The sequence below is a fragment of the Amycolatopsis sp. NPDC102522 genome, from assembly GCF_055584485.1.
Window position 1 is genome coordinate 111,379 of the sequence record NZ_JBVJLY010000014.1, and the last position, 54,309, is coordinate 165,687.

The window sequence follows — 54,309 nt, forward strand, 5'->3', positions numbered from 1 at the left end:
GATCGACCTGCCGTCGGAGTTCCGGCTGCCGAACGGGAAGACGTGGTCGCCGTGCGGTGACCCGGGCGAGCGCCCTCAGCTGGAAGGTTCGGTCCTCGACGTCGAGCACCGCGTGCTCTACACCGCGCAGGAGGACGTCGGGATCTGGCGTATCCCGGTGAACGGCGGCGGTTTCGGCCGTCCCGAGCTGATCGACAAGGTGCGTTCGTTCGGGGTGCCGCAGCGTTTCGACGAAGCGACCGAGGAGTGCGTCGCCGACGGTCCTGACCCCGGTTTCGGCGGCAAGTGGCTGACCGCGGACGCCGAGGGGCTGGCGCTGGCAGGCGGCAAGCTGCTCGCGTCGAGCCAGGGCGACTCGCGGTTCGTGGTCTACGACCGCGACGGCACCGCGCGACGCGACTTCCGGATCGTCGCCGGCCGCGGGACCGACTCGGTCGAGCACTCCGACGGCGCGGCGATCACCACCCGGCCGCTGGGCCCGCTGTTCCCGCACGGCCTGCTGGTGGTGCACGACGGCGAACGCCGTCCGGCGGCCACCAGCCCCTCGGGCGAGGAGCTCGCGACGACCGGGTTCGCCTTCGTCCGGCTGGAGACCGCCGTGCGGTGATCACCTTCACCCGAGAAAGTTCGGGTCCCGATGCATCAGCCGGGTGGCCCCGTGCGTCACTAGAGCGAGACCATCGGCTGAGGGGGACCACGTGCCTGCGACCTTCGACGAGTTCGTCGCGGATCGCCTGGACGGGCTCCTGCGCTACGCGACCGTCCTGACCGACGATCCGTACCTGGCGCAGGACATCGTGCAGGAGGTACTGCTGCGCGCCCAGCAACGCTGGACGAGGATCGACTCGCCACCGACGTACGTCCGCCGGATGGTGACCAACGAGTACCTGTCGTGGCGACGGCGACTGGCGGTCCGCCGCGTGGTGCCGTCGTCGCCGGAGGTACTCGATCTGGTGAGCCCGCCGGTCTCCGATCACGCTGTCGAATACGACGAACGCGACGCGATGCTGGACAGGCTCGCGAAGCTCCCGCGCAAACAACGCGCCGCGATCGTGCTCCGCTACTACGAGAACTACTCCGACGAGGAGATCGGCGCGGTACTCCGCTGCACGACGTCGACCGTGCGCAGCCAGATCTCGCGCGCGCTCGCGACCCTGCGGGAAACCGATCCGTCCTCGTCTGTTCAGCCCACGGGAGCCCGCAAATGACCCGACTGAGTGAAGAGAACACCGAGGACCTGATCCGGGAGAGCCTCGACCACCTCGCGACGAGAGCGCCCGACGGGGCCGAGATCCGCGACGCGCTGGCCCAGCGGTCGCGAAGCCGCCCGACGATGGCACTGGCGCTGGTCGCGGCCGCGGTCGCGATCATCGCGCTCGGTGTCCCGCTGGGCCTGCGGGCCTTCACCGCGGTTCCCCCGGCCGCGCAGCGCAACGCCGATTGGGCGGTGCTGCCGTACAAGCCCGGCTGGCTGCCCGACGGCTTCCGGGAAACGAGCCGGAGCGCGAAGCCCTATCCCGCACCGCAGATGCGGGAGTGGGGCGGCGGCGAGTTCGGCCAGATCCAGCTGACCAGCACGCCGTTGAGCGACGAACGGTCCGGGCCGTGGACGATCGCACCCGCGCCGAACCAGATCATCGTGCGCGGCAGGGTCGGCATGGCCGTCGAGGTCTACGGCCAGGGAACGATGCTGACCTGGTCGCCCGACGACGTCTACCTGCTGACCATGAGGCTGCTCAACATCAAGGATCCGCGCGCGGTCGGCGAGCGGATCGCCGAAGAGATGGTGCCGGACAACCGCGCCCGGGTCTCGGGGGAACTGCGGTTCGGACGGCTGCCCGCCGGCCTGGAACTGTCGGGGGTGAGGACGTTCATGAAGGTCAGCGGGGGCGCGACCGAACTGGAAGCCGCGCAGGCCGGGCAGCCCGCCTCGGCGGCTGTCGTGACGGCGTCGCTCAGCGGCGACCGCCCGGAGCCGGACGGCGCGGAACCTGTTCCCGTCAAGGTGAAGGGTCGCGACGGCAGCTACCTCCCCGAGCGGGAAGGGGCGCTCGGGCATCAGAACGGGGCGGTGACCGTCCAGGTCGACGGCGGGCGATGGCTCACCGTGTCGGGCAAACGGGATCAGGCCGCGCTGCTCGACATCGCCGACAGCCTGCAGATCATCCCCGGCGACTACGGCTGGTTCGGGAAACCGCCGGAATAGCGACGGTCGAGCGGCGGTTGTCGCCGGTATGACGGACACCTACCGCTCGATCGCGTTCACCGAATTCGGCGACTCAGGGGTCCTGCGCGTCCTCGAACGGGAGCTTCCCGAGCCCGGCCCCGGCCAGGTCAGGGTCGCCGTCCGGGCCGCGAGCGTGAACCCGATCGACTGGAAGATCCGGTCCGGGCTGATGGCCGCGGTGTTCCCGACGGAGTTCCCCGCCGTCCCCGGTGGAGACGTCGCGGGTGTGATCGACGCGGTCGGCGAGGGCGTCATCGCTTTCACGACCGGCGACGAAGTCCTGGGGACCGGTATCGGCGGATACGCGGAGTACGTCCTCGCGGAGGCGGGGAGCTTGATCCGCAAGCCCGAGCCGCTGTCCTGGGAGCTGGCCGCGGCGCTGCCCGTGGTCGTCAACACCGCCTACCGCGCCCTCAACCTGCTGGACCTCCAGAAGGGCGAGACGCTGCTCATCGATGGCGCCGCGGGTGGTGTCGGTACGATCGCCGTCCAGCTCGCCGTCGCGCGCGGGCTCACTGTCGTGGGCACCGCGAGCGAAGCGAACCATGAGTACCTTCGCTCTCTGGGCGCCGTCCCGGTGCAGTACGGCGAAGGACTCGCCGAGCGCGTACGCGCCGCCGCGCCGCAGGGCGTCGACGCGTCCTTCGACACCTCCGGGCGTGGCTCGCTGGCCACCCTCGTCGAGCTGACCGGTAACCCTAAGCGCGTCGTCACCATCGCCGCGCCGGACGCGGCCGACCACGGCGCCCGCTTCACCTCGGGATCCCCCGCCGACCAGGTCCCCGGCTCGCTGGCCGAAGGTGCCGCACTCGCCGCCGAAGGCAAGCTCGAGCTGCCGATCGCCCGGGTCTACCCGCTCGCCGAAGCGGGCGCTGCCCAGGACGAGAGCGAAACGGGCCACGTCCGGGGCAAGCTCGTCCTGGTGCCGTGAACCTTCCGGCGGCGAACACGCTTCCCGCCAGGCCGGGGTGGTCGTGAGCGGCAGGTGTCGTTCTGTTGGGCCAACCCGAGAGACTTGAGGGGTGTGTGGAAATAGGGACGTTGAACGTCCCTATTTCCACACACCCCTCACTCTGAGTGACACCTCGCGCTCTCGCTGGCCACCTCGACCCGGCGCCCTTGCTCTACCCCTCGATAACCCCGCTCGCCACTCACGAGACGCGCCCTCTTGACTCGCGCTTCTCAACGGGCGCAGAATTAAACGTATGGCTAATTCGGCGATCTCCGTGACCGGTCTGCAGGTGGTCCGCGGCGGCCGCGAGGTCGTCAGGGACATCGGGTTCGAGACGCCGCGAGGCCGGATCACCGGCCTGCTCGGGCCGAGCGGCTGCGGCAAGACGACGCTGATGCGCGCGATCGTCGGGGTGCAGATCGTCGCGGCGGGCGAGGTCACCGTACTCGGCCATCCCGCGGGCAGCCCGCCATTGCGGCGGCTGATCGGCTACGCCACCCAGAACCCGGCCGTCTACGCCGACCTCACCATCACGGAAGCCTTGCGCTATTTCGCTTCCGTCCTCCGCGCACCGGTGTCCGATGTGGACAGGGTGATCGACGAGGTCGGTCTCGCCGACCACGCGGGCAAGCTGGTCGGCTCGCTTTCGGGCGGGCAGCACAGCCGTGCCAACCTCGCCGTCGCACTGCTCGGGAAACCCGAACTGCTCGTCCTCGACGAACCGACCGTCGGCCTGGATCCCGTGCTCCGCGACGAACTCTGGTCGCTGTTCCGCGCTCTCGCCGACGGCGGGGCGACGCTGCTCGTGTCCAGCCACGTCATGGACGAAGCCGCGCGATGCGATCGCCTGCTGCTCATGCGCGATGGCCGGATCCTCGCCGAAGACACGCCGGCCGGGCTGCGGGAACGCACCGGGACGACCGATCTGGAGCAGGCGTTCCTGCGACTGGTCCGCGAAACCGAGGCGACCCCGTCATGAATCCCGCCCTGACACTGGCCACGACCCGCCGCATCCTCCTGCAGCTACGGCACGATCCGCGCACCGTCGCGATGCTGATCGTCGTCCCGTCACTGCTGATGGTGCTGCTGCGTTTCGTCTTCAACTCCGAAGCGGTGTTCAGCCGCGTGGCCCCGGCGCTGCTGGGCGTCTTCCCGTTCCTGATCATGTTCCTGATCACCTCGATCACCACACTGCGCGAACGCACCACGGCGACGCTGGAACGCCTGATGACCCTGCCGATCGGCAGGCTCGACCTCCTCTTCGGCTACGCGATCGCGTTCGGCTCGATCGCGATCGTGCAGGTCGGCGTCGCGACCGGGATCTCACTCGCCTGGCTGGGCCTCGACATCGCGGGCTCGATCGGGATGCTGCTGCTCATCGCCGTCCTCGACGCCCTGCTCGGGATGGCGCTGGGCCTGTTCGTGAGCGCGTTCGCGCGGACGGAGTTCCAGGCGGTGCAGTTCATGCCGCTGTTCGTGCTGCCGCAGATCCTGCTGTGCGGGCTGTTCGTACCCCGCGGGGAGATGGGCTGGCTGCTGAACCGGCTTTCGGACGTGATGCCGCTTTCGTACGCCGTCGAGGCGCTCACCCACGTCACCGCTTCGGGCACCGTGGACGCGACGCTGATCCGGAACCTGCTCGTCGTCGGGGCGTGCGCCCTGGCCGCGCTGGTCCTCGGCGCGGCGACGTTGCGTCGTCGAACCCCCTAGCCTCTGAGCAGCTTAGACTCTCCGCATGGGATCGGAGTTCGAGCGGATCGCCGCCGAGAAATACGTCGTCCTGACCACCTTCCGCAAGAACGGCACCCCGGTGCCGACCCCGGTCTGGGCCGCGGGCGACGGTGGCGAGCTGGTGCTCTGGTCCGAGAGGAAGGCCGGCAAGGTCAAGCGCATCCGCAACAGCGGCCGGGTCGAACTGCAGGCCTGCGACCTCCGCGGCACCAAGACCCACGGCGACGTCGTCACCGGCGAGGCGCGGCTGCTGGACCTCGACGGGACCGAACGCGTGCGCAAGGTGATCGCGCGGAAGTACGGGATCACCGGGCAGGTGACGATGTTCTTCAGCAAGCTGCGGGGCCCGAAGGACCGGACCGTGGGAATCGCGATCAAGCTGGCGGAATGATTGGGGCCTCGTGAGTGGCAAAGATGGTTCTAACCGTCTTTACCACTCACGAGGCCTGGAGCGCCCGCAAGTGCAGGATCTCCTGGTAAGCAGGCGACGCATACCACTCGCGTGCCACGGCCAGGCTCGGGAACCCGATCATCACCAGGGCTCCAGGCCACTCCCCTTCGACGACCTCGACCTCGGCCCCGTGCACGAGGAACTTGCCGCCGAAGGGGTCGAGCGTGTCCTGGATCCGCTCCAGGTACTCGAAGACCTCCTCGGTCAGAGCACTGGTGGGGCGAAGGTGGGCGATGCCGTACGCGGTCATGATGTCCTCCCAGGTTTGTTGTCCTGAAAGGAATCCTGACCGAACGCGGGCCTGGCGTCGATTACCCGGGAGGTAAAGCTCAGAACTCCGCGACGGCGGCGAGCGCCTCGGGGAGGGTGAACGCCCCGGCGTAGAGCGCCTTGCCGACGATGGAGCCTTCGACGCCGTCGCGGGCCAGCGCGGCCAGTGCGCGGAGATCGTCCACACTGGACACGCCACCGGAGGCGATGACCGGCGCGTCGGTGCGGGCGGCGACCTCGCGGAGCAGGTCGATGTTCGGGCCCTGGAGGGTGCCGTCCTTGCTCACGTCGGTGACGACGTAGCGCTGCGCGCCGTCGCGGTCGAGCCGGTCGAGGACCTCCCAGAGGTCACCGCCGTCCTGCGTCCAGCCGCGGGCGGAGAGCCGGTGCCCGGCCTCGGTGATCCGCACGTCCAGCCCGATGGCGACACGGTCGCCGTAGGAGGAGACGACCTTCGCGGTCCACTCCGGGTCCTCCAGCGCGGCGGTGCCGAGGTTGACCCGGCGGGCACCGGTGGCCAGCGCGGCCTCCAGCGAGGCGTCGTCGCGGATGCCGCCGGACAGCTCCACCTGGACGTCGAGCTTCGCGACGACCTCGGCGAGCAGTTCGCGGTTGGAGCCCTTGCCGAAAGCGGCGTCGAGGTCCACCAGATGGATCCACTCCGCCCCGTCACGCTGCCAGGCGAGCGCCGCCTCCAGCGGGCTGCCATAGGAGGTTTCGGTGCCGGCCTCGCCCTGGACGAGTCGCACGGCCTGGCCATCGGCCACATCAACGGCGGGAAGGAGCGTGAAAGTCACGCGCCCACTCTAAGCGAGGGTCTCGAGCCAGTTGCGCAGCAGGTGCGCCCCGGCGTCCCCGGACTTCTCCGGGTGGAACTGCGTCGCCCACAACGGCCCGTTCTCGACGGCGGCGACGAAGTCCTGGCCGTGGTTCGCCCAGGTCACCTTGGGCTGCTGCCCGGCGAGGCCGGAGTCCAGTTCCCAGGTCCGCGCGGCGTAGGAGTGCACGAAGTAGAACCGCGCGTCCTCGTCGAGCCCGGCGAACAACTGCGAGTCCTCGGGGGCACGGACGGTGTTCCAACCCATGTGGGGGAGGACGTCGGCCTCCAGCCTGTCGACCGTGCCGGGCCACTCGCCGGCACCCTCGGCCTCCACGCCGTGCTCGACGCCGCGTTCGAACAGGATCTGCATGCCGACGCAGATGCCCAGCACGGGACGGCCACCGGCGAGGCGCTTCCCGATGATCTTCTCCCCCGACACCGACCGCAGCCCCTCCATGCAGGCGGAGAAGGCGCCGACGCCGGGGACGACCAGGCCGTCCGCCTCGAGCGCGGCATGGGGATCGGCGGTGACCTCGACGTTTGCGCCCGCGCGCTCGACGGCGCGTTCGGCGGACCGGAGGTTGCCGGACCCGTAGTCCAGGATCACCACGCGAGGAGTAGCCACGCGCCCAGGTTAGCGGACCGGATTTTCTGCGGATTCCCTGTTTCGACCTTCACTCGACTGGGTAATAAGGCCTCCGAGTGAAAGGCCGGCGCAGGACCGCCCTGCACTTCTGGAGGAACGATGCAGGACGCCGACGAACTGACTTGCCTGCTCCACGCCTGGCGTGAGGACATCGACAGCGTGCCTTTCCCTACCTTCGCGGAGCTGCTGATCCCCAAGCAGAAGCAGCGCTCCGCCCCCGCGGTGGCGGTCTCGGCATCGGTTCAGGTGACGAAGACCACCGGATGGCGCGATCGCTGACACTCGACTCCGGTCCGGTGTGTGGTTTTCTTCATGGAGCCACGCCTCACCGAGCCGACCAGGAGTGACCGCATGAGCAGCAGCCCGGATCCGCGCGACTTCCTCGATCTCGACGCCGAACTCACCGCAGAGGACCGGGCCATCCGTGACGCCGTGCGCTCCTACGCGCACGACCAGCTCTTGCCGAACATCGCCGAATGGTACGAAACGGGCGCTCTGCCCGCCGCCGAACTCGCCAAGGGGTTCGGGCAGCTCGGGCTGCTCGGCATGCACCTGGAGGGTTACGGCTGCGCCGGGACCAGCGCCGTCGCCTACGGCATCGCCTGCCGCGAACTGGAGGCCGTCGACTCCGGGTTGCGCAGCTTCGTCTCGGTACAGGGTTCGCTGGCGATGTACGCGATCCACAAATGGGGCACCGAGGAGCAGAAGCGGGAGTGGCTGCCGCGGATGGCCGCCGGTGAGGCGCTCGGCTGCTTCGGCCTGACCGAACCGGACGCCGGCAGCGATCCCGGCGCCATGCGGACCCGCGCGGTGCGCGACGGCTCGGACTGGGTGCTGAGCGGCACGAAGATGTGGATCACCAACGGGACCGTGGCCGACGTCGCGGTCGTCTGGGCGCAGACCGACGACGGCGTGCGCGGCTTCGTCGTCCCCACGAACACGCCGGGCTTCACCGCGAACGAGGTCAAGCACAAGCTTTCGCTGCGGGCCTCGCTGACCGCGGAACTCGTGCTCGACGGCGTCCGTTTGCCCGAGTCGGCGGCGTTCCCCGAGGTCCGGGGGCTGCGAGGGCCGCTGTCCTGTCTGAACGAGGCGCGCTACGGGATCCTGTTCGGTGTCGTCGGCGCCGCTCGTTCCTGCTACGAAACCGCGCTGGAGTACACGCTGAGCCGGGAGCAGTTCGGCAAACCGCTGGCCGGGTTCCAGCTCACCCAGCGCAAACTCGCCGACCTCGTCGTCGAGGTCAACCGCGCCGGGCTGGTCGCGCTGCGGATCGGACGGCTCAAGGACGCCGGGACGCTGCACCACAACCACGTCAGCTTCGGCAAGCTCGCCAACGTCCGTTCCGCGCTGGAGGTCGCCAGGACCGCCCGCGCCATGCTCGGCGCCAACGGGATCTCGCTGGAGTACCCGGTGATGCGGCACATGTCCAACCTCGAAACCGTGCTGACCTACGAAGGCACCGAAGAGATGCACGCGCTCTCGCTCGGTCAGTCGGTCACCGGGCTCGCCGCCTTCCGCTGAGCTCCGCGTGCTCGAAAGCCGGACACGCTAGCGGAGGAATTCCTTGACCGACAAGGCGATCGAACCGGCGTCGAGGCCGTGCGCGAGGTCGTGGTCGGCCATCTCGCCGTAGATCCGCACCTCGGCGTCGCGCCGGACGCCGAGCGAAAGCAGCCGGTGCGGTGTCCCGGACAGCGCGCTCCCCACCGCGTGCGCGGACGTCCCCGCGAGGTACGGCTCGACCAGCACGACGTCGGCGGTGCCCGCGGCTTCGACAGCCGAGCGCAGCCCGGCGGCGTCGAACGGTCGGACCGTCGAGGTGTAGAGCACGGTCACGTCGAGATCGGCGGTCGCCTCCATGACCCGGTCGAGCATCGGCCCGACCGCCACCACGACACCTCGGCCGCCTTCGCGCAACGTCCGCAGCCCGGCGCCCAGATGCGGTTTCGCGTTCTCCTGCGCGGAAAGCCGGAGATAGACCCGCCCGTCACCCGGGATGGACTCGAGCAGCAGCCGCCGTGCCTCTTCCGGGTGACCCGGCACGTGCACGGTCCAGCCCGGCAGTGTGTCGACGAGGGCGACGTCTCCGGGCGCCTGGTGCGTCCGCCCGGCGGTCGGCATGTCGTAGGACGCGCCCGAAGACACCAGTACGGCTCCGACGTTCTGGTGCCCGAGGTCGAGTTTGACCTGCTCGAACGCCCGCTCCACGAGGAACGACGAGAAGGTGTGGACGATCGGGCGCATCCCGGCCAGCGCCAGCCCGCCCGCGGTGCTCATCATCAGCTGCTCGCGGATGCCGACGTTGAGCACCCGGTCCGGATGTTTCCGGGCGGCGAAGGCGAGTTGTGCCGCGGAGATGTCGGCGAGCACGACGGCGACGTTCGGGTCGGTGTCGAGGGCCTCGGTGACGGCGTCGAGGAACGTTTCGCGCATGTTCACGGTTTCAGGCCTTTCGCTCGACGGTCGCGATCACGGCGAGCGGCCGGTCCGGATGAGGTGTGGTGAAGGCTTCGTGGAGCGCGTCGTGATCGCGGCCGTCGACGGTGCGGGTCGTCCAGCCCTCGACCTCGAACCGGCGCGCGATCCCGCCGGGCCAGCCGTGGGTGGCCGAGGAGTTGTCGATGACGACCGCGGTCAGCTGCGGCATGCCGATGCGGCCCGCGACCGCGATGGCCTCTTGATTGGAACCTTCGTCGAGTTCCGCGTCACCGAGCAGGGTGACGACCTTGGCGTCACGGAAGCCCTTGGCGCGCAGCCCGAAAACGGTGCCGATGGCCAGCGGGAGACCGTGCCCGAGCGAGCCGCTGGCGATCTCGACGCCGGGCAGGCGGACCCTGTCGGGGTGGTGCCCCAGGCGTGATTCGGCCGAGGTCCAGTCCGCTAGTTCGTCCTCGCGGATGAAGCCCTTCTTCGTCAGCACAGCGTAGTAGGCCATCGGGCCGTGGCCCTTCGACAGCAGGAAGCGGTCGCGGCCGGGATCGCGGAAAGTCTCCGGGGTGATGTCGAGCACGCGGTCGTAGAGCACCCACAGCACGTCCACAGTGGACTCCGCGGCGGCCTGATGTTTCTCGTCCCCGGTCATCAGCGAGATCAGCCGCGGCAGATCCTCGTAGCCGGTCTTGGTGTCGGTGGTCATGAAACGAGCGTGCAACCTCGACTTAGGTCGAAGTCAAGGCTAGCCTGGCGACGTGACGAGACTGGCTGAACACCTGAGCATCGGACAGGTCGCCGACCGCAGCGGCGTGCCCCACACGGCTTTGCGTTTCTACGAGGACAAAGGGCTGATCAGCTCGGAGCGTTCGGCGGGCAATCAGCGGCGGTATCCGCGTTCGGTGCTGCGCCGGATCGCCTTCATCCGCGCCGCGCAGCGGGTCGGCCTCACCCTGGACGACATCAGCTCGGCGCTGGAGAGCCTGCCGAGGGACCACGCCCCCACCAAGGCCGACTGGGCCCGCCTTTCGCGGGGCTGGCAGGACGAACTCGACGCGCGGATCGACGCGCTGCAGCGCCTGCGGGACAGGCTGACCGGATGCGTCGGCTGCGGTTGCCTGTCCCTGCGCAGCTGCGGGCTCTACAACGCCGACGACCAGATGTCCCGCTTCGGCCCCGGCGCGGGGAAACTGCGCCCGGCTTCCGAGGGCGGCATCTGAATTCCGTTGCCACGCGGGTACCGGATGTGCGTCACTGGTACGCGAAATGGACAAGAAGAACCTCATCCGAGCCTCGAAACGGCTCTCCCGGCACCTGCGCCACGCGCCCGGTGACATCGGCATCACCCTGACCTCCGACGGCTGGGTCGAAGTCGAGACGCTCTTGGCCGCCTTGCGGCGCAACGGCTTGACCCTCACTCGCGCCGAACTCGGCGAAGTGGTCGAGGGCAACGACAAACGACGTTTCGCCTTCGACGAAGGCGGGCAGCGGATCCGCGCCAACCAGGGCCACAGCGTCGACGTCGACCTCGCGCTACCGGCCGCCACCCCGCCCGGCGTGCTCTATCACGGCACCGTGTCCCGGTTCCTGGACGCGATCCTGCACGAGGGGCTCCGGCCGATGAACCGGCACGCCGTGCACCTTTCCGCGAACATCGAGACCGCGCGCACGGTCGGGGGAAGGCGCGGTGTCCCGGTCGTGCTCCTCGTCGACGCGCGGGGCATGGCGGCCGCCGGGCACGAATTCCAGGTGAGCGCGAACGGTGTCTGGCTCGCCGCCGCGGTTCCGCCGGAATTCCTACGCAGGCTCCCCTAAAACGCTTTCCTAAGCCAGGCCGTTGTTCCGCAGGAGCCCCAGCGTGCCCACGGTGAACAGCCCGTTCCACTCCAACGCGGCCGCGGGCGAATAGCTGGTGTAGTCGACCCGCCAGCCGCCGTCTTCGTGCTGCCCGCCCGCCACCCGGCGCAGATCCGCTTCGACGACCTCCGGCCGGAAAAGCTTCCGCGCCGGGCCGTCCGGCCGCGGGGCGAAATCGAGCGGGCGCATGGCCTCGCCCTCGACCCCGCCGCCGACGGCGACCACGCCGTCGGCCGGGACGAACCGCCCGAGCTTCTCGACCAGGCGCGCGTCGCCCAGCGCGTCCACCAGCTTCATCGCGAAGGCGAGCACGAGCGCGTGCGGTGCCTCGTCGAGCTTCTCGATCTCGTCGAGGCAGTACCGCTTGGCCTTGGCCAGCCAAGGATGCGCGGCGACGGCGGGATCGTGCGCCGCGACGCGCTGCGCGGTGACCGCGACGATCGCGGTGATCTGCAGCGAGGAGACCGACGGGTCCGCGCTCGCCCAGAACGGCGCGCTGCCGATGGAATCCGGCATCGGCACCGCGAACGGGATCCCGCCGTCGGGCAGGGAGATCGAGGCGAGCCAGTCGCAGAGTTCGGCCGCGCGCGGGCTGGTCTCCGGGCCGATGTCGGCGAAGACCTCGAAAGCGTGCAGCGCGCCGCCAGGCTGGCTGGTCGCCGAGCGGCAGTCGGGTTCGAGCCCGTGGCCGTAGCCGCCATCGGGGTTGCGGTACCCCTCCAGCGCGGCGAGCGCCGCCGCCGGGTCACCGTCCTGGAAGAGGACCTCGAAACGCCGCCTGTCGAGCAGACGGGCCTGGGTGGCCATGAAGGTGGCCGCCGACTTCAGATCGATGCTCATGAAGACAGGGTCGGGTGGATCGCGGCGCCTGTCTTGAACACATCGGTCACGTGGTGCGGCGGCGCGGGCGGTTGTAGAGCTTTCGGGCGACACTGAGGAGCGTTTCGCGCAGCGTCTCGTCGTCGAGCGACGCGACCTCGATCGAACCGCCGGCGACGGCGATCCCCGCCAGCAGCACCTGGGCCGTCACGATCGCGGTGAGATCCGGATCCGGGCCGACCAGGATCTCCAGCAGCCTGTTCTTGAAGCTGTCCGAGCTGTGCACGGATTTCTCGATCGCGCGGGCGATGCCGGGATCGCTGGAGAACAGGGCGACCAGCGAGCGGTGTTGCACCACGAGGTCGACGAAACCGTCGAGCAGGTGGTCGATCTGCGCGCCGCGCGTGCGCTGGGCGCGGGCGTCGTCGACGATGCCCTCCAGCTCGAGCAGCACGGGCTCGGCGACGGATTCGGTGATCTCCGCCTTCGTCTTGAAGTGGTAGTACACGGCCGCTTTGGTGACGCCGAGGGCGTCCGCGATCATCTGCAGCGAGGTGCCTTCCACGCCGTGTTCGGTGAACAACCGCAACGCCGTGTTCAGTAGTCGCGTGCGGGTGTCCTCCGCGTGGACGACGTCCATGATCCCTCCTCGTTCAGCCGTCGGAGATTACGTCAAGCGTGGCCGCCAGGCCAAACGAGTACTAGCCGTGCGGCTAGTCACACACTTGCCGATCGGCTTGTAGCTCCCTAGCCGATCGGCTAGCTTGGAATGAACCTGATCGAGTGAACGGGAGATGTTTGTGGCCAGCTTCCTGTACCGCCTGGGCCGGTTCTCGTTCCGGCGCCGGGCACTGGTGGCGGCGGTGTGGGCCGCTGTCCTGGTGGCCCTCGGCGCGGGGGCGCTGACCCTGTCCGGCCAGCTTTCGAACTCGGTGACCATCCCCGGCACCGAGTCGCAGAAGGCGATCGACCAGCTCGCGGACCGGTTCCCGGAGGCCGCCGCCGGTGGCGCGACAGCGCGCGTCGTCATCTCGACGCCCGGCGACATCACCGACGCCGCCGGACAGGCGGCGATCGCGGGCCTCGTCACCGGGCTCAAGGACGCGCCGAAGGTCGCCGGAGTGGTCGACCCGCTGCAGGTGCAGGCGATCTCGCCCGACAAGCACGTCGCGCTCGCCCAGGTCAGCTACCGCGTCCCGGGCTTCGAGCTCACCGACACCGACCGCGATGGCCTGATGGCCGCCGCGAACTCCGCCAAGGCCGCCGGGTACACCGTGGACTTCGGCGGTGATGCCGTCCAGGCGATGCCCGCCACGAACGCCACCGAAGGCCTCGGTGTCGCAGTCGCCGCCGTCGTCCTGATCATCACCTTCGGCTCGCTGCTCGCGGCCGGGATCCCGCTGCTGACCGCGCTCATCGGCGTCGGCATCGGCATGGCGGGCATCACGACGGCGTCCGGCTTCCTGGAACTGAACACGAACACGCCGGTACTCGCGCTGATGATCGGCCTCGCCGTCGGCATCGACTACGCGCTCTTCATCGTTTCCCGCTATCGGCACGAATTGAAGCTCGGGCGGGAACCCGAGGAGGCCGCCGGACGAGCCACTGGCACCGCGGGCTCCGCCGTGGTGTTCGCCGGGCTGACCGTGATCATCGCGCTGGCGGGCCTGACCGTCGTCGGCATCCCGTTCCTCGGCGAGATGGGGGTCGCCGCGGCGATCACCGTCGCCATCGCGGTCGTCATCGCGCTCACCCTGCTGCCCGCCATCCTCGGGTTCGCGGGCGGCAAACTGGCGGGCGGCAAGATCCGCTTGCGCCGCAAGGAAAGCGAGACGACCCACGGCGAGCGTTGGGCGCGTTTCGTGGCCCGGCACCGGGTCCCGGTGCTGATCGCCGCGATCGCCGGGCTCGCGATCGTCGCCGTCCCGGCCGCGAGCATGCAGCTCGGCCTGCCGAACGACAGCACCGCCGCGCCGGACTCCACCCAGCGCAAGGCTTACGACACCGTCGCGCGCAGTTTCGGCGAAGGCGCGAACGGCCCGCTGGTGATCGTCGTCGACCTCGGCGGCAGCACCGACCGGCAGGCCGCGCTCCAGCAGGCCGCCGCGGGCATCGGCGGACTCCCCGAGCGGCCGATCGTCACGCCGCCGAAGACCAACCGCGACGGCGACCTGGCACTGCTGACCGTCATCCCGAAGAGCGGTCCGAGCAGCACCGCGACCGAAGACCTCGTCAGTGACATCCGCGGCTTGAACGCGGGACTGGGGTCGGCCACCGGCGCGTCTTTGGCGGTGACCGGGCAGACCGCGGCCAACATCGACGTCTCGGAGAAACTCGCCGACGCGATGCTGCCCTACCTCGCGCTGATCGTCGGGCTCGCGTTCCTGTTGCTGATGCTGGTGTTCCGCTCGATCGTGGTTCCGCTGAAGGCGACGCTGGGCTTCCTCGGCTCCGTGGTCGCGACGTTCGGCGCCGTGGTGGCGGTGTTCCAGTGGGGCTGGCTCACCGACCTGCTCGGGGTGAAGACGACCGGGCCGATCATGAGCATGCTGCCGATCCTGCTGATCGGTGTGCTGTTCGGGCTCGCGATGGACTACCAGGTGTTCCTGGTGACGCGGATGCGGGAGGAATACGTCCACGGGGCCGACCCGCAGCAGGCGATGGTCACCGGCTTCCGGCACGGCTCCCGGGTCGTGGTCGCCGCCGCGCTGATCATGATCAGCGTGTTCGCCGGGTTCGTCCTCGCGGAGTCCTCGCTGATCCAGTCGATCGGGTTCGCGCTGGCCTTCGGCGTGCTGGTGGACGCGTTCGTGATCCGGATGACCATCGTGCCGGCGCTGATGTCGCTGCTCGGACGCGGCGCCTGGTGGCTGCCGAAGTGGCTGGATCGCGTGCTGCCGGACGTCGATGTCGAAGGCGAGAAGCTCGCGAAGCAGCTGGACGCTCCTGACGAGCGTGAGCTGGTGCGGAGCTGAAGGACGCTTTACCCGCGTCAGACGCGGTGAAGGGGACTTTCCTCGCATGTCATGCGGGGAAAGTCCCCTTCAGCTCTGCGCGGGCCTCGCCCAACGCGAAACCGAGCAGGTTCAGGCCACGCCAGCGTTCGGCTTTGTCGACATGCGGATGGTCGGCCGCGAGCCCGATGCCCCAGACGGCGTCCAGCGGACTGGCCTCGACCAGCACCCGGTTCTCGGTGCCGAGCAGGAAGTCGCGCAGGGGCGGGTGCTGCCCGAACTTGGCGGCCGTTCCGGCGAGGACGATGCCGTAGCGCTCGTCCTCCCAGCGGCCCTGCTCGAATCCCCGTACTTCGCGCCCCAGTGCCTTGGCCTCACGCGGATGCCGGGCTTTGAGGATTCGCGCGGCACTCTCGGCGTCGTCGAACAGGATCGCCTTGCGCCACATCATGTAGTGCTCGGCCGTCGGAAACGTCTCGCCGTCCGCGGTGAACCGGGCAGGCCACCACTGGCTGAAGCATTCCGGCCCGATCGTGCCGTCACGCCGAGGCTGATGACCCCAGAAGAAGAGGAACTTGACGCGGCTCCCCGATCGCTGGAGCCGGACGACTTCGGCGACCGTGCGCGGGTTTCCGGACATGACGGACAGCATGCCCGTCGTCGTCACGGCACGCAGCCGATTTACGCGGTGGTCAGGTCAGCCAGGCGATGGCGCCGCCGACCGCCAGCACCGCGCCGATCCCCAGGACGACGGCCATGAACTTGACGCTCTTCCAGGTCGCGTAGACGCCGCCGATCAGGAAGCCGCCGAGCGCGAACAACAGCACGGCGATGGTCGTGTTACTCATGCCCGCCAGGCTGCCACACTCGCGGCCACCCGACCCCGCCGGGTGCGCACCACGCGATTCGTCCTCTGAATGCGGTCCTTGCGCGTGCGAGGACCGCATTCAGAGGACGAAACACGGGTTTAGAGGACGCCCTTCGTGGACGGGATGCCGCCCGCCCGCGGGTCCGGCTCGGTGGCGGCACGCAAAGCGCGCGCGACGGCCTTGTACTCCGCTTCCGCGATGTGGTGCGGGTCCCGGCCGTGCAGCACCCGCACGTGCAGCGCGATCTGGGCGTGGAACGACAGCGAGTCGAACACGTGCCGTGTCAGCACGAACGGGTAGTTCCCGCCGATGGTGAAGCTGTTGAACTGCTCCGGCTCGCCCAGGTGCACGCAGTACGGGCGCCCGGAGACGTCGATCGCGGCGTGCGCGAGGGTTTCGTCCATCGGGATCCACGCGTCGCCGAACCGGCGGATGCCGCTCTTGTCGCCGAGCGCCTGCCGCAGCGCCTGGCCGAGCACGATCGCGGTGTCTTCGACGGTGTGGTGCGCGTCGATGTGCACGTCACCGGTCGCCTGCACCTTGAGGTCGAGCGAGCCGTGCACACCGAACGCGGTGAGCATGTGGTCGTAGAACGGGACACCGGTGTCGATCTCCACCTGCCCCGTGCCGTCCAGGTCGAGCTGGACCGAAATGGACGATTCCCTGGTGGTGCGATCCACCTTGCCGACGCGACTCATCGCGGCACCTCCTTGCTGGCCTCGAGAAAGGCGTCGTTCTCTTCCGGCGTCCCGATGGTCACCCGCAGGTGTCCTTCGATACCGACGTCCCTGATCAGCACACCGTTGTCCAAATAGGACTGCCAGGTCGCGGGCGCGTCCGCGAACCGTCCGAAGAGGACGAAGTTCGCGTCGCTCGGGACCGGCGTGAATCCCAAGCCCAGCAACGCTTCCACCACCCTGTCGCGTTCGGCCGCGAGTTTGGCGACCGAGGCGAGCGTGGCGTCCGCGTGCCGCAGCGCGGCCCGTGCGGCGGCCTGCGTGAGCTTCGAGAGGTGGTACGGCAGCCGCACCAGCTGGAGGGCGTCGACGATCGCGGGCGCGGCCGCGAGGTACCCGAGCCGTCCACCGGCGAACGCGAACGCTTTGCTCATCGTGCGCGAAACGATCAGCTTCGCCGGGTACTCCTCGAGCAGTTCGACGGCGCTCGGCTGCGACGAGAACTCCGCGTACGCCTCGTCGACCACCACGATGCCCGGCGCCGCGTCGAGCACCCCGCGCAGCTCACCGAACGGGATCGACCCGCCGGTCGGGTTGTTCGGGCTGGTCACGAAGACGATGTCCGGACGGCGTTCGCGCACCAGCGCGGCCGCCTTCTCGGTGTCGAGGCTGAAATCGTCGCGGCGCGGCACCGGCAGCCAGTCGGTGCGGGTGCCGGCCGAGATGATCGGGTGCATCGAGTACGACGGCTCGAAGCCCAGCGCCGACCGGCCGGGGCCGCCGAAGGCCTGCAGGATCTGCTGCAGGATCTCGTTGGACCCGTTGGCGGCCCACACGTTCGACTCCGACACCAGCACGCCGGTGGACACCGCGAGGTAGTCCGCGAGGTCCTGCCGCAACGCGACGGCGTCACGATCCGGGTAGCGGTGCAGCGAAGCGGCCTCGGCGCGGACGGCCTCGGCGACGTCGGCGACCAGCGCGTCCGGCGGCGGGTACGGGTTTTCGTTGGTGTTGAGCCGGATCGGCACGTCCAGCTGCGGGGCGCCGTACGGGGTCTTGCCCCGCAGGTCCTCCCGCAGCGGGAGCGCGTCGAGCGTGATCTCCTCACCGATGCTCATGCCCGCTCCCCCTCGAACCGCGCCGTGATGGCCTCGCCGTGCGCGGGCAGGTCCTCGGCGTTGGCCAGCGCGACGACGCGGCCGGCGATCTCGCGCAGCGCGTCCTCGCTGTAGTCGACGACGTGCACGCCCTTGAGGAAGCTCTGCACCGAAAGCCCGGACGAGTGCCGCGCGAACCCGCCGGTGGGCAGGACGTGGTTCGACCCGGCGCAATAATCGCCGAGCGAGACCGGCGCGTACGCCCCGACGAAGATCGCGCCCGCGTTGCGCACGCGGGCCGCCACCGCCCGCGCGTCCGCGGTCTGGATCTCCAGGTGTTCCGCGGCGTACGCGTCGACCACACGGAGGCCGTCGTCCACTCCTGACACCAGGATGACGCCGGACTGCTTGCCGCCCAAGGCCTCCGTCACCCGCTCGGAGTGCTTGGTCGCGGCGACGCGGCCGGTGAGTTCCTTGTCGACGGCGTCCGCGAGTTCCTCGGACGTGGTCACCAGCACGCTCGCGGCGAGCGGGTCGTGCTCGGCCTGGCTGATCAGGTCGGCGGCGACGTGCACCGGGTCGGCGGTCTCGTCGGCGAGGATCGCGATCTCGGTCGGGCCCGCCTCGGAGTCGATGCCGATGATGCCGCGCAGCAGCCGCTTGGCCGCGGTGAGGTAGATGTTGCCGGGCCCGGTGACGATGTCGACCGGCTCCAGCGTCGCGCCGTCGGTGTCGGTGCCGCCGTACGCGAGCAGCGCGACGGCCTGCGCGCCGCCGACGGCCCAGACCTCTCCGACGCCGAGCAGTTCGGCTGCGGCCAGGATCGTCGGGTGTGGGAGCCCGCCGAACGCGGCCTGCGGCGGTGAGCACAGCACGAGCGTGCCGACGCCGGCGATCTGCGCGGGGACGACGTTCATCACCACGGTCGAGGGGTACACCGCGAGCCCGCCCGGCGCGTACAGCCCGACGCGCTCGACCGGGATCCAGCGCTCGGTGACGGTGCCGCCGTCGACGACCTCGGTCGTGACGTCCTGGCGGCGCTGATCGCCGTGCACCTTCCGGGCGCGGACGATGGACTCTTCCAGCGCCTCGCGGACGGCCGGGTCCAGGTTCGCAAGCGCGCTCGTGAGCTCCGCCGCGGCCACCCGGACACCGGAGGGGCGGACCTTGTCGAACTTCTCGGTGTACTCGAGAACCGCGTCGACCCCGCGATCGCGGACCGCCTCGACCACCGGCCGGACGTGATGCAGCGCCGCGTCCACGTCGTACTCGGCACGCGGGAGCGTGCTCCTGAGTTCGGCAACGGACGGGACCTGTCCACGCAGGTCGGTACGGTTCAGCATGAGTCAAGGGTACGAGGTGGCCCGATCGCCCCGAGCAGGCACACTGGGGTGGTGACCAGCGATCCCACGATGAGGGAGGCCGCCGTGCCGCGAATCGGGTTGTGCCAGCTCACGACCGCCGAGGATCCCGAAACGAACCTGAAGCTGATTCGCGAAGGCGTGGCGGCCGCGGCGGCCGACGGCGCGCGGATCGTGGTCTTCCCCGAGGCGACCATGGCGCGCTTCGGCATCCCGTTGAAACCCCTCGCGCAACCTCTGGACGGACCTTGGGCGTCCACTGTGGCGTCCATCGCCGAAGACCATGGCGTCGTGGTCGTCACGGGCATGTTCACGCCGTCGCCCGACGGGCGCGTGAGCAACACGGTGCTCGTCACCGGTGCCGGGCAGCACTTCGGCTACGACAAGATCCACCTCTACGACGCGTTCGGGTTCGCCGAATCCGACACGGTCGCGCCGGGGACGGCGCCGGCCACCTTCGAGGTCGACGGCGTCACGTTCGGCGTCGCGACCTGTTACGACCTCCGCTTCCCCGAACTGTTCCGGAAGCTGGCCGACGACGGCGCCGACGTCGTCCTCGTGCCGACATCCTGGGGCGCGGGCGAGGGCAAACGCGAGCAGTGGGAGGTCCTGGTGCGCGCCCGCGCGCTCGACTCCGGCTGCTGGGTCCTCGGCTGCGGGCAGGCCGATCCGGCCACGACGTCGACCCCGGTGAACCCGAAGGCGCCGACCGGGATCGGCTATTCGACGGTGTCCGACGGTTTCGGCCGCGTCCACACGCAGCTGGGCGCCGGTCCTGAGCTGGTGGTCGTCGAGGTGGATCCCACGGTCAGCGGGAAGGCGCGGGCGGCGACGGGGGCGCTGGCGAACCGTCGCCTTTAGCGTCCACAGATCGTTCGAAGAAGGATTCGAGCACCACGATCGTCTGCGTCCCTGTGACGCCCTCGATGGCGTACAGCCTGCGTAGCGACGCTTGGAGCTCCTCGGTGGTCGGCGTGCGCACCTTCACCAGGAGCGAGGCCGGGCCCGCGATGATGTGCGCCTCCACGACCTCCGGCAACGCCTCCAGCGCGGCCTTGGTCGGCGAGTCGCCCATCCACGAACCGGCCTCGACCAGCACGAACGCCATCACCCCGCGACCGACCGCCGCCGGGTCGACCTCGACGGTCGTGCGCCGGATGACGCCTTGTTCACGCAGCTTGCGGACTCGCTCGTGCGCGGCGCCCGCGGACAGCCCGACCGCCTTGCCGAGCGCGGCATACGCCTGAGTCGCGTCCTGCTGCAACTCGGTGAGCAGTATGCGATCTACCTCATCCATGGGTTGACCATATCAAGTTCAGCGGTTCATGATGATTGCAATATCTCATTCTGAGTTCTGGGGTTTTCATGGACAAGGTCAAGGCACACTTCGAGGTCCTCGACGAACGGTTCGCCCGCGTCAACGGGGACGAGTGGATGCGGCGCCTCCACACCGGCTGCCGGTGGACCGAGGGGCCCGCCTACTTCCCCGCCGGCCGGTACCTGGTCTTCAGCGACATCCCGAACGACCGCGTCCTGCGATGGGACGAGACGACGGACGCGGTCGGCGTGTTCCGCGAGCCCGCCGGCTTCCACAACGGGCACACCGTCGATCGCCAGGGCAGGCTGGTCAGCTGCGAACAGGGCGGCCGCCGGGTGACCCGCACCGAGCACGACGGCACGACCACCGTGCTCGCGGAGACCTACCAGGGCAAGAGGTTCAACAGCCCCAACGACGTCGTGGAGAGCTCGGACGGCGCGATCTGGTTCACCGACCCCAGCTACGGGATCGACAGCGACTACGAAGGCCACCAGGCGGAAAGCGAGATCGGCGCCTGCCACGTCTACCGCGCCGACCCGGTGGACGGCTCCGTGCGGATCGTCGCGGACGACTTCACGCGGCCGAACGGGCTCGCGTTCTCACTCGACGAATCGCTGCTCTACATCGTGGACACGCGGCAGAATCCCAGCCACATCAGGGTTTTCTCGGTGGAGCAGGGACGGCTCTCCGGCGGCGCGATCTTCGCGACCTGCGACGCCGGTGTTTTCGACGGGGTACGGCTGGACGCCGCCGGGCGGGTCTGGGCGGCCGCGCACGACGGCCTGCACTGCTTCGCGCCCGACGGCACGCGGATCGGGAAGCTGCGCGTGCCGGAGGTCTGTTCGAACCTGACTTTCGGCGGGCCGCGACGGAACGACCTGTTCATCACCGCGTCCAGCTCCGTCTACACGCTGAGGGTGAACTTCTCGGGACCGCGGTCCTAGCGCGTTTCGTCCTCTGAATGCGGTCTTTGCGCGTGGCAAGTACCGCATTCAGAGGACGAAACGCGTGGAGCTAGCGCAGCAGGCCCTCGCGGATCGCCACGCGCACGAACCCGGCCCGCCGCCGTTCCCCGGTCTTGTCCCGGATCCGGTCGAGATAGGACCGCACCGTCCGCACGCTGATGTTCAGGATCTCCGCCACGTCGATGTCCCGTTCGCCGGCCGCGACCAGCCGCAGGACCTGTTTCTCCCGTTCGGACAGCACGATCTTGGGTCCGGCGTGGCGATCTTCGCTGTCCTGGATGATCATTCCGGCCAGCGTCGGCGACACGTACGCGTTGTCGTCGGCGATGGTGCGGATGGCGCGCAGGAGTTCGTCGCCGTCGACGTCCTTGGAGAGGAAGCCCTTCGCCCCGGCCTGCATGGCGCCCAGCACTTCGGGCTGCTCGGCGTGCGCGGACACCACGAGCACCTTGTGCCCCATCTGCCCCACTTCGAGCACCGCGGCGGCGTCCTGGACGCCGCGCAGCTTGAGGTCGAGGACGACGACGCTGCCCGGAGGCTGCTCCTGGACGGCGAACCGCGCGACGGAATCGGCGACGGCGCCCAGCTCGATGTCGGGCGCTTCGGTGAGGACGCGCGCGACGGCGTCCCGGTACAGCGGATGATCCTCGATCACCCCGACGTTGATCGGCATGGTGCGTTTCGGCTGCTGCTCGTCTGCGTTCACCGGCGTCCTTCGAATCCGCCCGCGTCGTCGCGGGGCGCGACCGGCCGAGACGGGCCGGGCACCTCCGGAGGAGACGCGAGCCCGAGCTGGATGGCCTTGCGGACCAGACCGGCCCGCCTTCTCTCTCCGAGTTTGTCACGGATCCGGTCCAGATAGCCGCGGACCGTCCGGACCCCGATCCCCAGGATGCGGGCGATGTCCACGTCGCGTTCGCCCGCCGCGACCAGCCGCAGGACCTGCTTCTCCCGCGCGGAGAGCGCGACGTCGGGAGCCCGCACGGGACGGTCGGCGTTGTCCTTGATGATCATTCCGGCCACCACCGCGGAAACGTAGGCCCGTCCCTGTGCGACAGTCCTGATCGCGATCAGCAGTTCGTCGACGTCGACGTCCTTGGACAGGAACCCCTTCGCGCCGGCGGCGATCGCGCCGAGCACCTGTTCGGGCTCCGCCTGCGCGGACACCACGAGCACGTGATGGCCCAGTTCGCACACCTGCAGCACGGCCGCCGCCCCGGCGATCCCCGGCAGACCGAGGTCGAGCAGCACCACGCTGCCGGGCGGCTGCGGATGGACGTGGAACCGGGCGACCGAATCGACCACCGCGCCCAGTTCGATCCCCTCGGCCTCGGCGAGGACCCGGACCACGGCGTGCCGGTACAACGGATGGTCTTCGATCACCGCGACGTCGACCCGGTCGGTCTCCGGCCTGTCTTCAGTCATCTGCACGTTCCCGCTCACCCCGTCCCACCTGCCGCGGACACCGCACGGCCCGCCTGCCCCGGATCCAGCGCGGGACCGCGCGGAACCAGTGCCAGCAATCCATTCGGAACCGGTTGCCGGTCGGCTTGGCCGTATCCGAGGGAAGCGAGTGCCTCAGTGCTCGCCACCGGGTACTTCAGGCCCGTGTCGGTCACGACGTAGACCGTGCCGGAACCGGATTCCGCCACCACCGCACCCCCCGACGGAGGCACGAAAACCGCGTCGGCGACCAACGCGTCCGTGCGCGCCGTCACCGGGATCGCCTTCGCACCTTGCGGCAACGGGACCTGTGCGGAGATAACGATTCGAGAACCCTGCGCGCATAACGTCACGGACTGTCCGGTAACGGGCGCTTTTCGCGGGATCCGGTCCGGATACTCCGCGGGATCGGCCCCGCCCGCCCTCGCGGTGCCGACCTTCGGCACCGCGGCGACGTCGGCCGCGCGGACCGCGACGGGGGCCGGGACACCGGTGTAGGCGTCCGCGTTCTGCGGAGTGTTGATCAGCAGGCTCGCCTCGGTCTGGCCGATCGGTTCGAGCCCTTCGGCGCGGACGAGGTAGTACGACGTCGCGTCCTTGGGCGACGCCATCGCGTCGATGACGCCGAGCACCGAACCGACCTTCGTCGCGGTGCCGCCCACCTTCGGGCCGGGCCGCCCGGCGTCGTCGACCACGCGGTAGGCCAGATCTCGTCCGGCGGCGACGGTGCCGATCCACCGGGAGGACACCGCGATCGCCGGATAGGTGTCGAACTGCAGAGCCGTGGCGGCCTCCGCGGTGAGCTTGTAGCGGCGTCCCGCGGTCACGAGATACCGCTCGCCCTCGGGAACGCGGACCACGACGGCCTGGTCCTTCGGCAGGTCGACCCCGGCGGCGGGCGCGCCGAGGAGCACCGTCGTCTCCGGCTCGGCCGACGCGGGCGCGTCCTGGGTCGTCCGCGAGCAACTCGTCCACGGGGTGTTCACCAGCGCTGCCGCCGCGGGCAGCGAATCGGGAGCGCCGGGGATGCCGATCTGCGCACCGCGCGGCGCCTTCGCGAGCTTGTCCGAAGGGACGGTCACAGTGGCTTCGCCGTTGCCGCCCGCCATCAGGCGCGCGGAGGCGTAGTTGAGCACGGGGTGCAGCGCGCCGTCCTGCCCGAGGATGTAGCGCGCGCCGGTGCCCTCCTCGACGATCACCTTGCCGCCCGCCAGCCAGTCCTTGCCACCGGAGGGGTTCAGCAGGCCGATCACGCCGAACACGGCGGTGACCAACAGTGCCACGCCGAGGCCGCACAGGGTGCCGATGACCAGCCTGCGGCTCGGGGCGACCGGGTGATTGGCGTCAGCCGAGACCAGTGCCGAAACCAGTCTCCTGCGAAGGAATTGGTAGGCCTGAATCTGGTCCCGCTGCGTCCACACGCTCCCGTCCCCCGCCGTTCGTGCCCACCTCAGTTCGAGGGTGCTCACGTTAAGTTCCGGCCTCACCGCGCGGTGAGGGTATTTTTTACGCCCCTCCCCCGTGCGGGGCGCGGCTAACGTCGGGCGCGTGCACGGAGGAGGGGAATTCCTTGTCGGTTGAAGCCCCGGCGGTGGGGACACCCCGCCAGGCCCCGGAACAGACGCCCGCTCACGGCGTCGCGGGCGCGGCACCACTGCCCTGGCTGCTGCCGATCCGCCCGCTGCAGGCGGCGCTCTGGGAGATCGCCGGGATCGCGATCCTGCTGGCCTTCACTCTCGACGGGATCCCCCAGGCCGCGCGGATCAGCATCGCCGCCGCCGGCGGAGTCCTCATACTGACGACGTCGGTCCGCTTCGCCGGACGCCACGCGGCGGGCTGGCTGCTCACCTGGGCCGGCTATCGGCTGAAGCGCCGCGACAAGCACGAGGTCCCCGATCCCTTGCACCGGCTCGCCGGCCCTGTCCGGGTGCGCCAGCACGTCGACCGCGCGGGCAACCGGTTCGGCGTCGCCGAGGTCGGTGACGGCTGGAGCGCCATCGTGCGGCTCACTCCCGGCGCCATGCAGCCCGGACCGGACAAGCTGGCCGGCATCCTGCGCGAGGCGTACGCGAAACCCGGGATCCCCTTGTCCAGCGCGCAACTGCTGACCTGGACGGTCCCCAATGGACAGTCCTTGCTGCGGGTCCGCTGGCTCACCGTCCGGTACCGGCCCGAGGACGCGCCGATCGCGGCGCTCGCCCGCGGCGGCGGCGAACTCGGTGCGCTGCGGAGTACCGCCTGCGCGGCGCTGGCGCTGATGGGCGAACTGGCCGAGGCCGGCTTCGAGAGCACAGTGCTGGAAGCCGGTGAGGTGGCGGAAGAACTCCGCGTCGCGCTCGGCAGTGGCCAGGACGCGCCGGTGAACGGCTGGCGTTCCTGGGACTGGGGCGGCGCGTCGCAGGTCTGCTACCGGCCCCGGTCGGAGCGGGATCTCGCGCGGACACTGGATCTTCACGTACCCGGCTCGGCGTTCACCGCGACTTCGTACACGCTGTACCGGTCCCCCGGCGGACGGGAAAAGTCCGAAGTGACCATCCGGGTCGGCGGACGGCCGGGAGCGGAGACGGTGCGGCCCGGCGGGATCGCGGTGACCCCGCTGCACGGACGGCACGCGGCGGCGGTGCGGCGGACCCTGCCGCTGGCGCTGGAGGACTGAGGGGACTGTCCGTGAAGGATTCCTTTCCTCTCTGAGGGTAGGGAAGGAATCCTTCACGGACGTAAACGCAGGTTAGTCCTCTGGATGCGATCCTTGCGCGTGCAAGTACCGCATCCAGAGGACTAACTGCGTAAAGGGGTGGGGTCAGCCCCGGACGGCCTCGTAGACCCCGGCGATCATGCCGACGAACGGGATCAGCGAGAGCAGCACCAGGAACTCGACGATGTCGAGAGTCCTTGCCCAGTAAGGAGAACGGCGCCCCTTCGCGACCCGCGTCGCGTAAGTGAGACAGACGCCCGCCGCGACGACGACAGCGCAGCCCGCGGCGAAAACGAACGAACGCGGCCCGCCCACGGCGAGCCAGAACCCGGCCGACGCCAAGGAAGCCGCGCCGAAACCGATGAGCACGAGCCGCTGCGAACGGCCGGCGAAAGCGCGCGAACGCAACATCAGCGCCAGCCCCAGCAGCGCGCACAAGCCCGCTTCCCAAGCACCGCCGGAAGACGCCAGCACCACCGAGGCCGAAACCACGGTGAGCCCGAGCGCGACGAGCAGCCCGGTCAGCAACGCCTGCGCGTAGGTCGTGCCACTGATCATGTCCTCGCCGAGCGAGGCGTTCTCGTCGGCGCGGAACGCGTCCATGTCGTCGGGCACCCGGGGCAGCGGGAGCCTGCCGAGCCGCAGCGCCAGCATCGGCGCCACCGCGGCCAGTGCCGTCGCCACGACGGCGACCACGGCGGCCGCCGAAACCGGGCGGACGTCGGCCAGCAGGACGATGGCGGTGGTGATCGCGCCGAGCCCGGCCGACACGGTCACCGCGACGAACCACGGCAGCCGGTCCGCCACCGAAACGGCCGCGATCACGCCATACACGGTCACCACGGCGAGCCCGGCGCCCAGCGGCCCTGCCGACAGGGAGAAGAACGGATGCGGCGAAAGGATCGACATCCCGGCCAGCAGTGCCGCGCCGACACCGGCGAGCGCGCCGGCCGCACCGGCCTCCGCGTCGCCGTACGCGCGGCTCAGCGCTCCGCCGCCCAGCACCAGCACCAGCGCGAGCAGCCCGGTCCCGATCGGCGCCAGCACACTGCCGGACGCCGCCGCCTGCACCAGCAGGCCACCGGCGAGCAACAGCACCACGGACGCGACGATGCCCGCCTTGCGCGCCACCGACGGTCCCCACCGGCCGGTGCCCGCCTCGGCGACACTGGCGATCGAGTCGACGACGTCGTCGAACAGCAACGGACCCCGCGGGCGTTCCCGCGGGGTCAGGTGGAGGACTTCACCGTCGCGCACCTGCGCCGCGGCGACCGTGAGCCCGAGCGCGAGCGGAGCTCCGCCGAGCCGGGACAGCACCCAGCCGGGATGCTCGGCCGACGCCTGCCCCGAAGCACCCGCGAGCCGCACGAGCTGCGGGACGAGCTCGGCGAACGTGCTCTGCTGCGGCAGTGCCACGTCGACGCGCGCCCGCGGTGTCACCACCGTGACGCGCCGGGTGGAGCCGGCGATCGCGGCCGTCATGCTTCGATCGACTTGGCGGACTCGATGACCGGGGCGAACTTGGCGCTGCTGGCCTCGGCCAGTTTCTGCAGCCCGTTGTTGACCGCCTCCAGCACGATCTCCGAGATGTTGCGCGCGTCGTACTGGCGCAGCGCGCGCGGGTCGATGTCGATCGAGGTGAACCGGCCGTCACCGCGCAGCACGACGGTGACCTCGTTCTGCCGCGAGTGCGCCTTGACCTCCATCGCCTCGACCGAACGCTGGATGCGCTGCACCTCTTCGGTCTGCTTGCGGACCTGGTCCAGCAACTCGTCCATGTCCGGCATGGCGTAGGGGTCGGTGGTCACGAGTCTTCTCCTTCATCTGCGGTGAAATCCCGCCGGACGTGGACGCTGCCCACGAACCGCCGGAAGTCGTCGCCGAGGCCTCGGGCCGCCTCGGGCGTTGCGGTGCAGGCGATCTCGAGGATCAGCCGCTCGGCCGGGCTCTCACCCGGCACGGTCAGCTGCACCTGCGTCTGTACGAGGTCCTGCCCCTCGCCGGTGCGGATGCGCAGCACCTGCGTCACCCCCGGCGCGATCCCGGTGCCGATCACCTTGCGCCGCACCACTTCGAGCGCGGCCATCGACCTGCCGAGACGTTCGACGGCCTCGTCGGCGATGTCGGTGATCTGTGCCGCGTCGGGCCGCTGCCCGACGCTCAGGGTGATGTTCGGGGTGAAGTCCTCGTGCGTCCCGGACCGCACGGCCACGAAGACCGCGCCCTCGGCGCCGACGGACGACGGCTCGACGGGCACCCACCCGTCGGGGACGTCGAATCCGAGCGGGAGGGAAACCCGGTCCTGTGTCGCCATCGCACTCATCCCCGTCACCATGTGCCCACGTAGGAGACCGCGTCGTCCCACGCCTCGCCGACGGCGTCCGCCGCCTGGCCCGCCGTGCTGCTCACCGCGTCGACGGCGGCGCCGCCGTACTCGCCGACGGTGTCCGCGATCTTCGGCAGGTCGATGTCGATCTTCGCGCCGATCCCGGCACCGAGGCCGAGGGCGACACCCGCCTTGAAGTTGACCTTGATGTGCCCGGCGTCGTAGACGGCCTGGCCGTCGAGCTGCGCGCCGAGTCCGTATTGGAGGGTGCCGCTCGCGCCGACGCCCACTCCGGCCACGTCCGCCGCGAGCTCGCCTTCGACCTTACCTCCGACGAAAGCGTTGGCGTGCACGCCGACACCGTGCGCGCCCGCCTGAAGCGAACCGTTCACCTCGCCGCCGACGAACGCGGTCCCCTTGGCGCTGCCCGAAGCGACGCCCCATTCCTTCTTGCCTTCGAGTTCTTCCTTGAAGGCGGCCAGTTCGGCGTGCCCGGACGCCTTGACGTCCCAGCCCTGCGAGGAGACCTTGGCGTCCCAGCCCGGAGTGAAGCCGTCCTGCTCCTGCTTCCACTTGGCGTAGGTGATCTCGGTGTTGCCCCAGGCCTTGTCGCGCAAGCCTTCCGGCTTCGGCCTGCCGAACGGTGTGTCACCGGCGCGCGGGGCGCGAGTACCTTCGAGACCGTCCCAGGTGAGCTTCTTCCAGCCGGAATTGCCGAACCAGGAAGGATGCGAACGCGGACGCTTGCGGCCGTCGAGCGCGTCACCGTTGAGCCAGTACAACGGGCCGCGGCCCCATTTGCCGAGTTCGTGCTCGATCCGGCCGGTGCCCTCCGGCGGGAACAGCCGCGCGAGTTCTTCGCTCAGCTCGTCGGCGATCTCCCGCGCCGTCTGCGCGGCACGCTCGCCGAGCTGGCGGGCGGCGGAGATGAACGCGTTGACCGCGTTCGCGTTCGCCGTCCGCGCCTGGCTGGTGAGCTGCGCGGCGTACTGGTCGAACTGGGCGAGAATCGAGTCCACGCAGGACTTCGCGCCCTGCAGGGCCTGCGCGCCCGCCCGCAGCCGGTTCGACTGGTCGCTCAGTTTCGCGCCGAGCTCACCGAGCTCCTGACTCGTTTTCGCCGCGGACGCGGCGAACGCGGTGTACGCGTCGCCCTCCCAAGACGCGTTGAGCGCCTTCGCCGCCTTGCCGATCTCGTCCGCCCGGCCCGAAACCGTCGACGCCCGCTCGCCGCACCGCTGCCCCGCCGCGCTCAGCGACGAGGGGTCACCGGTGACCCGCCGCTGGTACTCGACCACGAGCCGCCGGTAGTTCGACAGGATCGAGCTGACGACGCCCGACGCGTCGACCACACCGCTCCCCGACACGGTTACCTGCCCTTCGCCGGTGAGTCAGCTCCTGCGTCGATGTCGATGTGCTGCTCGAAGTGCTTCCCGCCGTAGTTCATGTCGATGTCGATATCGATGTCCTGCCCGCCCGGCGCCTGCACGGTGGACTTGCCGGTGCTCAGGTCGGTGGTGATGGTGACCGTGTTCCCGCCGCCCGCACCCGCGCCCGGCAGCGCTCCGCCGTTGGAGCCCGAACCGGAGCCGCCGCCCGCCGGTCTGTCCACCGGGATCCACGAGTCGGCGCCGCCCGGCCAGTTGCCCTGGGAGCCGTTGCCGCCCAGCGCGGGCGGCCGGTACTGGGTGAACGGGGGCGTCTCGCCCGGCGTCGTCCCGCCACCGGAAGCGCCTCCCGCGCCGCCACCGGAACCGCCGACAGCGGCCTGTCCCGAACCGCTGGCGACCGAACCCGGCGCCTGCGGGTTGGTGACCGGGGTGCCGGCGACCCCCGAGTTGCCCGCCGCGCCGTTGTCCCCGGCGTCGTTGTGCCCGAACAGTTTCTGGACCTCGCCGATGATGGAGGCGATCTGGGTGATCTGGTTCGCGAGGTCGACCACGCCGAGTGCCTTCAGCAGCGCGCCGATCGCGGTGATGAACGCGCGCAGCGAAGCACTGGTGGCGGTGGAAAGCGCGACGGCGGCACCGTAGGTCCACGGATTCGACATCAGGCCCGCGACCGTCGGGTTCACCGCCGAGACCACCGCCTTGTAGGCCGTCTGGGCGGTCTTGATCAACGTCCCGGCCATGCCGAGTAGTTCCGCGCCCTTCTGCACGACCTGCACGATCTTGGTCAGCGAGTTCAGGGAATCGGTGATCTTCTTCATCGCCGAGTCCGACGCGCCACCGGACCAGATCTTCTTCAGCTGTTCGGCGGCCTTCGTCACCTCGTTGTACATGGTGAGGAACTCGTTGGCCTTCTTGAGCACCTCGAGCACGTGCTTCGCGATCTGTTCCGGCTGCCCGGTGAGGATCTGCGGCAAGATGGTGATCGGCCCGCCCGAGCCCGCTGTCGCGTCCATCGCGCTGGAATTGGGGTAAGTCAGCATGTCACTCCTCCCGGAAGTCAGACGGAAGCCGGGCGGTAGACACTGACCTTCGCCAGGCCGTTGATGTCCGCTTCGACGATTCCGTGGTTGTAGAGCAGCCCGCCTTCTCCGGCGATGGCGATGATCGGCTTGCTGTCGGAGAACAGGAGCGGTTCCACCACGACGACGTCTCCGCTGTGCACCCCGCCCGGCACGTCGCCGAAGTTGCGCGCCGTACCGGCGTAGACCTCGATGACCCCGGCCCGCGCCTGGTTGTCGGCGTCACCGGCCAGCCAGTCGTTGAAGTCCGAGACGCCGTGGAACCGCGCGTCGGTGATCGGGTGGTCGCCGAGCTGCCCCAGCCGCGCGTCCCCCAGGTAGCGCAGCACGTTCCCGACCGACGACGGCTCGCCGTTGCCGCCGGCGCTGTCGTTGATGGCCAGCGTCGCCAGCTCGGAGGCGTGCGAGTTCCCCCAGATCGACGACGTCGATCCGGCGCCGCCACCGGGGCGTCCGCCGTATCCGCCCGCGACAGCCTCGTCCGCGGCCTGGTAGGCGTCGGCGCTGCTCTTGATGAAGCCGTTGATCTGCTGCAGCAGTTGCAGGAGTGTGCGGACCGCGACCACCTGCTGGCTCTGCATGGCCGTGTTGGCCGCCGCCACCGCGCTGCCGAAGGTGGCGAACGACATCGGCTGGAGGACGGTGCGTTCGAGGTCCGCGACGACATTGATGCCCTGCATGATGATGCCGCCCAGGTTCCCGACCGCCGAGCGCATGGCCTCGGGCTCCGCCCGGTACTCGCCCGTGCCGACCATGGCTCTCCTTTTCTCGTTCCCCCACGTCTGCGTTGACCAGCAGCGTAAGTTCGCCACCAGACGTGAGCGGACGGCAAAAGTACCCACCGCAGGGGCGGCACGAGTGGCCAGAATGATCGGCAGGATTACCCACAAGCGGCCAGAAAGACCCTGATGAGCGCCACTCGCGACCGCCTGCCGGCTCTGGGCGAGCAGCCCGGTGAAATCGTCCTGCAGTCCCCGCCGATGCTGCCGAAGGGCTCCTCCGGCGGAGCCATGCAGCTGTTGATGTTCATGCCGATGATGCTGGGCATGGGCGCCATGTCGTTCGTCTACATCGGACGCGACGGCGGGGTGATGACGTACATCTTCGGCGCGTTGTTCCTCACCGCGATGGTGGGCATGGTGGTGATGTCGCTCGGGCGCGGCGGCGCGGCGAAGAAGGCGCAGATCAACGAAGAGCGCCGGGACTACCAGCGGTATCTCACCGGATTGCGTGGCCAGGTCCGCGAAATCGCGGACAGCCAGCGCGCGGCCATGGCGGCGCTGCAGCCCGACCCGGCGGATCTGTGGGCGTACATCGAGACGGGCAGGCTGTGGGATCGCCGCCGGTCCGACTCGCAGTTCGCGCAGGTGCGCGTCGGGACGGGGCCGCAGCGGCTCGCGACGCCGTTGAAGGCGCCGCAGACCGTGCCGCTGGAAGACCTCGACCCGGTGTGCTCGACGAACCTCAAGCACTTCATCCGGACGTATTCAACGGTCGACGGACTCCCTGTCGCGGTCTCGCTGCGGTCGTTCGCGCAGGTCAGCCTGTCCGGTCGGCGCCCGGACACCCTCGGGACAGCGCGGGCGCTGCTGACGCAGCTCGCGACCTTCCATTCGCCCGGCGACCTGCGGATCGCGCTGTGCGTCAAGAACGACCGGCTGCACGACTGGGAATGGGCGAAGTGGCTGCCGCACGTCGCTTCCACCGCCGCCGACGCCGCCGGTCCTCGACGGCTCGTCGACGCCGACTCCGGGAAGCTCGCCGACCTCCTCGGCCCCGACCTCGGCGACCGGCCCGCGTTCACCCGGCGACCGGATTCCCGGCTGGACCTGCCGCATATCGTCGTGATCGTGGACGGCGGGCACACCCTCGCCGACTCGCGGCTCATCGCCGAAGAGGGCAGGCTCGGTGTCACCGTGGTGGATGTGGGCACGGAGCAGCCGCGGTCGGTGTCGTCCGAACGGCTGTTGAGCCTGCACACGAGCCCGGAGCAGCTCGGGATGGTCGTCGGCGACGGCACCGAGCAGCGGCTCGGTTTCCTCGGCACACCGGATACTTTGGACCGTGGGGCCGCCGAAGCGCTGGCCCGGATGCTGACGCCGCTGTTCCAGGGGGCGGCCGTGGTCAGCGAAGCGCCGATGTCAGCGACGTTCGGGCTGGCCGGGCTGCTCGGCATCGGCGATCCGCGCGACACCGACACCGAAGTCACCTGGGCGCCGCGTTCGGCGCGGGACCGGCTGCGGATCCCGCTGGGCATCAACCCCGAGGGCAGGCCTGTCGACCTCGACCTCAAGGAGTCGGCGGAAGGCGGGATGGGCCCGCACGGGCTGGTCATCGGCGCGACCGGATCCGGCAAGAGCGAACTGCTGCGGACGCTGGTCACCGCGCTCGCCGTCACCCATTCGTCGGAAAAGCTCAACCTCGCCCTGATCGACTTCAAGGGTGGGGCGACCTTCGCGGGTATGACGGGGCTGCCGCACACCTGCGCCGTCATCACGAACCTGTCCGACGATCTCGCGCTGGTCGACCGCATGGCGGACGCGCTGAACGGCGAACTGTTGCGGCGTCAGGAGCTTCTGCACGCGGCAGGGAACTACGCGTCGGTGCGGGACTACGAAAAGGCCAGGGAATCCGGCGCCAGCCTGCGGCCGCTGCCGTCCCTGCTGGTGATCATCGACGAATTCAGCGAGCTGCTGTCCTCGCGGCCGGAATTCATCGACCTGTTCGTCGCGATCGGCAGGCTGGGGCGGAGCCTCGGGATCCACCTGCTGCTGGCGTCGCAGCGGCTGGAGGAGGGACGGCTGCGCGGACTGGACTCGCATCTGTCTTACCGGATCGGCCTGCGGACGTTCTCCGCGTCGGAGAGCCGCGCGGTGCTCGGCGTCGCGGACGCCTACCAGCTTCCGCCCGTGCCGGGTTCGGCGTACCTGAAGTCCGACAACGACACCCTCATCCGGCTCAAGGCCGCGTACGTCTCGGGAGAACTGCCGCCGCGCAGCAAGATCGTGCGCAAGGACGGCCGGAGTCTCGGCCTGATGCCGTTCACGCTGGCGCCGGTCGAGATCCCGGTGACCGTCGAGGCGGAGGAACCGGTAGAAAAGGGCACCGGCGAGACGATCATCGGCGCGATGATCTCGCGGATCGAAGGCAAAGGCCCGGAGGCGCACCAGATCTGGCTGCCGCCGCTGGCCGAACCGCCCACACTGGACCAGCTGCTGCCGCCGCTCGGCGAAGATCCCGAACGCGGCCTGTGCCCGCTCGGCTGGGGCGGCAACGGCAAGCTGATGATCCCGGTCGCACTGGTGGACAAGCCCTTCGAACAGCGGCGCGACATGCTGTGGGCCGACTTCTCCGGTGCCGCCGGGCACGCGCTGATCGTCGGGGCGCCGCAGAGCGGCAAGAGCACACTGATGCGTGACATCGCCGCGATGCTCGCGCTCACCCACACCCCCGAAGAGGTCCAGCTGTTCGTGCTGGACATGGGCGGTGGCGCGCTGGCGCCGATCGCCGGGCTGCCCCACGTGTCCGGCTACGCGACGCGGCGCGACGCCCAGCGTTGCCGCCGGGTGGTGGCGGAACTGACGACCTTGCTCGAACAGCGCGAGGAGTTCTTCTCCGCCAACGGGATCGAGTCGATCACGACGTTCCGCCAGCGGCGTGCGGAGTTCCAGGAGAGCACCGAAGGCCGCGAATTCGGCGACGTCTTCCTGTTCGTCGACAACTGGACCACGATCCGCCAGGAATACGAGCAGCTGGAGGAACAGATCACCAGCCTGGCCTCGCGCGGGCTCGGGTTCGGGATCCACGTCGTCGTCTCGATCAACCAGTGGATGGGCATGCGGGCGCCGCTGCGCGACGCCATCGGCACCAAGTTCGAACTGCGGCTGGGCGAGCCGGCGGACTCGCTGATCGACCGCAAGATCGCGCAGAACGTCCCGGCGGACCGGCCGGGACGCGGTCTGACCGCGGACAAACTGCACTTCCTCGCGGCGCTCCCGCGCATCGACTCGGACCAGCGGCCGGACACGGTCGGCGCCGGTGGCCTCGATCTGACTCGGCGGATCTCCGCGGCCTGGCAGGGAAGTCCCGCGCCCGCCGTGCGCCTGCTCCCCGCCGAGGTCCCGCTGGACTCGCTGGAAGCCGGGCCGCGCAAGCAGGTCACGCTGGGCATCGCGGAGTCGAATCTGCGGCCGGTGTACCTCGACTTCGCCACCGAGCCGCATTTCGTGGCCTTCGGCGATGTGGAATCCGGCAAGAGTTCGCTCCTGCGCGCGATCGCGCAGGGCATCATTTCGAAGTATTCGCCGGAGGAAGCGGCGATCGTGGTCGCCGATTACCGGCGCGGGATGCTGGGCGCGGTGCCGGAGTCGCATCTGCTGGGCTACGCCGGGTCCGAAAGCGCGCTGACCGGGCTGATCGAGCAATGCCAGCAGGCCATGCGGAACCGGCTTCCCGGTTCGGATATCACGCCTGAGCAGCTGCGGAACCGGTCGTGGTGGCGGGGGCCGGAGCTGTTCGTGCTCGTCGACGACTACGAAATGGTCGCGACCGTCGGCCGCAACCCATTGCAGCCGCTGCTGGAATTCCTGCCGCAGGCGAGGGACATCGGTCTCCACCTCATCGTCGCGCGCGGCAGCGGCGGCGCCGGACGTTCACTGTTCGAGCCGGTACTGCAAAGGATTCGCGAGCTGGGGTCGCCGGGGATCGTGATGTCCGGATCGCGGGACGAGGGCGCGCTGCTCGGAGAGGTGAAGCCGGGACCTCAGCCCGCGGGACGCGGTGTGCTGGTCTCACGGCGGCATGGGACGGGGCTGGTTCAGGTGGCTTGGACGAAACCCGTGGAGGATTGAGGGCCGCGTCCGATCATCGCTGGAGGTTCAGTTCGGCCGGGCCGTGCCCGCGGGCGACGTCGGTCGCCAGGGCTTTGAGCTTCAGGCTCCGGCTACGGGCGTGACCGCGTAGCCGCGCGAAGGCTTCGTCCAGCGGGATCTGGAAACGTTCGGACAAGACGCCCTTGGCCTGTTCGATCGCGACCCGGCTGTGCAGGGCTCCCTCCAGCTGGCAAACGACCTGCTCGAGGCCGTGCACGCGATCGTGGTGCGCGAAACATCCCATGGCCGCCTCCGTGAAGGCCTGGGCGATGCGCAGGTCCGTCACGGGGATCACCGGCTGCCGGGTGTTCATCAGGCTCAGTGCGCCCACTGTGGTCTCACTGGTACGCAACGGCACCGCCGCGATGGCGATCACGCCCGCCTCACGGGCGCAGGGAGCGAACCGGGGCCAGCGCGCCGCGCCCGGGCTGCCGGCCCAGAACCCGATCGGGGGAAGGACCGCGTTGTTGCGGGCGATGTCCACGCCGGGGCCCTCGCCGAGTTCGACCTGGATCTCCTCCACCTCCCGGCACTTACTGTCCGACGCGGTGGCGAAACGCACCTGACCGCGATCGTCGACCACCGTGATACCGACGCCTTGCACCTGCAAAAGAACGTTCGCGTGATAAGTCAGATCGTGAAGCAGATCCAGGGCGTCGAAGTCCGCGGCACGGTTCGACAGGTCGGCGGTGGCTTCGGCGATACGAGCTTCTCGTTCTGCGGCTGGCACTGGAAGTCGCCAATCAGGGATGGCCCACGCCCGGCTGATTGTCGAGTGGTCGGCACGCGTCAGAACGCGGGGAACGTGTGGCCTCTCGGGAGGCCATGTCATGCCCGCTGACAGGAGTGCTCTCCTCAAATTCCGTTGACCCGTCTGAGGTCCCGCTCCAACAGGGTCCAGGTCGTCACGCGGCCTCACGATGCGATAACGACGCTACACGCGGCTCCAGCGCCCATATAGGGGCCATCCAGGTCTACGGGCGGCCCGGCGCCGAAAGCGTCCTTCGGCCTCGCCCGATCGAGTGGCGGAGGGCTCTGCCGCTTCCGGATCGCCCGTCGAATCCGGTGATCGGAACGGTGCTCAGGCCCGTGTGGCAGGCGTACGAACATCTGTGAGATCGGTGTGACGGGCATCCGTTGATCACCCCTGTCCGGAGTCGTATGTCCCAGGATATTCGAAAGGTCCTTGACACTGCGGCAAAGTACATCTGGATGACGAGGGCTCAGTCGGGCGATTCCGCGTAAAACGTTTACTGGAGACAGAGATCTGCTCGAATTTTCCGAAAGCCCTTGCCCCACCTTGGTTTCCCGCGAAAGAAGTGGCGCCGGAACCGGTCTAACCGTGCTCGCGCATCCGTCGAGGCTCACGAGGAAAACGTCCACAGATGCCCGTTCACTCTCCGCGTAAAACCGATCACGAATTCAGCGGTGATCGAACTCATATTCAAGTATGATCATGGGCATGACCCCAACTCTTGTGCACAACCCGAAATCTGCTCGCTTTCTGAACTCGGCGTTCTCCGAAGAGGTTTCGCTTCGGCAGACGCAGGGTCGTCAGGTGCGCGCGTTAGCCCACTTCGCCGCGGCGGGTGGTTCACGAAGATCGGTGACCGAGGAGGTCGCACTGCGCTTCTCGGTCACTCGCAATCGCGCTTTCTTTCTTGTCGAAACGTCCTGCGCTCTCGTGGCACGCTTGCCGAACACGTTGGCGGCGCTGGAGAAAGGTGATATCGATCTGTACAAGGCGTCGAAGGTCAGCCAACTGACCCGCGACGTCTCGGACGAGGTCGCCGCGCAGGTGGACGCGTTCATGGCCAAGCGGCTCGCCGAGCGTGACCCCGGAGCGATCCGCGGTTCGGTGAACTACGCGGTGCAGAAGTTCGATCCCGTGGGCTACCGGGAGCGGGCGGCGAAGAAACGCGCCCTGCGGAACGTCTCGTTGAAACACGACGACGAGACCATGTCCACCCTCTCCGGTCATCTCCCTGTGGAGGTCGCCAGCTCGATCTACGCCTCAATGAGCCGCACGGCGCGGACACGGCGCGCGAAGGACAAATCCCGCACCCTCGACCAGCACCGCGCCGACCTCTTCTCCGAACGCCTCCTCGCCGAGGACGGCCACGGCAAACCCCGTGCGCACATCCACGTCTACGTCGACCTGCTGACCCTCCTGGGTGCCCGCAAGGATCCCGCGTTCCTGGCCGGCTACGGCCCCATCCCGGACTGGCTCGTCCGCGAGATCGCTTCCGATCCCGGCTCGACTTGGTCCAGGCTGATCACCAACCCCGCCACCGGGCAGATCCTGGAAGCCGGCGCCGAGCAGTACCGGTCCCCGGCCTCGCTGGCCAGGCTCATCAAAGCGCGAGACCGGGAATGCACCCACCCCGGCTGCCACCGCCCCGTCGAGTTCTCCGAGATCGACCACATCATCCCCTGGGCCCGCGACAGCAAAATCGATCACCGCAGCCGGCGCGGCGCCTGCACGATCCACAACCTGCTCAGAAAAGAAGCCGGCTGGTCCGCGGAGCCCACCGGCAACGGCGGCATGGTCATCACCACTCCGTCCGGGCACACCTACACCACCACCCCCGAACCACTCCACGATCCACGCCCCGAACCCGAGGAGGACGAGTCCGCGGCCTGAGCGCACCGGAGACTGTCGTGTCTGCGAGTCACTCGACCCGCGCGGCGATCTCCCGGGCACAGACCAAGGACTCATTCACTCCGGTATCCACCTCGAAGTCGTAGACCACACCTCGATGCACGAGCTCGGCCTGCGCCTCCGCCATCCCCTCGACCCGATCCGCGCGTGCCGTTTCCCGTCCTGCGGCCACGACACCGTCACACCGGACCCCGACCCACAGCACTTCTAACCCGTCCAACGCGCCGCGCCACCGCTGCTGTGACGCGGCCCCACCGAGGAACGCGTCGTCGATGATGATCCGGGCCCCCGCCCGGATCATCGCCGCGACTCCGGCCATCCACGTGTCCTCGAGCCGCTGGAAACCGGATCCGACGCTCACCCCGCCATCGGCGGCGAAGTCGATCCCCTCGTCCACCGCGGCGGGCATGGCGTCGATCAAGGTGTCGACACCCAGGGTGAGCCAAGGAACCGGCAGCACCGTTTGCAGACAACGGGCGATCCCCGACTTGCCCGAGCTGGACCCACCGTTCAGCACGATCACCTGAGTTGGCACACGAACGTCCTTGGGTGCCGGCGGTTCTGGCAAAGGGTCACCCCGCTCCACGAGGAACTCCGCAACCAGATCGAACAGGGCGGCCACCTGTTCCCCGGCATCGAGGTCGGGGAACGCCGAGTCACGGCTTTCCAGCAAACCGGATACAACGGACGTCCACACCAAAGGCCCCGGATCCACCCATTCCTGAAATCCACGCAGGACTCGATTTTCCGAAGCAGCGTCGAACCCGCACAAGAACCTGCAAGCATCCCGAAGCGTCGCGATCCCATACGCGGAAGGCCGGGACCTGACGTCGGCCAGTCGGTCATCGATGTCCATACCCGACTATCCCACCCGGACGGCCCAATACTTTCCTCGCACCGCTTACCGACTTCGGTAGGTTACAAAAGCCCTTACCGCCGCATAACTTGGTGAAACCGTTTCAAGTCGAGACGAACTCCCCGACGCAGGCCGAAGGGCGTATTCATGCGTATGTCCAAGATCGTCGCAACGGTGGCCGGCGCCGCCGCGGCGCTGACCCTTGCCGCCACCCCCGCCGCGAACGCGGGCCAGGACATCATCGGCGGCGGCACCGTGAGTTCCGCTCCGTGGGGCGCCCAGATCTACTGGAACGACGCCACCGCGTTCGGCGGCTTCAACTGCTCCGGCACGATCATCGCCCCGCAGTGGGTCCTCACCGCGAAGCACTGCCTCAACAAGCCCGGCATGCACGTCAAGGTCGGCAACGTCAACCTGAACCAGGGCACCGAAGCCGCCGTCGACCAGCAGAAGGCCGCCCCGAGTGGCGACATCGCGCTGCTGCACCTCAAGACCGCGGTCAGCACGACGTACATGAAGCTCGGCACCGCCAACCCGGCCAACGGCACCACCAACCAGATCTACGGCTGGGGCCGCACGCAGGGCAACAACCCGCCGTCGAGCGTCCTGAAGACGGCCAACGTCCGCATCACCGGAACCAGCAGCGACGCCTACGGCGGCCAGGCCCTCGCCAGCGTCGGCGTCAACGGTTCGGCATGGCACGGCGACTCGGGCGGCCCGCAGCTCTCGGGCGGTGTCCAGGTCGGTGTCTGCTCAACCGGCAGCAACTCCGGCACGAACCCGCAGGGCACCCAGAACTACGCCAGTGTCGCGGCGAGCCGCAGCTGGATCCGCACCACGGCGGGCGTCTGACCTCGAAGTCCGACCGCAAAGGCGAAAGGGACCGCTCGAAACCGAGCGGCCCCCTTCCCCTGCACCAAAGAACCTACGCCAGACCGGCCTTACCCAGCCATGGCAGTTCATTTTCGTAGTCGCATGCCGCCACCACCGGGATCCCGGCACCTTGCACAGTGGTCAAGATCTTGGAGACGATCCCGACGACTGAGGCGTTTACGGCAGCCTTTCCGGCCTCGACTTCGACGCAAACCGGCCAGCCGATGAAGTCCTCCGCTATTCCCCTGTCGGGGTTCTTCAGGACTTCAACCTCCAAGTCGGGCAAGGCGAAGAGCCCGCGATCGGCTTGCACACCCAGCAGGGCGGTCAAGAGATCGACGACAACACCGGCTTCCGCTACCCGAAGAAAGATCTTGCAAAACTCGTAGTCCTCGTCAGCCATGGCTCAAGAACTCAGGCGCACTTCGACTTCGAATTGATCATCGATACCGAGCCGACCTTGTCCCCGTTGACGGTGAACTCGTAGACCCAGTCCGGTTTCCCGTCGACAGCGGCCTGGAAGCGACCGTTGGTGCCGGTCTTCATCCCCTTGGCGTCATAAGCCGTCTTGAGTTCCGCCAACGACGAACCGGCGCCGATCCCCTCGGCCGTCTTCGCGTCCGAAGGAGCGGCGAGTTCACGCAGCCCGTCCTTGCCGAACGAGGCGCCACCGGCGGCCACGAAGGCCTTGTCGCGTTCCTCCCGCTTACCCGCCAGATCCGCGGACGCCAGCGCGGCGTCGGCGAACAGTTGAGCGTCCTTGGCGGACTTCTCGGCCGACTTGGCGCTCTCCTCCGCGGACGCGCCCGGTTTCGATTCCGGATCGGCCTGGAGTTCGTCGGCCTTCTTGTTCAGGTCCTTGGCCTTGGCCTCGACATCGGCCTCCGCCTTCATCCGGGCCGGGTCGGGTGCCGGGCCGCCGGTGTAGGAGAAATCGGTACAACCCTCCAAAGTGGACGTCGGCGCCGAGGCGAGTTTTCCGCCGGCCAGCGCGGCGTCCTTGGCCATCCCCAGGGTCAGCCCGCGATATCCCGCCGGGCCGAACGTCTCGGGTGCCGCCGGTTTGTCCCCTTCGGACGAACCGGGCGACGACGAGCACGCCACCCCGCCGATCAGTACCGCCGCGGCGGTGAGCACCACGCCCGCGCGTCTGCCCGAAAACCGCCGACAAGTCCGTGTTCCATTCACACTTACCCCCTTCATCGGACCGAAAGCTATCCGATTCAGAAGGAAGTCCCGAGCGGATTTCGTGGAGATACGGTGAAGATCACGTCAGCTGGTGCATCGGCCTCGGAGCGCGGAGCGAAAGCGTCGATCCGGCGGCCACGACGGCGATGATCCCGGCGCCCGCGACCAGCGTCCAGAAGTCGGGATGCACGATGGACTGACCCCGCTGCGCCTGCCAGGCGAGCAGTGCCAGCAGCCCCGCGAAGCCTGCCGAAGCGGTCCGAACCAGATTCCGCCGCACGAATTCCGATTCGAGCACCGGATACCGCCGGGCGAGCTTGAGCAGTCCGAAAGCGACCAGGGGCAGCACCTGGATCGCGTGGATCCCGAAGAAATGCGGGATCCGCATGTCCCCGCCCACGGTGCTCCAGCCCAGCACCGGCAGTCCCGGGCCGCCGTCGGGCACACCGACCGCGTGGGCGCCGACGATCGACGGCCGCTCGCCGGAGCGGAACTGGGCCATTTGCTGCTCGTTCGGCCCGAACATCATCAGCGCGATCCCGATGCCGGCGACCGACAGCGCGGCACCGGCGCGTAACGCGGAGTTCATCGCCCGGTCAGGAAGGCGTTGGAACAGCAGGAGAACGGCGATGGCCGCTGTCGCCGCCCAGCCCGTGAAGGCACCGTTCGCGACCATGTTGTTGATCCACTGATCGGCCGGGGTCGCCTGGTTGAAGTGGAGTGTCCGGCCGCGGACGGCGATCTGCCAGAACAGAAGCGCCATGTCCAGGCCGAGGCCGACCGCGAACACCGTCCCGAGCCACCAGCCGAGCCGCCTGCCCCGGGTCAGCTGCCCGATCAGCCAGGCCAGCGTCACCGCGTAGAGCCCCACGGAGATCGTGAACTTGAGGGGTTTGAGCCAGATGGGCGCGTTGACGAGGCTGCGATCGTCGAAAACGAGACCTCCGAGCGCGATCACCCCGAGTACCGCCATCGCCACCGCCAAGATCATCAACGGGCGATGCAGTACTGTCCTGGTTCCCTTGTCCACCATGGATTAGAGGGTGCCGGTGAGCTCCATTTCGAACACTGGAGTACTCCCCCGGATCGAAGGTGGGGAAGGCCCTACCGTCGACCTGTGGGTAATAGTGCCGTCACCGTAACCGGCAGTTGTGCCGTTTGACCGCACTCCCCTCTTTTCTAGCGTGTCCTTCACAAGAGCAGACAGGGCGTCCCCTGGTGCTCACCGGGATTTCCAGCGAGATGAGAGGAGGTGGCCCATCAATGACCGGTACGGGATATCAGGCAGACGCAGCTGCGATGGCGCGCGCCGTCCAGGGGTTCGAGGAAACCGCGTCGAACGCCAAGACCACGATGGCCAGCTTGGAGAGCGAGCTGACCCAGACCCTGCACAACTACAAGGGTGACCAGGCGGTCGCGTTCTGGGACCTGCAGCGCCGTCTGCAGGAGAAGATGACCGTCGCCGTGAACGAGCTCAACACGATGTCCCGCCTCGTTCACGAGAGCAACCGGAACTACAACTCCGGTGACGAGCAGGTCCGGGAAAGCCTGACCGGGGTAGCCGGAACCGTCGACCAGACCGTGATCCACCGGCTGAACCCCTGATCCGCGAGAGGACCACCAATCATGGCTGACGTCGTCGAAATCAACTTCGCCGCGCTGCAGCACAGCTCGGCCTCGCTGGCCGCCAAGGCCAAGGCGCTCACCTCCCAGCTCGAACAGCTGCACACCAACCTGCAGCCGATCACCCAGACCTGGTACGCCTCCGGCAGCTCCGCCGGTGAGGCCGCTCGTGCGTCTGAAACCCGCCTGCGCCAGGCCACCGCGGACATCGTGGCGATCGTCGCGCAGTTCGGTGGCAAGGTCGGCGACGCCCACGATCTCCAGCACAGCCTGGAGAACCGTAACCAGGGCCTGTTCGCCGGCTGATCCCCATCCGTCGGTCGGCCGGTGCTTTCACCCCCCTCGGCACCGGCCGGCCGGCTTTGCGCGTAGTCGTCCTTTGTTGGCATGGCCGATCACGAGAGAGCCGGGATCAATGCAAGACCAGTCGTACTACGTCCATCTGGAATCACTGAAGGACTTCGTGCGGGAACTGGAGACCCAGATCCATGCGATGTCCAAGCCGAACGACTTCCTGCTGACCCTGAGCGAGCATCCGCTGCTGTTCGGCGAGTTCGGGGAGGCGGGTTCCCTCAACAAGGCGCACCAGGCGGCTGTCGCCGAGATGCAGGGTTTGTTGGACCAGGTCAAGGGCGCGATCGCGTTCGCACAGGACGTCACCACGACAGTCGCGGACGGCTACGCCGCGGCCGATGACTCGGTGGCGGGCGACATGAACCACTCCAGCCAGCAGACCGGGCTGCTCGATCCGCTGCTCAACGTCCTCGGTGGCGTGCTGGGTGGCAACAACGGCTCGAACGGTGGGGGGAACAAGGGATGACCGACACCGCGCACACGAATTTCGCCGCCTACTCCCATCAGCAGCTCTACGCGATGCTACAGGCGGGCGACCCCAACACGGCGCGCCACGCGGCCCACAAATGGCAGTCCACCGGCTCCGGGCTGTTCGAACAGGCCGAGAACCTCACCGGCGAGCTCAAGGACTTCTCCGGTAGCTGGACCGGCGGCGCCGCCGACAAGTACCACACGATGATCACCGACCTGGTCGGCGGAATCCGCAAGGTCGCCCAGACCGCGCACGCGATGAACCACCTCCTCGAGGACGCGGCGGACGCGCTGGTGAAGGCCAAGAAGGAGATGCCGCCGCCGGTCGCGGTGCCGGACGTCTCCCCCACCGACGTCGCGCTGGCCGTCAACCCGCCGCTGCTGCCCCCGGACTCGTCGCAGGCGACGATCATCACCGCGGCCCAGCAGCGGCAGCAGGCCATCGCGAACGTCGAAGCGCAGCAGCAGGCCGCGGGCGCGGCCAGCGCGGCGCACAGCAAGGCGATCGTGGTCATGACCCAGCTCGCGGGTGACTACGCCACGGCAGAGGAGTCCATTCCGGCCTCGCCGAACGCTGTCGCCCCGCCGCCGGTCACCGGGGGCGGCACTGCCCCGGGCGGTGGCTCTGTCGGCAACAACATCGGCGGGACGCCCGGCGTCGGCGTGGTTCCGGGCGACAACACGCACCCGTTGCCGTCGGACGGTTCCACTCCGCCCACCACCGGGCAGCCCGGTCAGCCGCCCAAGTCGAACCCGTTGTTCGGCGACATGTTCACCGCCGGTCTCGCGGCGGCTTCGGCAGCCGCGTTCGGCCGGTTCGGTTCGATCATGCCGCGCGTTCCCGGATGGGCCAACGGCAAGAACCCGAACGAAGGCAAGGACAAGAACGGCGAGCCCATCGGCGGTGGCGCCGGTGCGGCGGGTGCGACCGCGGGTGGTGCGGGTGGCGGTATCCCGATCGGCGGGGGCGGCGCGCCCTCGCTGGACGGCGGCGCGATCGGCGGCGGCGGGGTCTCCGGGCCCGGCGAAGTGCCCGCCGCGTTCTCCGGTCTGGCGGGCGACGGCGGCTCGGGCAGCGCGATGAGCGGGCTCGCGGGCGGAGCCGCCGGTGCCGCGGGCGCGGCGGCGGCCAAGGGCGCGATGCCGATGATGCCCATGATGCCGATGGGTATGGGCGCGGGCGGCGACATGGGCTCCGGACGGCGGATCCCGCCGTGGCTCGTGGAGACCGAGAACGTCTGGGGCCAGTCGTCCCCGGTCGCTCCGGCCGTGCTCGGCGAAGAACCCGAACAGTACTGATTTCCCTGAAGCAGGAGAGGCGGCTCGGTGATGGCATCCAGTGCGGGCGGTTACCGAGTCGCCCCCGCCAGGCTCGAAGCGGCGGCAGCGGAGCTCGAACAGCGTGCCGGCGTGCTCAAGACCGCGCAGACCGCGCTGGCGGGTGAGAACGTCCCCGCCGCCGCGTTCGGCCAGGTTTCGGCGTCCAGCGCGGCTTCGGCGACCTATACCAAGACGATCAAGGACGTCGCGGGCAAACTCGACGGCCAGATCACCCGAGCGACCGTGATCCACCAGGGTCTGACGTCGGCAGCGGGCGGTTATCGCCGGGCCGACGTCCAGGTCGCCGCGTCGTACCGGGCCCTGATGCCCGAAAACCCGTTGCCCAAGGCCGGGAATCCGGCGGGCGTCGGTGGCGCGGCCGACACCGGGCAGTGGGCCACCGCGATCGCCGAGAACCGCACGAAGGTCTCCGACGCGCTGACCTCCGAACGCGAGCGGCTCGCGAATCTCCTGGCGAACGGCGGGAAAGCCGACGATATCGCGAACGCGCGCACCCGGATCGCGCTGTACGAGGACATCCTCGCCAACGATCGGCAGATCCTGCGGTTCGATCCGCGCGAGCTCGGGCGTATCGCCGAACTGGTCGGCCGGATCGAGCCGGGCACCCGCAACGTCGGTCTCTTCGTCCCCGGCGTCAACACGTCGTTCCAGAACTTCCAGAGCTACGCCGACCTCGGCAAGAGCCTGGTCGCCGCGGACGCCACCGGCCGGACCGCGATGGTCGTCTGGGCCGACGGTGTCTTCCCCCAGAACGTCATCACCGAAGGACCTGCCGCGCACTACGCGCAGACGATGGCACCCGATCTCAAGGCGTTCGGCGACGAGCTGCGAGGCCAGATCGACAGCCACGCCGGACCGGGCGTCGTGGTCACGGCCGTCGGGCACAGCTACGGCGGCGCGACCGTGGGACTCGCGGAGCAGCTCGGGCTCAAGGCCGACCAGGTGCTGCACGTCGAGTCCGCGGGCATGGGGCACGGGATCTGGAGCCCGAGCGATCTGCCTGCCAGCCAGGCCGGTGTGCAGCGCTACTCCATGACGGCCCCCTTCGACCCGATCGTGGTCGCGCAGGGCAACGCGGGCCTCATCGAATGGCTCGGCGCCGGGCACGGAGCGGACCCCGACCGCTTCCCCGGCGTCGTCGAACTGGAAACCGGCCGCGACGCGAACGGCGACCTGCAGTGGGGCTTCGATTCCCACAGCGGTGTGCTCAAGCCCGGTTCGGATTCGTGGAACAACATCTACGGTGTGATCACGGGCGGACCGCTCACGCACGAGGGCTTCACGAGCGGCTCGCTGCGAGAGATGGTCGTCGAAGGCGCTGGCCGGGGCTTGTGAGGGGTTGGTCATGATCACCAGGAACACCGAGCTCGACCCGCTGGCCGAGGACCTGACGGCGGTCATCGACGGAGTCGCGGGCACCTTCGGCACGACCGCGGAACGCACCGTGGAAGGCGAACTGGACTGCGACCCGACCCAGCCGGGCCGGTTGCTCTGCTGGCAGTACGGCCTCCGCGTGGAGGACGCGTCCGACGCTGTCCGCAAACTCGTCGACGTCGTCCTGCCGCTGCTGGAAAGCCAGGGCTGGCGGGCCCGTGACCGCAGCAATCCGCGTGAGCTGATCGCGCAGTTCAGCCGCGACGGCGCCGACTTCAACGTGCATGTCTCCCGCGCCGGCGACGGCGTGGCCATCGTGGGCTCGACAGCCTGCGTATCCGTCCCCTAAAACCCCCGGGGGTCGCGAAAGACCTCGTGAGCGGCAGTGTTGTCCCCCAGTACACCGCTGCCGCTCACGAGGCGCGAAAACGCGAAGGCCGCCAGCCCCGGCGCTTGCCCCGGCGGACCGCGGCCACCACCACTCCCGCCGCGATGGCGACGCCCACCCCGACGATGGCGAGCACACCCGAGACCTTGTCCGCGCCTGCGCGCGCGGGTGCCGCCGCGGGGACGACAAAGGTGTCCGGGCCGGTGCTTCGCAGTCCTCCCGGACCAGGCGTACCGGCCGGGATCGCGGCGGAAACGGCGGCGTAGGCGTCGAGCGCGCCCCAGCCACGCCGGGGATCGTGCCCGCCGCTCGGACCGCGGTGCGCGGTCAGCGTCAGCCGGGCGACGACCTGCTCCGGCGACAACTCGGGGTGATAGGCGCGCACGAGTGCGGCGACACCCGCGACGTGCGCAGCGGCCAGGCTCGGGTCGCTCACCGGCCACCGGTGCGCCACGGTGCCGCCCGAGCCCGCGGATGTGCTGACCAGTTCGGCGCCGGGAGCGGAAATCCCCACGTAGGCCCCGGATTCCGTCTGCACCGCTTCGCCGGCCTGGTTGGTCGAACCGACGGCGAGCACGCCCGGTGACGCGGTCGGGTAGGACGTCTGGCCCTGCTGTGTCCCCGCTGCCGGAGAGACGATCAGCGCGCCTTTCTCCTTGGCGCGGGAGACGGCGCCGGTCAGCGCGGGGCCGTCGGAAGCGGCCGGGACGGCGATCAGGATGATCCCGGCGCCGCGGTTCAGCGCGGTTTCGATGGCGGACGCGAGCTGCCCGGGGTCGCCGCCGCCGTTCACCTGGGTGTAGCGGATCGGCAGGATCTTGGCGCCGGGCGCGATCCCGACGAACGTCGTGGATGGATCCGGCTGCGCGCCGACGATCCCGGCGGCGATCGTGCCCCGGCCGTCACAGTCGTCGGACTGAGTGCCCTGACCGCCGACGACCTGGCCTGGCGCGAACTGGCCGTTGCTCCCGTCGACCCCGGTGCCGATCACCGCGACCAGCTGACCGGTGCCGCGGGACAGCGGCCAGATCCGCGCTGGATCGATCAGCCGCTGTCCCCACGGGACGGCCGAGGTGTAGGTGCCTGTCGGGTTCGCGCACTGCTCGGCGACCGCCGTCGACGGAACGGGAGCCCAGACCGGTCCCACGCTGAGCAGTGCCACGAGTCCGGCGCATCCCGCGACGGCACTTTTACCGGCAAAGCTCACCATTCCTCCAGAATTCCCTTGTCACACAAGGGAATTCTAGTGCCGAAGGTCAGCGCAGGTCCATCCCGAGGTCGAGTGCGGGTGAGGAGTGGGTGAGCGCTCCGACGGCGAGGAAGTCCACACCGGACTCCGCGTACGCCCGCGCGGCGTCCAGCCTCAATCCGCCCGAGGATTCCAAGCGGGTCTTCGGTGAAACCTCGTCACGCCTGTCGACGGCCTTCGCGCACTCGTCCGGCGTGAAGTTGTCCAGCAGCACCTCGTCAGCCCCTGCAGCGAGCGCCTCTTCCAGCTGGTCCAGGTCGTCGACCTCGACCTCGCAGTGGAGTTCGGGCGCGTGCTCGCGGGCGGCGGCGAGCGCCGCGGTCACCGAACCGGCGGCGACCACGTGGTTGTCCTTGATCAGCACCGCGTCACCGAGCCCGAGCCGGTGGTTCACCCCGCCGCCCGCGCGGACGGCGTACTTCTCCAGCAACCGCAGTCCGGGCAGGGTCTTGCGGGAATCCCTGACCCGGCAAGCGGTTCCCTCCAGGGCGGCCACCCAGGCGGCGGTCGCGGTGGCGATTCCGGACAGGTGACACACCAGGTTCAGCGCGGTGCGTTCGGCGGTGAGCAGGCCGCGCACCGGGCCGCGGACGACCAGCGCGGGCTCACCGGCTGTCAGCCGGTCACCGTCGTCACGGGCGGCCAGGATCTCCAGGTCCGAACCGAGCACGACGTCGAACACCGCCAGCGCCACCGGGATCCCGGCGACCACACCGGCCGTCCTCGGCGTGAGTTCGGCCAGCGCGCGGGCGGATTCGGGCACGGTGGCGTTCGTCGTCGCGTCGGGCCCGTAGCGCAGGTCTTCGGCGAGGGCCGTGGCGACCACACGCTGCACATCGGCGACGTCGAGGCCGTGCCCGGCCAGCTTCTCGTTGACCCACGGGGAGAATTCGCTCATGCCACACCCTCCAAAGCGATCGGATCGGCCAGTACCGGCTGCCCCGACGGGCTGAGCCGGATGAGCTGGCCGCGTTGCCAGGTGTTGTCGTCACGTTCGGGGAAGTCGGTCCGCACGTGGCAGCCGCGGGATTCCGTCCGGCGCGCGGCGGCCGCGACCAAGGCCTCCGCCACCAGCGTGAGCGCGGCGTCCTCGACGATCCGAGGCGTCCACAAAGGACTCTCGACCATCGAAAGGTCCAGCACCGAACCGACGACAGACAAGCCTTCCGCGTCCCGGCCGATCGCGGCGTAACGACTCATCGCCCGTTGCAACGCGTCGCGGTCGGCCACCGGGACGGTCGCCCGTGACGCGAGCACCCCGCGGTGCGGATCGCCGAGCTGGCCGGTGGCGAGATCGGCGGCGACCGCCTCGGCCACCCGCCGTCCGACGACCAGGCCTTCGAGCAAGCTGTTGGAGGCCAGGCGATTCGCGCCGTGCAGACCGGTCCTCGCGACCTCGCCCGCCGCGTAGAGGCCGCGGACACCGGACCGTCCGTCCACAGTGGCCACCACCCCGCCGCAGGAGAAATGCGCCGCGGGGGTGACCGGGATCGGCTCCCTCGCCGGGTCGAGCCCGATCACCGCACACGCCGCGCGCACGGTCGGGAACCGCTTCGCGAACCCGGAGATCCCTGTGGCGTCAAGGAAGACGTGATCGTCGACCCCGCCGGGCGCCTGCGCCATCCGGCGCGTGATCGCCGCCGAAACGACGTCCCGGGGGGCGAGGTCGCCGAGCGGGTGGACCCCGCGCATGACCGAAGCGCCCGTCGCGTCGTGCAGGGTCGCGCCCTCGCCGCGCACCGCCTCGGTGACCAGCGGGAGACGGCCGCGCGCGCCGGGGGTGAACAGGACCGTCGGGTGGAACTGGACGAATTCGACGTCCGCGACCTGCGCTCCCGCGCGCAACGCGAGCGCGAGCCCGTCGCCGGTGGCGAGCTCCGGATTCGACGTCGCGTGGAAGAGCTGCCCCAGTCCGCCGCTGGCCAACAGCACCGCGGACGCCCGGACGATCCCGGGCACGCCGTCGTGGTCCAGGACGGTCACGCCGACGACCTCGCCCGAGGGCGTGCGGATCGCGTCGACGGCGATGTGGTGTTCCAGCACCGGGATCCGACGGCCACCGGCCTTCGCGACCAGCGTCCGCTCGACCTCCGCGCCGGTCGCGTCGCCACCGGCGTGGATGACCCGGAACGCGCTGTGCCCGCCTTCCCGCGTGCGGGCGAGTTCGGTCCGCCCTTCGGCCGCCAGATCGAAGCGAGCGCCCTCGGCGCGCAGCCTGGCCACCGCGGCCGGGCCGCCCGCGATGATCGCGCGGACGGCGCCCTCGTCGCAGAGCCCGGCACCGGCGGTGAGCGTGTCCTCTGCGTGTTTTCCGACCGAGTCGCCCTGCTCGTGCTCACCCTCCAGCACGACCGCGATGCCGCCCTGGGCCCAACGGGTGTTCCCGTCGGAGACCGCCGCCTTGGTGACCATCAGGACGCGCAGTCCGAGTTCGTGGGCACGCAGCGCGGCGGTGAGCCCGGCCACTCCGCTGCCGATCACCACGAGATCGGCGGCGGCCTCCCACACGGGGTGGGTTTTCGCCTGAAGGGCGCTAACCGGGCCGGTCATTCTCCGCCGCCAGGCTGCCCGATCTCGATCATGCGCTGCACGGAGGCGCGGGCTCGGGCGGCGGTCTCGACGTCGACGTGGACCTCGTCGGCGCCCTCGCGCAGCGACCGCAGCAGGGCGGCCGGCGTGATCATCTTCATGTACCGGCAGGATGCCCTGTCGTTCACCGCGCGGAAGTCGATCTCCGGCGCGGCCTTGCGCAGCTGGTGGATCATCCCGATCTCGGTGGCCACGAGCACCGACTTCGCCTTGGTGTCGCGGGCGGCGTGGACCATGTCGCCGGTCGAGAGGATCTTGACCCGCTCGGGGGCGACGGCGCCCTCGCCGGCGAGGTACAGCGCCGACGTCGCGCAGCCGCATTCCGGGTGGATGAACAGGTCGGCGTCCGGGTTCTCCGCGGCCCGCTCGGCCAGTTCGGCACCGTTGATCCCGGCGTGCACGTGGCACTCCCCGGCCCAGATGTGCATGTTCTCCCGGCCGGTCACCCGCTTGACGTGCGCGCCGAGGAACTGGTCCGGCAGGAACAGGACCTCCTGGTCAGCGGGGATGGAGGCGACCACGTCGACGGCGTTCGACGAGGTGCAGCAGATGTCGGTCTCCGCCTTGACCTCGGCGGTGGTGTTCACGTAGGACACGACGACCGCGCCGGGATGCTCGGCCTTCCAGGCGCGCAGTTCGGCGCCGGTGATCGAGTCCGCGAGCGAGCAGCCCGCCCGCGCGTCCGGGATCAGGACCGTCTTCTCCGGCGCCAGGATCTTCGCCGTCTCGGCCATGAAGTGCACGCCGCAGAAGACGATGGTGGACGCGTCGCTGCTCGCCGCGATCCGGCTGAGCGCGAGGGAATCGCCGGTGAAATCGGCGATGTCCTGGATCTCGGGGACCTGGTAGTTGTGCGCGAGCAGGACGGCGTCGCGCTTGCGAGCGAGGCTCCGCACCTCCTCCGCCCACGCCGCGTCGGCGACGACGCCGCCATAGGGGGTCAAGTCGTTCTGCAGGGTGCTCGTCATCGTTCTGGCCCTCCGGACCGATTTGTCCACTGTCGGTTTTCGCCTTACAATCGAAAACCGTGCGAAGTCATCTTAACACCCAGACCCCCCTTGCCCACGAGGTTTTGGGAGCGGTCCTGCAAGTGCGCTCGGACACACTCCGGGTCCTGCTGTGGCGGCGCGCGCTCGACCCGCATCTGGGCCGCTGGTCCCTCCCGGGCGGCAGGCTTCGCCCGGATGAAGACGTCGAGGCGTCCATTCGGCGGCAGCTCGCGGAGAAGGTCGACGTACGCCAGTTGAAGCATGTGGAGCAGCTGGCGGTGTTCAGCGCGCCGGACCGGGTGCCGGGCCCGCGCGTCGTCGCGACGGCGTTCCTCGGCCTCGTACCGTCCGATGTGGACCCCGAGATCCCGGAAGACACCGAGTGGCACGACGTTTCCGAGCTACCGCGGACGGCGTTCGACCACGAGTCCATCGTGCTGCGCGCGCGGGACCGGCTCCGCTCGAAGCTCTGCTACACGAATCTCGGGTTCGCGCTCGCCCCGGAAGAGTTCACCGTTTCGGCGTTACGGGGGCTGTACTCGGCTGCGCTGGGTTACCGGGTGTCCGCGACGAACCTGCAGCGTGTGCTGTCCCGGCGAGGGCTGCTCCTCCCCACCGGGCACACCGCCCCGCCGGGTCGCAGCGGCGGCCGTCCGGCGGCGCTCTTCTCCTTCGCGGGCAAGGGGATGCAGATCACCGACCCCTTCGCGGTGTTCCGCCCGCCCGCCGGGAAGTGACCGCCCTGCGAAGTCCTCGCGGTCCCCGTACCTTGAACGGGTGACCGAGCCGAGCGATGAGTCCACCGGGAAGGCGATCTTGCCGCTGTTCCCGCTACAGACCGTGCTTCTGCCCGGAACACATCTCCCGTTGCACATTTTCGAACCGCGCTACCGGCAGCTGATGTCCGACCTCGTCGGTGACGTCGTCCCGGATCGCGAGTTCGGTGTCATCGCGCTGCGTTCGGCGATGATCAGGGAGGTGAGCGGGCCGGAGCACGTCCACGAAGTCGGCTGCAGCACGGTACTGCGCGAGGCGAAACGGCTGCCGGACGGCAGATTCGACGTCGTCACCACCGCGCGGCGCCGGTTCCGGCTGCTCGAGATCGACCGCGTTTCCGCGCCTTACCTGATCGGCTCGGTCGAGTGGCTGCCCGACGACCGGGTCTCCTCGGTGCACGGCGACACCGTGACCAGGCTCGCCGACGTCGCCAAGGCCGCGCACCGGCGCTACTGCGAGTCCGCCTGGGACGCCGACGACTGGACCACGCCGCCCGAAGACGGCGACATCGCGGCGCTCGCGTACCGGCTCACCGCGGACTGCCTGCTCCCGCTGGAGGACCGGCAGCGGCTGCTGGAGGAGACCAACCCGTTGCGACGGCTGCGGATCGCGTGCCGGCTGCTGACACGGGAAGCCGGGTTCCTCAGCACGCTGGGCGCCGTGCCGATGCCGCCGGGGGAACTCGGCGAGTTCACGCGCCCCTCGAACCTGAACTGACCTCCCCAAGCGCTATGAAAGGTCCTTTCCTGGCAAATTTTGCCAGGAAAGGACCTTTCATAGCGCGCGCGAAACCCTACTTGCCGGACTCCGAAGCCGAGCCCTCGTCCGGCCCGTTCCCCCCGTTGCCGAACTTGCTCCACACCTTGCCCGCCGCCCCGGACACCGCCTCGCCGACGTCGCTGAACACCTTCGTCAGCGGGTCCGCCGAGCTGTTCCAGGAGTCCTTGTACGACTTCGCGGCCGACTTCAGGTCGTCGCTCCAGGTGGACGACGGCGCGTCCGCGTCACGGCGCGGGTACTCGCCGGCCAGGATGCCCCGGTAGTCCTCCGAGGCGGCCCACTTCTGCAGTTGCGCGGCACGCACGACGGCCAGCGGATGCGACATCGTCTCGACGTAGCGCAGCTTCAGGTAGCTGTCGCGGATGTCCTCGACCGACTCGTACTCCGACGCCTGCTGCAGGAAAGCCGGGATGTCGATCTTCGACGGGTCGATCCCGCCCGCGACCAGGATCTGCGACCGCAGCGCCGCGGTCGGGTCCTGCGAGCACAGCAGCCCGGCGCGGTCGCAGGACAGCTCGGCCTTGCGGTACCACTCGCGCAGCGCGGCGATGACGACGCGGATCCCGATCGCGCTCACCGGCGTCCACGACATCGACATCTGCAGGCCGATCAGCCGGATCATCATCGTGCGGTACACCGCGTGCCCGGACAGCACGTGCCCCATCTCGTGCCCGATCACGAACCGCAGCGACGCGAGGTCCATCGCCTCGACGGCCGCGGTGTTGAGCACGATGAACGGCTCGTCCATCCCGATCGTCTGCGCGTTGACCTCGGGGCTGCGGGCGACGAACAGGTTCGGCACGCGGTCGAGGTCGAGGGTCTCGGCGCATTCGTTGCGCAGCTTGTCCAGTTCCGGATACTGCTTCGGGCCGACCCGGATCCCGGACGCGAGCGCCATGAGCCGCTCGCCGCGTTCGGCGTAGAAGCCCGAAACCGCCTTCACGACCTGCGCGAAGCCGGGAACGGCACGAAGCGTGGCCAAGGCGCCGCGGTCGACGGGGTGCTCGTAGGCACGCGGGCTGATGCCCGGGAAGCGGACGGCGTTGTGCCGGGAAACCTCGATGTCGTCAGTCAAGAAATACCCCCTGGGAAGTTGCCGCCCACCCTAGAGGAAATTCGTCAGCCGAGGCGGCGGCCCAGATCTTCCCGCCCGTTCCACGCGGTCAGCAGCGTGTACGCCAGCGAGGTCATCAACGGTGCGGCCAGCATGATCCACGTCGATTCGATCTGCGGTGCCTTCGCGATGATGTCGCCGACGGCCGGTGCCGCGCCGATCTCGTAGCGGCCGTTGGCGAACGAGACACCCATCGTCGTCCCCAGCCAGCCCGCGAGGGCCGCGCCGCCGGTCGCGGCGATCAGCACGACCGGTCCGCGGCGTTCCCGCAGCAGCCAGGTCACGATGCCGATCAGCAGTCCGGCACTGAGCGCGAGGAAACCGTAGATGGCGAGGTCGTCGAAGCGGTGCCAGCTCTCCAGCTCCAGCGGCGCGAGACCGCCGTGGTCGTTGATCACCCGCATCCGTTGCGGCGGCGCGAGCCGCGAC

58 protein-coding genes and 1 pseudogene (2 of these 59 cut by a window edge) are annotated in these 54,309 nt (G+C 69.4%); 26 read left to right on the top strand and 33 right to left on the bottom strand.

The genetic code is table 11. The annotated features are described in order from the left end of the window. The 7 genes from ACZ6YV_RS28750 to ACZ6YV_RS28780 all read left to right on the top strand — a co-directional run. A protein-coding gene (locus ACZ6YV_RS28750) for a phytase (protein ID WP_465512573.1) crosses the window boundary here: on the top strand, positions 1-607 show its 3' portion. The gene continues 605 nt to the left of window position 1, outside the view; only the last 607 of its 1,212 coding nucleotides appear in the window; the start codon falls outside the window, past its left edge; its stop codon occupies positions 605-607. A gap of 91 nt (positions 608-698) precedes the next feature. Next, entirely contained in the window at positions 699-1,208 is a 510-nt protein-coding gene (locus ACZ6YV_RS28755; protein WP_378246665.1) for a SigE family RNA polymerase sigma factor, read from the top strand. Then, positions 1,205-2,206: a hypothetical protein gene (locus tag ACZ6YV_RS28760; protein WP_465512574.1), complete on the top strand. Its 1,002-nt coding sequence runs from the start codon at positions 1,205-1,207 to the stop codon at positions 2,204-2,206. Before ACZ6YV_RS28755 ends, ACZ6YV_RS28760 begins: the two co-directional genes overlap by 4 nt. 28 nt (positions 2,207-2,234) lie before the next feature. Further along, positions 2,235-3,158: an NADP-dependent oxidoreductase gene (locus tag ACZ6YV_RS28765; RefSeq protein WP_465512575.1), complete on the top strand. Its 924-nt coding sequence runs from the start codon at positions 2,235-2,237 to the stop codon at positions 3,156-3,158. A gap of 274 nt (positions 3,159-3,432) precedes the next feature. Continuing rightward, complete coding sequence (locus tag ACZ6YV_RS28770) at positions 3,433-4,158, top strand: ABC transporter ATP-binding protein (RefSeq protein ID WP_465512576.1); 726 nt, start codon at positions 3,433-3,435, stop codon at positions 4,156-4,158. Continuing rightward, entirely contained in the window at positions 4,155-4,889 is a 735-nt protein-coding gene (locus ACZ6YV_RS28775) for an ABC transporter permease (protein WP_465512577.1), read from the top strand. The genes ACZ6YV_RS28770 and ACZ6YV_RS28775 overlap by 4 nt, the downstream gene beginning before the upstream one ends. Positions 4,890-4,914: 25 nt before the next feature. Further along, positions 4,915-5,301 carry a PPOX class F420-dependent oxidoreductase gene (locus tag ACZ6YV_RS28780; RefSeq protein ID WP_465512578.1) on the top strand — a complete coding sequence of 129 codons (387 nt, stop codon included), beginning with the start codon at positions 4,915-4,917 and terminating at the stop codon, positions 5,299-5,301. A 61-nt stretch (positions 5,302-5,362) separates the two neighbouring features. On the opposite strand, the pseudogene ACZ6YV_RS28785 reads toward ACZ6YV_RS28780, so the two are convergent. The 3 genes and pseudogenes from ACZ6YV_RS28785 to hisH form a co-directional block, all read right to left on the bottom strand. After that, positions 5,363-5,611: pseudogene (locus tag ACZ6YV_RS28785) on the bottom strand (DUF1330 domain-containing protein); the annotation flags it as partial. A gap of 79 nt (positions 5,612-5,690) precedes the next feature. Further along, entirely contained in the window at positions 5,691-6,428 is a 738-nt protein-coding gene (priA, locus tag ACZ6YV_RS28790; protein WP_101609431.1) for a bifunctional 1-(5-phosphoribosyl)-5-((5-phosphoribosylamino)methylideneamino)imidazole-4-carboxamide isomerase/phosphoribosylanthranilate isomerase PriA, read from the bottom strand. Positions 6,429-6,437: 9 nt separating this feature from the next. Beyond that, positions 6,438-7,061 carry an imidazole glycerol phosphate synthase subunit HisH gene (gene hisH, locus ACZ6YV_RS28795; protein WP_465512653.1) on the bottom strand — a complete coding sequence of 208 codons (624 nt, stop codon included), beginning with the start codon at positions 7,059-7,061 and terminating at the stop codon, positions 6,438-6,440. A gap of 135 nt (positions 7,062-7,196) precedes the next feature. Here hisH and ACZ6YV_RS28800 point away from each other — a divergent pair, with 135 nt between their 5' ends. Both ACZ6YV_RS28800 and ACZ6YV_RS28805 read left to right on the top strand, forming a co-directional pair. Next, the gene (locus ACZ6YV_RS28800; RefSeq protein WP_465512579.1) at positions 7,197-7,376 is read left to right on the top strand and encodes a hypothetical protein; all 180 of its coding nucleotides are present in this window, start codon (positions 7,197-7,199) and stop codon (positions 7,374-7,376) included. A gap of 72 nt (positions 7,377-7,448) precedes the next feature. Continuing rightward, positions 7,449-8,621 (top strand): acyl-CoA dehydrogenase family protein, encoded by a 1,173-nt coding sequence (locus tag ACZ6YV_RS28805; protein ID WP_465512580.1) that lies wholly within the window; start codon positions 7,449-7,451, stop codon positions 8,619-8,621. A 27-nt stretch (positions 8,622-8,648) separates the two neighbouring features. Here ACZ6YV_RS28805 and ACZ6YV_RS28810 read toward each other — a convergent pair whose 3' ends face one another. Continuing rightward, positions 8,649-9,539 (bottom strand): transketolase family protein, encoded by an 891-nt coding sequence (locus ACZ6YV_RS28810; RefSeq protein WP_465512581.1) that lies wholly within the window; start codon positions 9,537-9,539, stop codon positions 8,649-8,651. A 4-nt stretch (positions 9,540-9,543) separates the two neighbouring features. Next, positions 9,544-10,236, bottom strand: coding sequence for a transketolase (locus ACZ6YV_RS28815; RefSeq protein WP_465512582.1), 693 nt, complete (start codon positions 10,234-10,236; stop codon positions 9,544-9,546). A gap of 52 nt (positions 10,237-10,288) precedes the next feature. Between ACZ6YV_RS28815 and soxR the strand changes: the two genes are divergently transcribed. Further along, a complete protein-coding gene (gene soxR, locus ACZ6YV_RS28820; RefSeq protein ID WP_378246693.1) occupies positions 10,289-10,750 on the top strand; it encodes a redox-sensitive transcriptional activator SoxR in 462 nt (153 codons plus the stop codon). Positions 10,751-10,796: 46 nt separating this feature from the next. Continuing rightward, positions 10,797-11,345, top strand: coding sequence for an RNA 2'-phosphotransferase (locus ACZ6YV_RS28825; RefSeq protein ID WP_465512583.1), 549 nt, complete (start codon positions 10,797-10,799; stop codon positions 11,343-11,345). A 9-nt stretch (positions 11,346-11,354) separates the two neighbouring features. Here the strand turns inward: ACZ6YV_RS28825 and ACZ6YV_RS28830 are convergent, their stop codons facing one another. Together ACZ6YV_RS28830 and ACZ6YV_RS28835 are read right to left on the bottom strand one after the other, a co-directional pair. Continuing rightward, the gene (locus tag ACZ6YV_RS28830) at positions 11,355-12,227 is read right to left on the bottom strand and encodes a prenyltransferase/squalene oxidase repeat-containing protein (protein WP_465512584.1); all 873 of its coding nucleotides are present in this window, start codon (positions 12,225-12,227) and stop codon (positions 11,355-11,357) included. A 46-nt stretch (positions 12,228-12,273) separates the two neighbouring features. After that, positions 12,274-12,846: a TetR/AcrR family transcriptional regulator gene (locus ACZ6YV_RS28835; protein ID WP_465512585.1), complete on the bottom strand. Its 573-nt coding sequence runs from the start codon at positions 12,844-12,846 to the stop codon at positions 12,274-12,276. Positions 12,847-13,006: 160 nt separating this feature from the next. On the opposite strand from ACZ6YV_RS28835, the gene ACZ6YV_RS28840 reads away from it, so the two are divergent. Next, entirely contained in the window at positions 13,007-15,181 is a 2,175-nt protein-coding gene (locus ACZ6YV_RS28840; protein WP_465512586.1) for an MMPL family transporter, read from the top strand. 49 nt (positions 15,182-15,230) lie between these two features. Here ACZ6YV_RS28840 and ACZ6YV_RS28845 read toward each other — a convergent pair whose 3' ends face one another. The 5 genes from ACZ6YV_RS28845 to hisD all read right to left on the bottom strand — a co-directional run bounded on the left by ACZ6YV_RS28845 (position 15,231) and on the right by hisD (position 19,146). Continuing rightward, on the bottom strand, positions 15,231-15,800 hold the full coding sequence (locus tag ACZ6YV_RS28845; RefSeq protein WP_465512587.1) for an NADAR family protein: 570 nt from the start codon (positions 15,798-15,800) through the stop codon (positions 15,231-15,233). Positions 15,801-15,852: 52 nt separating this feature from the next. After that, the gene (locus ACZ6YV_RS28850) at positions 15,853-16,008 is read right to left on the bottom strand and encodes a hypothetical protein (RefSeq protein ID WP_465512588.1); all 156 of its coding nucleotides are present in this window, start codon (positions 16,006-16,008) and stop codon (positions 15,853-15,855) included. A gap of 119 nt (positions 16,009-16,127) precedes the next feature. After that, entirely contained in the window at positions 16,128-16,727 is a 600-nt protein-coding gene (hisB, locus tag ACZ6YV_RS28855) for an imidazoleglycerol-phosphate dehydratase HisB (protein WP_005155296.1), read from the bottom strand. After that, a complete protein-coding gene (locus ACZ6YV_RS28860) occupies positions 16,724-17,824 on the bottom strand; it encodes a histidinol-phosphate transaminase (RefSeq protein WP_465512589.1) in 1,101 nt (366 codons plus the stop codon). The genes hisB and ACZ6YV_RS28860 overlap by 4 nt, the downstream gene beginning before the upstream one ends. Further along, complete coding sequence (gene hisD, locus ACZ6YV_RS28865) at positions 17,821-19,146, bottom strand: histidinol dehydrogenase (protein WP_465512590.1); 1,326 nt, start codon at positions 19,144-19,146, stop codon at positions 17,821-17,823. The genes ACZ6YV_RS28860 and hisD overlap by 4 nt, the downstream gene beginning before the upstream one ends. Positions 19,147-19,230: 84 nt before the next feature. On the opposite strand from hisD, the gene ACZ6YV_RS28870 reads away from it, so the two are divergent. Continuing rightward, positions 19,231-20,025, top strand: coding sequence for a carbon-nitrogen hydrolase family protein (locus tag ACZ6YV_RS28870; RefSeq protein ID WP_465512654.1), 795 nt, complete (start codon positions 19,231-19,233; stop codon positions 20,023-20,025). Here ACZ6YV_RS28870 and ACZ6YV_RS28875 read toward each other — a convergent pair. After that, positions 19,973-20,461, bottom strand: coding sequence for an Lrp/AsnC family transcriptional regulator (locus ACZ6YV_RS28875; RefSeq protein WP_465512591.1), 489 nt, complete (start codon positions 20,459-20,461; stop codon positions 19,973-19,975). The two genes, ACZ6YV_RS28870 and ACZ6YV_RS28875, sit on opposite strands and share 53 nt — an antisense overlap. Positions 20,462-20,529: 68 nt before the next feature. On the opposite strand from ACZ6YV_RS28875, the gene ACZ6YV_RS28880 reads away from it, so the two are divergent. Beyond that, positions 20,530-21,426 carry an SMP-30/gluconolactonase/LRE family protein gene (locus ACZ6YV_RS28880; RefSeq protein WP_465512592.1) on the top strand — a complete coding sequence of 299 codons (897 nt, stop codon included), beginning with the start codon at positions 20,530-20,532 and terminating at the stop codon, positions 21,424-21,426. A gap of 70 nt (positions 21,427-21,496) precedes the next feature. On the opposite strand, the gene ACZ6YV_RS28885 is transcribed toward ACZ6YV_RS28880, so the two are convergent. From ACZ6YV_RS28885 to eccB, 3 genes are read right to left on the bottom strand one after another with little or no spacing between them, the layout of a single operon-like run. Continuing rightward, positions 21,497-22,120 (bottom strand): response regulator, encoded by a 624-nt coding sequence (locus tag ACZ6YV_RS28885; RefSeq protein ID WP_465512655.1) that lies wholly within the window; start codon positions 22,118-22,120, stop codon positions 21,497-21,499. 29 nt (positions 22,121-22,149) lie between these two features. Then, positions 22,150-22,872: a response regulator transcription factor gene (locus tag ACZ6YV_RS28890; RefSeq protein ID WP_465512593.1), complete on the bottom strand. Its 723-nt coding sequence runs from the start codon at positions 22,870-22,872 to the stop codon at positions 22,150-22,152. Between the two features lie 14 nt (positions 22,873-22,886). After that, the gene (eccB, locus tag ACZ6YV_RS28895) at positions 22,887-24,359 is read right to left on the bottom strand and encodes a type VII secretion protein EccB (protein WP_465512594.1); all 1,473 of its coding nucleotides are present in this window, start codon (positions 24,357-24,359) and stop codon (positions 22,887-22,889) included. Positions 24,360-24,460: 101 nt separating this feature from the next. On the opposite strand from eccB, the gene ACZ6YV_RS28900 reads away from it, so the two are divergent. After that, the gene (locus tag ACZ6YV_RS28900) at positions 24,461-25,546 is read left to right on the top strand and encodes a type VII secretion protein EccE (protein WP_465512595.1); all 1,086 of its coding nucleotides are present in this window, start codon (positions 24,461-24,463) and stop codon (positions 25,544-25,546) included. A 144-nt stretch (positions 25,547-25,690) separates the two neighbouring features. Here the strand turns inward: ACZ6YV_RS28900 and eccD are convergent, their stop codons facing one another. Genes eccD through ACZ6YV_RS28930 form a run of 6 tightly spaced genes read right to left on the bottom strand, consistent with a single transcriptional unit; the run spans position 25,691 to position 31,136 of the window. Continuing rightward, positions 25,691-27,067 carry a type VII secretion integral membrane protein EccD gene (eccD, locus tag ACZ6YV_RS28905; RefSeq protein WP_465512596.1) on the bottom strand — a complete coding sequence of 459 codons (1,377 nt, stop codon included), beginning with the start codon at positions 27,065-27,067 and terminating at the stop codon, positions 25,691-25,693. Continuing rightward, positions 27,064-27,393: a YbaB/EbfC family nucleoid-associated protein gene (locus ACZ6YV_RS28910; RefSeq protein WP_005155307.1), complete on the bottom strand. Its 330-nt coding sequence runs from the start codon at positions 27,391-27,393 to the stop codon at positions 27,064-27,066. The genes eccD and ACZ6YV_RS28910 overlap by 4 nt, the downstream gene beginning before the upstream one ends. Then, entirely contained in the window at positions 27,390-27,899 is a 510-nt protein-coding gene (locus ACZ6YV_RS28915; protein ID WP_465512597.1) for a hypothetical protein, read from the bottom strand. The genes ACZ6YV_RS28910 and ACZ6YV_RS28915 overlap by 4 nt, the downstream gene beginning before the upstream one ends. A 14-nt stretch (positions 27,900-27,913) precedes the next feature. Beyond that, the gene (locus ACZ6YV_RS28920) at positions 27,914-29,263 is read right to left on the bottom strand and encodes a WXG100 family type VII secretion target (protein ID WP_465512598.1); all 1,350 of its coding nucleotides are present in this window, start codon (positions 29,261-29,263) and stop codon (positions 27,914-27,916) included. Positions 29,264-29,280: 17 nt separating this feature from the next. Then, on the bottom strand, positions 29,281-30,342 hold the full coding sequence (locus tag ACZ6YV_RS28925; protein ID WP_465512599.1) for a hypothetical protein: 1,062 nt from the start codon (positions 30,340-30,342) through the stop codon (positions 29,281-29,283). A gap of 17 nt (positions 30,343-30,359) precedes the next feature. Then, complete coding sequence (locus ACZ6YV_RS28930) at positions 30,360-31,136, bottom strand: WXG100 family type VII secretion target (protein ID WP_465512600.1); 777 nt, start codon at positions 31,134-31,136, stop codon at positions 30,360-30,362. A gap of 153 nt (positions 31,137-31,289) precedes the next feature. Here ACZ6YV_RS28930 and eccCa point away from each other — a divergent pair, with 153 nt between their 5' ends. Next, entirely contained in the window at positions 31,290-35,231 is a 3,942-nt protein-coding gene (gene eccCa / locus ACZ6YV_RS28935) for a type VII secretion protein EccCa (RefSeq protein WP_465512601.1), read from the top strand. Between the two features lie 13 nt (positions 35,232-35,244). Here eccCa and ACZ6YV_RS28940 read toward each other — a convergent pair whose 3' ends face one another. Beyond that, on the bottom strand, positions 35,245-35,982 hold the full coding sequence (locus ACZ6YV_RS28940) for a GAF domain-containing protein (RefSeq protein ID WP_465512602.1): 738 nt from the start codon (positions 35,980-35,982) through the stop codon (positions 35,245-35,247). A gap of 876 nt (positions 35,983-36,858) precedes the next feature. Between ACZ6YV_RS28940 and ACZ6YV_RS28945 the strand changes: the two genes are divergently transcribed. Beyond that, positions 36,859-37,896, top strand: a complete 1,038-nt coding sequence (locus ACZ6YV_RS28945) for an HNH endonuclease signature motif containing protein (RefSeq protein WP_465512656.1) — start codon at positions 36,859-36,861, stop codon at positions 37,894-37,896. A 28-nt stretch (positions 37,897-37,924) separates the two neighbouring features. Here ACZ6YV_RS28945 and cpt read toward each other — a convergent pair whose 3' ends face one another. Continuing rightward, entirely contained in the window at positions 37,925-38,770 is an 846-nt protein-coding gene (gene cpt, locus ACZ6YV_RS28950; protein ID WP_465512603.1) for a chloramphenicol phosphotransferase CPT, read from the bottom strand. Between the two features lie 153 nt (positions 38,771-38,923). On the opposite strand from cpt, the gene ACZ6YV_RS28955 reads away from it, so the two are divergent. Next, positions 38,924-39,622: a S1 family peptidase gene (locus ACZ6YV_RS28955; protein ID WP_378246902.1), complete on the top strand. Its 699-nt coding sequence runs from the start codon at positions 38,924-38,926 to the stop codon at positions 39,620-39,622. Positions 39,623-39,695: 73 nt separating this feature from the next. Here the strand turns inward: ACZ6YV_RS28955 and ACZ6YV_RS28960 are convergent, their stop codons facing one another. The 3 genes from ACZ6YV_RS28960 to ACZ6YV_RS28970 form a co-directional block, all read right to left on the bottom strand. Further along, positions 39,696-40,046, bottom strand: a complete 351-nt coding sequence (locus tag ACZ6YV_RS28960) for a hypothetical protein (RefSeq protein WP_465512604.1) — start codon at positions 40,044-40,046, stop codon at positions 39,696-39,698. Between the two features lie 11 nt (positions 40,047-40,057). Further along, positions 40,058-40,783: a hypothetical protein gene (locus ACZ6YV_RS28965; RefSeq protein WP_465512605.1), complete on the bottom strand. Its 726-nt coding sequence runs from the start codon at positions 40,781-40,783 to the stop codon at positions 40,058-40,060. 127 nt (positions 40,784-40,910) lie between these two features. After that, the gene (locus ACZ6YV_RS28970) at positions 40,911-41,864 is read right to left on the bottom strand and encodes a hypothetical protein (protein WP_465512606.1); all 954 of its coding nucleotides are present in this window, start codon (positions 41,862-41,864) and stop codon (positions 40,911-40,913) included. 230 nt (positions 41,865-42,094) lie between these two features. Here ACZ6YV_RS28970 and ACZ6YV_RS28975 point away from each other — a divergent pair, with 230 nt between their 5' ends. The 6 genes from ACZ6YV_RS28975 (at position 42,095) to ACZ6YV_RS29000 (ending at position 46,343) form a co-directional block, all read left to right on the top strand. Continuing rightward, positions 42,095-42,436: a WXG100 family type VII secretion target gene (locus ACZ6YV_RS28975; RefSeq protein ID WP_084702092.1), complete on the top strand. Its 342-nt coding sequence runs from the start codon at positions 42,095-42,097 to the stop codon at positions 42,434-42,436. Between the two features lie 21 nt (positions 42,437-42,457). Then, complete coding sequence (locus tag ACZ6YV_RS28980; protein ID WP_020630368.1) at positions 42,458-42,760, top strand: hypothetical protein; 303 nt, start codon at positions 42,458-42,460, stop codon at positions 42,758-42,760. Between the two features lie 109 nt (positions 42,761-42,869). Continuing rightward, positions 42,870-43,274 carry a hypothetical protein gene (locus ACZ6YV_RS28985; RefSeq protein WP_465512607.1) on the top strand — a complete coding sequence of 135 codons (405 nt, stop codon included), beginning with the start codon at positions 42,870-42,872 and terminating at the stop codon, positions 43,272-43,274. Further along, positions 43,271-44,578, top strand: a complete 1,308-nt coding sequence (locus ACZ6YV_RS28990; RefSeq protein ID WP_465512608.1) for a WXG100 family type VII secretion target — start codon at positions 43,271-43,273, stop codon at positions 44,576-44,578. The genes ACZ6YV_RS28985 and ACZ6YV_RS28990 overlap by 4 nt, the downstream gene beginning before the upstream one ends. 30 nt (positions 44,579-44,608) lie before the next feature. After that, a complete protein-coding gene (locus ACZ6YV_RS28995) occupies positions 44,609-45,955 on the top strand; it encodes an alpha/beta hydrolase (protein WP_465512609.1) in 1,347 nt (448 codons plus the stop codon). A gap of 10 nt (positions 45,956-45,965) precedes the next feature. Beyond that, the gene (locus ACZ6YV_RS29000) at positions 45,966-46,343 is read left to right on the top strand and encodes a hypothetical protein (protein ID WP_465512610.1); all 378 of its coding nucleotides are present in this window, start codon (positions 45,966-45,968) and stop codon (positions 46,341-46,343) included. 64 nt (positions 46,344-46,407) lie between these two features. On the opposite strand, the gene ACZ6YV_RS29005 is transcribed toward ACZ6YV_RS29000, so the two are convergent. The 4 genes from ACZ6YV_RS29005 to nadA are packed head-to-tail and all read right to left on the bottom strand — an operon-like array spanning position 46,408 to position 51,188. Beyond that, positions 46,408-47,592 (bottom strand): S8 family serine peptidase, encoded by a 1,185-nt coding sequence (locus tag ACZ6YV_RS29005; RefSeq protein WP_465512611.1) that lies wholly within the window; start codon positions 47,590-47,592, stop codon positions 46,408-46,410. A 46-nt stretch (positions 47,593-47,638) separates the two neighbouring features. After that, on the bottom strand, positions 47,639-48,529 hold the full coding sequence (gene nadC / locus ACZ6YV_RS29010; protein WP_465512612.1) for a carboxylating nicotinate-nucleotide diphosphorylase: 891 nt from the start codon (positions 48,527-48,529) through the stop codon (positions 47,639-47,641). Further along, positions 48,526-50,181: an L-aspartate oxidase gene (locus ACZ6YV_RS29015; protein WP_465512613.1), complete on the bottom strand. Its 1,656-nt coding sequence runs from the start codon at positions 50,179-50,181 to the stop codon at positions 48,526-48,528. The genes nadC and ACZ6YV_RS29015 overlap by 4 nt, the downstream gene beginning before the upstream one ends. Further along, entirely contained in the window at positions 50,178-51,188 is a 1,011-nt protein-coding gene (nadA, locus tag ACZ6YV_RS29020) for a quinolinate synthase NadA (protein WP_378246755.1), read from the bottom strand. The genes ACZ6YV_RS29015 and nadA overlap by 4 nt, the downstream gene beginning before the upstream one ends. A 122-nt stretch (positions 51,189-51,310) precedes the next feature. Here nadA and ACZ6YV_RS29025 point away from each other — a divergent pair, with 122 nt between their 5' ends. After that, on the top strand, positions 51,311-51,946 hold the full coding sequence (locus tag ACZ6YV_RS29025) for an NUDIX hydrolase (RefSeq protein WP_020630377.1): 636 nt from the start codon (positions 51,311-51,313) through the stop codon (positions 51,944-51,946). 40 nt (positions 51,947-51,986) lie between these two features. Next, on the top strand, positions 51,987-52,703 hold the full coding sequence (locus ACZ6YV_RS29030; RefSeq protein WP_465512614.1) for an LON peptidase substrate-binding domain-containing protein: 717 nt from the start codon (positions 51,987-51,989) through the stop codon (positions 52,701-52,703). A 76-nt stretch (positions 52,704-52,779) separates the two neighbouring features. Here ACZ6YV_RS29030 and ACZ6YV_RS29035 read toward each other — a convergent pair whose 3' ends face one another. Beyond that, a complete protein-coding gene (locus ACZ6YV_RS29035; protein WP_465512615.1) occupies positions 52,780-53,841 on the bottom strand; it encodes a M48 family metallopeptidase in 1,062 nt (353 codons plus the stop codon). 44 nt (positions 53,842-53,885) lie between these two features. Further along, positions 53,886-54,309 carry the 3' portion of a DUF2567 domain-containing protein gene (locus ACZ6YV_RS29040; protein ID WP_465512616.1) on the bottom strand. 182 nt of this gene lie beyond the right edge of the window, so the window shows 424 of its 606 coding nt (coding positions 183-606); the start codon falls outside the window, past its right edge; the stop codon is at positions 53,886-53,888.

Excerpts from the sequence above, each read along its gene's own strand:
- ACZ6YV_RS28760 (WP_465512574.1), top strand. The coding sequence starts at position 1,205 with ATGACCCGACTGAGTGAAGAGAACACCGAGGACCTGATCCGGGAGAGC.
- ACZ6YV_RS28765 (WP_465512575.1), top strand. The coding sequence starts at position 2,235 with ATGACGGACACCTACCGCTCGATCGCGTTCACCGAATTCGGCGACTCA.
- ACZ6YV_RS28770 (WP_465512576.1), top strand. The coding sequence starts at position 3,433 with ATGGCTAATTCGGCGATCTCCGTGACCGGTCTGCAGGTGGTCCGCGGC.
- ACZ6YV_RS28775 (WP_465512577.1), top strand. The coding sequence starts at position 4,155 with ATGAATCCCGCCCTGACACTGGCCACGACCCGCCGCATCCTCCTGCAG.
- ACZ6YV_RS28780 (WP_465512578.1), top strand. The coding sequence starts at position 4,915 with ATGGGATCGGAGTTCGAGCGGATCGCCGCCGAGAAATACGTCGTCCTG.
- ACZ6YV_RS28800 (WP_465512579.1), top strand. The coding sequence starts at position 7,197 with ATGCAGGACGCCGACGAACTGACTTGCCTGCTCCACGCCTGGCGTGAG.
- ACZ6YV_RS28805 (WP_465512580.1), top strand. The coding sequence starts at position 7,449 with ATGAGCAGCAGCCCGGATCCGCGCGACTTCCTCGATCTCGACGCCGAA.
- ACZ6YV_RS28815 (WP_465512582.1), bottom strand. The coding sequence starts at position 10,236 with ATGACCACCGACACCAAGACCGGCTACGAGGATCTGCCGCGGCTGATC.
- ACZ6YV_RS28825 (WP_465512583.1), top strand. The coding sequence starts at position 10,797 with ATGGACAAGAAGAACCTCATCCGAGCCTCGAAACGGCTCTCCCGGCAC.
- ACZ6YV_RS28830 (WP_465512584.1), bottom strand. The coding sequence starts at position 12,227 with ATGAGCATCGATCTGAAGTCGGCGGCCACCTTCATGGCCACCCAGGCC.
- ACZ6YV_RS28835 (WP_465512585.1), bottom strand. The coding sequence starts at position 12,846 with ATGGACGTCGTCCACGCGGAGGACACCCGCACGCGACTACTGAACACG.
- ACZ6YV_RS28845 (WP_465512587.1), bottom strand. The coding sequence starts at position 15,800 with ATGTCCGGAAACCCGCGCACGGTCGCCGAAGTCGTCCGGCTCCAGCGA.
- ACZ6YV_RS28850 (WP_465512588.1), bottom strand. The coding sequence starts at position 16,008 with ATGAGTAACACGACCATCGCCGTGCTGTTGTTCGCGCTCGGCGGCTTC.
- hisB (WP_005155296.1), bottom strand. The coding sequence starts at position 16,727 with ATGAGTCGCGTCGGCAAGGTGGATCGCACCACCAGGGAATCGTCCATT.
- ACZ6YV_RS28860 (WP_465512589.1), bottom strand. The coding sequence starts at position 17,824 with ATGAGCATCGGTGAGGAGATCACGCTCGACGCGCTCCCGCTGCGGGAG.
- hisD (WP_465512590.1), bottom strand. The coding sequence starts at position 19,146 with ATGCTGAACCGTACCGACCTGCGTGGACAGGTCCCGTCCGTTGCCGAA.
- ACZ6YV_RS28875 (WP_465512591.1), bottom strand. The coding sequence starts at position 20,461 with ATGGATGAGGTAGATCGCATACTGCTCACCGAGTTGCAGCAGGACGCG.
- ACZ6YV_RS28880 (WP_465512592.1), top strand. The coding sequence starts at position 20,530 with ATGGACAAGGTCAAGGCACACTTCGAGGTCCTCGACGAACGGTTCGCC.
- ACZ6YV_RS28885 (WP_465512655.1), bottom strand. The coding sequence starts at position 22,120 with ATGCCGATCAACGTCGGGGTGATCGAGGATCATCCGCTGTACCGGGAC.
- ACZ6YV_RS28890 (WP_465512593.1), bottom strand. The coding sequence starts at position 22,872 with ATGACTGAAGACAGGCCGGAGACCGACCGGGTCGACGTCGCGGTGATC.
- eccD (WP_465512596.1), bottom strand. The coding sequence starts at position 27,067 with ATGACGGCCGCGATCGCCGGCTCCACCCGGCGCGTCACGGTGGTGACA.
- ACZ6YV_RS28915 (WP_465512597.1), bottom strand. The coding sequence starts at position 27,899 with ATGGCGACACAGGACCGGGTTTCCCTCCCGCTCGGATTCGACGTCCCC.
- ACZ6YV_RS28925 (WP_465512599.1), bottom strand. The coding sequence starts at position 30,342 with ATGCTGACTTACCCCAATTCCAGCGCGATGGACGCGACAGCGGGCTCG.
- ACZ6YV_RS28930 (WP_465512600.1), bottom strand. The coding sequence starts at position 31,136 with ATGGTCGGCACGGGCGAGTACCGGGCGGAGCCCGAGGCCATGCGCTCG.
- eccCa (WP_465512601.1), top strand. The coding sequence starts at position 31,290 with ATGAGCGCCACTCGCGACCGCCTGCCGGCTCTGGGCGAGCAGCCCGGT.
- cpt (WP_465512603.1), bottom strand. The coding sequence starts at position 38,770 with ATGGACATCGATGACCGACTGGCCGACGTCAGGTCCCGGCCTTCCGCG.
- ACZ6YV_RS28955 (WP_378246902.1), top strand. The coding sequence starts at position 38,924 with ATGTCCAAGATCGTCGCAACGGTGGCCGGCGCCGCCGCGGCGCTGACC.
- ACZ6YV_RS28960 (WP_465512604.1), bottom strand. The coding sequence starts at position 40,046 with ATGGCTGACGAGGACTACGAGTTTTGCAAGATCTTTCTTCGGGTAGCG.
- ACZ6YV_RS28970 (WP_465512606.1), bottom strand. The coding sequence starts at position 41,864 with ATGGTGGACAAGGGAACCAGGACAGTACTGCATCGCCCGTTGATGATC.
- ACZ6YV_RS28975 (WP_084702092.1), top strand. The coding sequence starts at position 42,095 with ATGACCGGTACGGGATATCAGGCAGACGCAGCTGCGATGGCGCGCGCC.
- ACZ6YV_RS28980 (WP_020630368.1), top strand. The coding sequence starts at position 42,458 with ATGGCTGACGTCGTCGAAATCAACTTCGCCGCGCTGCAGCACAGCTCG.
- ACZ6YV_RS28985 (WP_465512607.1), top strand. The coding sequence starts at position 42,870 with ATGCAAGACCAGTCGTACTACGTCCATCTGGAATCACTGAAGGACTTC.
- ACZ6YV_RS28990 (WP_465512608.1), top strand. The coding sequence starts at position 43,271 with ATGACCGACACCGCGCACACGAATTTCGCCGCCTACTCCCATCAGCAG.
- ACZ6YV_RS28995 (WP_465512609.1), top strand. The coding sequence starts at position 44,609 with ATGGCATCCAGTGCGGGCGGTTACCGAGTCGCCCCCGCCAGGCTCGAA.
- ACZ6YV_RS29000 (WP_465512610.1), top strand. The coding sequence starts at position 45,966 with ATGATCACCAGGAACACCGAGCTCGACCCGCTGGCCGAGGACCTGACG.
- ACZ6YV_RS29005 (WP_465512611.1), bottom strand. The coding sequence starts at position 47,592 with ATGGTGAGCTTTGCCGGTAAAAGTGCCGTCGCGGGATGCGCCGGACTC.
- nadC (WP_465512612.1), bottom strand. The coding sequence starts at position 48,529 with ATGAGCGAATTCTCCCCGTGGGTCAACGAGAAGCTGGCCGGGCACGGC.
- ACZ6YV_RS29015 (WP_465512613.1), bottom strand. The coding sequence starts at position 50,181 with ATGACCGGCCCGGTTAGCGCCCTTCAGGCGAAAACCCACCCCGTGTGG.
- nadA (WP_378246755.1), bottom strand. The coding sequence starts at position 51,188 with ATGACGAGCACCCTGCAGAACGACTTGACCCCCTATGGCGGCGTCGTC.